The organism is Neobacillus niacini, from assembly GCF_031457145.1.
Taxonomy (GTDB): Bacteria; Bacillota; Bacilli; order Bacillales; family Cytobacillaceae; genus Neobacillus; species Neobacillus niacini_J.
In genome coordinates, this window is record NZ_JAVDVZ010000005.1 from 230,687 (window position 1) to 288,357 (window position 57,671).

Annotated in this window: 57 protein-coding genes, 2 pseudogenes and 1 other annotated feature (2 of these 60 running past the window's edge); of the genes and pseudogenes, 48 read left to right on the forward strand and 11 right to left on the reverse strand. The window is 38.8% G+C overall.

What is annotated here, in order from left to right; genetic code table 11:
- Window positions 1-93 carry the final stretch of a bifunctional folylpolyglutamate synthase/dihydrofolate synthase gene (locus J2Y03_RS14640; protein WP_310195332.1) on the forward strand. It extends 1,230 nt beyond the left edge of the window, so the window shows 93 of its 1,323 coding nt (coding positions 1,231-1,323); its start codon lies off the left edge, out of view; its stop codon occupies window positions 91-93.
- A 72-nt stretch (window positions 94-165) separates the two neighbouring features.
- Window positions 166-1,884: a sensor domain-containing diguanylate cyclase gene (locus J2Y03_RS14645; RefSeq protein ID WP_310195333.1), complete on the forward strand. Its 1,719-nt coding sequence runs from the start codon at window positions 166-168 to the stop codon at window positions 1,882-1,884.
- Between the two features lie 101 nt (window positions 1,885-1,985).
- Here J2Y03_RS14645 and J2Y03_RS14650 read toward each other — a convergent pair whose 3' ends face one another.
- From J2Y03_RS14650 to J2Y03_RS14660, 3 genes are read right to left on the reverse strand one after another with little or no spacing between them, the layout of a single operon-like run.
- Complete coding sequence (locus J2Y03_RS14650; protein ID WP_310195336.1) at window positions 1,986-3,284, reverse strand: hypothetical protein; 1,299 nt, start codon at window positions 3,282-3,284, stop codon at window positions 1,986-1,988.
- A complete protein-coding gene (locus J2Y03_RS14655; RefSeq protein ID WP_310195338.1) occupies window positions 3,284-3,760 on the reverse strand; it encodes a prepilin-type N-terminal cleavage/methylation domain-containing protein in 477 nt (158 codons plus the stop codon). The genes J2Y03_RS14650 and J2Y03_RS14655 overlap by 1 nt, the downstream gene beginning before the upstream one ends.
- Before the next feature lie 13 nt (window positions 3,761-3,773).
- Complete coding sequence (locus J2Y03_RS14660) at window positions 3,774-4,223, reverse strand: prepilin-type N-terminal cleavage/methylation domain-containing protein (RefSeq protein ID WP_310195339.1); 450 nt, start codon at window positions 4,221-4,223, stop codon at window positions 3,774-3,776.
- Window positions 4,224-4,488: 265 nt separating this feature from the next.
- Between J2Y03_RS14660 and J2Y03_RS14665 the strand changes: the two genes are divergently transcribed.
- The 19 genes from J2Y03_RS14665 (at window position 4,489) to minD (ending at window position 22,024) form a co-directional block, all read left to right on the forward strand.
- Window positions 4,489-5,262 carry a hypothetical protein gene (locus J2Y03_RS14665; protein WP_310195341.1) on the forward strand — a complete coding sequence of 258 codons (774 nt, stop codon included), beginning with the start codon at window positions 4,489-4,491 and terminating at the stop codon, window positions 5,260-5,262.
- A gap of 24 nt (window positions 5,263-5,286) precedes the next feature.
- A complete protein-coding gene (locus J2Y03_RS14670) occupies window positions 5,287-6,588 on the forward strand; it encodes a G5 domain-containing protein (protein WP_310195342.1) in 1,302 nt (433 codons plus the stop codon).
- Between the two features lie 18 nt (window positions 6,589-6,606).
- Window positions 6,607-8,268 carry a GspE/PulE family protein gene (locus tag J2Y03_RS14675; RefSeq protein WP_310195343.1) on the forward strand — a complete coding sequence of 554 codons (1,662 nt, stop codon included), beginning with the start codon at window positions 6,607-6,609 and terminating at the stop codon, window positions 8,266-8,268.
- Between the two features lie 13 nt (window positions 8,269-8,281).
- The gene (locus tag J2Y03_RS14680; protein WP_310195344.1) at window positions 8,282-9,331 is read left to right on the forward strand and encodes a type IV pilus twitching motility protein PilT; all 1,050 of its coding nucleotides are present in this window, start codon (window positions 8,282-8,284) and stop codon (window positions 9,329-9,331) included.
- The gene (locus J2Y03_RS14685; protein ID WP_310195345.1) at window positions 9,324-10,529 is read left to right on the forward strand and encodes a type II secretion system F family protein; all 1,206 of its coding nucleotides are present in this window, start codon (window positions 9,324-9,326) and stop codon (window positions 10,527-10,529) included. Before J2Y03_RS14680 ends, J2Y03_RS14685 begins: the two co-directional genes overlap by 8 nt.
- A 141-nt stretch (window positions 10,530-10,670) precedes the next feature.
- Window positions 10,671-11,093 carry a prepilin-type N-terminal cleavage/methylation domain-containing protein gene (locus tag J2Y03_RS14690; RefSeq protein WP_310195346.1) on the forward strand — a complete coding sequence of 141 codons (423 nt, stop codon included), beginning with the start codon at window positions 10,671-10,673 and terminating at the stop codon, window positions 11,091-11,093.
- Entirely contained in the window at window positions 11,093-11,848 is a 756-nt protein-coding gene (locus J2Y03_RS14695; RefSeq protein WP_310195347.1) for a prepilin peptidase, read from the forward strand. The genes J2Y03_RS14690 and J2Y03_RS14695 overlap by 1 nt, the downstream gene beginning before the upstream one ends.
- 18 nt (window positions 11,849-11,866) lie before the next feature.
- Complete coding sequence (gene pilM, locus J2Y03_RS14700) at window positions 11,867-12,862, forward strand: type IV pilus biogenesis protein PilM (RefSeq protein ID WP_310195349.1); 996 nt, start codon at window positions 11,867-11,869, stop codon at window positions 12,860-12,862.
- Window positions 12,862-13,647 carry a PilN domain-containing protein gene (locus J2Y03_RS14705; RefSeq protein ID WP_310195351.1) on the forward strand — a complete coding sequence of 262 codons (786 nt, stop codon included), beginning with the start codon at window positions 12,862-12,864 and terminating at the stop codon, window positions 13,645-13,647. The genes pilM and J2Y03_RS14705 overlap by 1 nt, the downstream gene beginning before the upstream one ends.
- Window positions 13,644-14,402 carry a pilus assembly protein PilO gene (locus J2Y03_RS14710; RefSeq protein WP_310195353.1) on the forward strand — a complete coding sequence of 253 codons (759 nt, stop codon included), beginning with the start codon at window positions 13,644-13,646 and terminating at the stop codon, window positions 14,400-14,402. Before J2Y03_RS14705 ends, J2Y03_RS14710 begins: the two co-directional genes overlap by 4 nt.
- Before the next feature lie 38 nt (window positions 14,403-14,440).
- Window positions 14,441-14,866 (forward strand): type II secretion system protein, encoded by a 426-nt coding sequence (locus J2Y03_RS14715; RefSeq protein ID WP_310195355.1) that lies wholly within the window; start codon window positions 14,441-14,443, stop codon window positions 14,864-14,866.
- Between the two features lie 115 nt (window positions 14,867-14,981).
- Window positions 14,982-16,073 (forward strand): hypothetical protein, encoded by a 1,092-nt coding sequence (locus tag J2Y03_RS14720; protein ID WP_310195357.1) that lies wholly within the window; start codon window positions 14,982-14,984, stop codon window positions 16,071-16,073.
- Between the two features lie 230 nt (window positions 16,074-16,303).
- Window positions 16,304-16,873, forward strand: coding sequence for a Maf family protein (locus J2Y03_RS14725; protein ID WP_310195359.1), 570 nt, complete (start codon window positions 16,304-16,306; stop codon window positions 16,871-16,873).
- Between the two features lie 41 nt (window positions 16,874-16,914).
- On the forward strand, window positions 16,915-17,604 hold the full coding sequence (gene radC, locus J2Y03_RS14730) for a RadC family protein (protein WP_310195360.1): 690 nt from the start codon (window positions 16,915-16,917) through the stop codon (window positions 17,602-17,604).
- A 156-nt stretch (window positions 17,605-17,760) separates the two neighbouring features.
- Window positions 17,761-18,783 carry a rod shape-determining protein gene (locus tag J2Y03_RS14735; RefSeq protein WP_310195361.1) on the forward strand — a complete coding sequence of 341 codons (1,023 nt, stop codon included), beginning with the start codon at window positions 17,761-17,763 and terminating at the stop codon, window positions 18,781-18,783.
- A gap of 42 nt (window positions 18,784-18,825) precedes the next feature.
- Window positions 18,826-19,707 carry a rod shape-determining protein MreC gene (gene mreC / locus J2Y03_RS14740; RefSeq protein WP_310195362.1) on the forward strand — a complete coding sequence of 294 codons (882 nt, stop codon included), beginning with the start codon at window positions 18,826-18,828 and terminating at the stop codon, window positions 19,705-19,707.
- Window positions 19,704-20,222: a rod shape-determining protein MreD gene (gene mreD, locus J2Y03_RS14745; protein ID WP_132088846.1), complete on the forward strand. Its 519-nt coding sequence runs from the start codon at window positions 19,704-19,706 to the stop codon at window positions 20,220-20,222. The genes mreC and mreD overlap by 4 nt, the downstream gene beginning before the upstream one ends.
- Window positions 20,223-20,538: 316 nt before the next feature.
- The gene (minC, locus tag J2Y03_RS14750; RefSeq protein ID WP_310195363.1) at window positions 20,539-21,219 is read left to right on the forward strand and encodes a septum site-determining protein MinC; all 681 of its coding nucleotides are present in this window, start codon (window positions 20,539-20,541) and stop codon (window positions 21,217-21,219) included.
- A 1-nt stretch (window position 21,220) separates the two neighbouring features.
- Window positions 21,221-22,024 carry a septum site-determining protein MinD gene (gene minD, locus J2Y03_RS14755; protein ID WP_132088838.1) on the forward strand — a complete coding sequence of 268 codons (804 nt, stop codon included), beginning with the start codon at window positions 21,221-21,223 and terminating at the stop codon, window positions 22,022-22,024.
- Between the two features lie 64 nt (window positions 22,025-22,088).
- Here the strand turns inward: minD and J2Y03_RS14760 are convergent, their stop codons facing one another.
- The 3 genes from J2Y03_RS14760 to J2Y03_RS14770 form a co-directional block, all read right to left on the reverse strand.
- Window positions 22,089-22,535: a hypothetical protein gene (locus J2Y03_RS14760; protein ID WP_310195366.1), complete on the reverse strand. Its 447-nt coding sequence runs from the start codon at window positions 22,533-22,535 to the stop codon at window positions 22,089-22,091.
- 29 nt (window positions 22,536-22,564) lie between these two features.
- A complete protein-coding gene (gene speD / locus J2Y03_RS14765) occupies window positions 22,565-22,945 on the reverse strand; it encodes an adenosylmethionine decarboxylase (protein WP_310195368.1) in 381 nt (126 codons plus the stop codon).
- A gap of 149 nt (window positions 22,946-23,094) precedes the next feature.
- Window positions 23,095-24,864: a spermine/spermidine synthase domain-containing protein gene (locus tag J2Y03_RS14770; RefSeq protein WP_310195370.1), complete on the reverse strand. Its 1,770-nt coding sequence runs from the start codon at window positions 24,862-24,864 to the stop codon at window positions 23,095-23,097.
- A 272-nt stretch (window positions 24,865-25,136) separates the two neighbouring features.
- On the opposite strand from J2Y03_RS14770, the gene J2Y03_RS14775 reads away from it, so the two are divergent.
- From J2Y03_RS14775 to pheA, 10 genes are all read left to right on the forward strand, one after another.
- Complete coding sequence (locus J2Y03_RS14775) at window positions 25,137-25,925, forward strand: M23 family metallopeptidase (RefSeq protein WP_310195371.1); 789 nt, start codon at window positions 25,137-25,139, stop codon at window positions 25,923-25,925.
- Window positions 25,918-26,784, forward strand: a complete 867-nt coding sequence (locus J2Y03_RS14780; RefSeq protein ID WP_310195372.1) for a M50 family metallopeptidase — start codon at window positions 25,918-25,920, stop codon at window positions 26,782-26,784. The genes J2Y03_RS14775 and J2Y03_RS14780 overlap by 8 nt, the downstream gene beginning before the upstream one ends.
- 44 nt (window positions 26,785-26,828) lie before the next feature.
- Entirely contained in the window at window positions 26,829-28,289 is a 1,461-nt protein-coding gene (locus J2Y03_RS14785; protein ID WP_310195373.1) for an Rne/Rng family ribonuclease, read from the forward strand.
- 48 nt (window positions 28,290-28,337) lie between these two features.
- Window positions 28,338-28,420, forward strand: a sequence feature (ribosomal protein L21 leader region).
- Window positions 28,421-28,432: 12 nt separating this feature from the next.
- Window positions 28,433-28,741 carry a 50S ribosomal protein L21 gene (gene rplU / locus J2Y03_RS14790; protein ID WP_310195374.1) on the forward strand — a complete coding sequence of 103 codons (309 nt, stop codon included), beginning with the start codon at window positions 28,433-28,435 and terminating at the stop codon, window positions 28,739-28,741.
- A 15-nt stretch (window positions 28,742-28,756) separates the two neighbouring features.
- Window positions 28,757-29,086 (forward strand): ribosomal-processing cysteine protease Prp, encoded by a 330-nt coding sequence (locus J2Y03_RS14795; RefSeq protein WP_310195376.1) that lies wholly within the window; start codon window positions 28,757-28,759, stop codon window positions 29,084-29,086.
- A gap of 12 nt (window positions 29,087-29,098) precedes the next feature.
- Window positions 29,099-29,392, forward strand: a complete 294-nt coding sequence (gene rpmA, locus J2Y03_RS14800) for a 50S ribosomal protein L27 (protein ID WP_090758958.1) — start codon at window positions 29,099-29,101, stop codon at window positions 29,390-29,392.
- Between the two features lie 213 nt (window positions 29,393-29,605).
- The gene (locus J2Y03_RS14805; RefSeq protein ID WP_310195378.1) at window positions 29,606-30,136 is read left to right on the forward strand and encodes a sporulation initiation phosphotransferase B; all 531 of its coding nucleotides are present in this window, start codon (window positions 29,606-29,608) and stop codon (window positions 30,134-30,136) included.
- Window positions 30,137-30,178: 42 nt separating this feature from the next.
- A complete protein-coding gene (gene obgE, locus J2Y03_RS14810) occupies window positions 30,179-31,471 on the forward strand; it encodes a GTPase ObgE (protein WP_310195379.1) in 1,293 nt (430 codons plus the stop codon).
- Between the two features lie 76 nt (window positions 31,472-31,547).
- The gene (locus J2Y03_RS14815) at window positions 31,548-32,003 is read left to right on the forward strand and encodes an ACT domain-containing protein (protein ID WP_132088792.1); all 456 of its coding nucleotides are present in this window, start codon (window positions 31,548-31,550) and stop codon (window positions 32,001-32,003) included.
- 50 nt (window positions 32,004-32,053) lie between these two features.
- A complete protein-coding gene (pheA, locus tag J2Y03_RS14820; RefSeq protein ID WP_310195382.1) occupies window positions 32,054-32,902 on the forward strand; it encodes a prephenate dehydratase in 849 nt (282 codons plus the stop codon).
- A 326-nt stretch (window positions 32,903-33,228) separates the two neighbouring features.
- Here the strand turns inward: pheA and J2Y03_RS14825 are convergent, their stop codons facing one another.
- Both J2Y03_RS14825 and J2Y03_RS14830 read right to left on the reverse strand, forming a co-directional pair.
- The gene (locus J2Y03_RS14825) at window positions 33,229-33,768 is read right to left on the reverse strand and encodes a transcription repressor NadR (protein WP_310195385.1); all 540 of its coding nucleotides are present in this window, start codon (window positions 33,766-33,768) and stop codon (window positions 33,229-33,231) included.
- Between the two features lie 36 nt (window positions 33,769-33,804).
- Entirely contained in the window at window positions 33,805-34,935 is a 1,131-nt protein-coding gene (locus tag J2Y03_RS14830) for an IscS subfamily cysteine desulfurase (protein ID WP_310195386.1), read from the reverse strand.
- A 362-nt stretch (window positions 34,936-35,297) separates the two neighbouring features.
- On the opposite strand from J2Y03_RS14830, the gene nadB reads away from it, so the two are divergent.
- The 4 genes and pseudogenes from nadB to safA form a co-directional block, all read left to right on the forward strand.
- Entirely contained in the window at window positions 35,298-36,875 is a 1,578-nt protein-coding gene (gene nadB / locus J2Y03_RS14835; protein ID WP_310195387.1) for an L-aspartate oxidase, read from the forward strand.
- A complete protein-coding gene (nadC, locus tag J2Y03_RS14840) occupies window positions 36,844-37,692 on the forward strand; it encodes a carboxylating nicotinate-nucleotide diphosphorylase (protein WP_310195389.1) in 849 nt (282 codons plus the stop codon). The genes nadB and nadC overlap by 32 nt, the downstream gene beginning before the upstream one ends.
- Before the next feature lies 1 nt (window position 37,693).
- Window positions 37,694-38,791: a quinolinate synthase NadA gene (nadA, locus tag J2Y03_RS14845; protein ID WP_310195390.1), complete on the forward strand. Its 1,098-nt coding sequence runs from the start codon at window positions 37,694-37,696 to the stop codon at window positions 38,789-38,791.
- Window positions 38,792-38,930: 139 nt separating this feature from the next.
- A pseudogene (gene safA / locus J2Y03_RS14850) lies at window positions 38,931-39,086 on the forward strand (SafA/ExsA family spore coat assembly protein); the annotation flags it as partial.
- 197 nt (window positions 39,087-39,283) lie between these two features.
- Here the strand turns inward: safA and J2Y03_RS29135 are convergent.
- Window positions 39,284-39,535 (reverse strand): annotated as a pseudogene (locus tag J2Y03_RS29135) (pentapeptide repeat-containing protein); the annotation flags it as partial.
- A gap of 2,156 nt (window positions 39,536-41,691) precedes the next feature.
- Here J2Y03_RS29135 and J2Y03_RS14855 point away from each other — a divergent pair.
- The 8 genes from J2Y03_RS14855 to yajC all read left to right on the forward strand — a co-directional run bounded on the left by J2Y03_RS14855 (window position 41,692) and on the right by yajC (window position 49,014).
- Entirely contained in the window at window positions 41,692-42,666 is a 975-nt protein-coding gene (locus tag J2Y03_RS14855; RefSeq protein ID WP_310195391.1) for a phosphotransferase, read from the forward strand.
- A gap of 100 nt (window positions 42,667-42,766) precedes the next feature.
- The gene (locus J2Y03_RS14860) at window positions 42,767-43,471 is read left to right on the forward strand and encodes a YhcN/YlaJ family sporulation lipoprotein (protein ID WP_310195393.1); all 705 of its coding nucleotides are present in this window, start codon (window positions 42,767-42,769) and stop codon (window positions 43,469-43,471) included.
- A gap of 141 nt (window positions 43,472-43,612) precedes the next feature.
- Window positions 43,613-44,164 carry an intercompartmental signaling factor BofC gene (locus J2Y03_RS14865; RefSeq protein ID WP_310195394.1) on the forward strand — a complete coding sequence of 184 codons (552 nt, stop codon included), beginning with the start codon at window positions 43,613-43,615 and terminating at the stop codon, window positions 44,162-44,164.
- Window positions 44,165-44,848: 684 nt separating this feature from the next.
- On the forward strand, window positions 44,849-45,457 hold the full coding sequence (gene ruvA, locus J2Y03_RS14870) for a Holliday junction branch migration protein RuvA (protein ID WP_132088749.1): 609 nt from the start codon (window positions 44,849-44,851) through the stop codon (window positions 45,455-45,457).
- Between the two features lie 11 nt (window positions 45,458-45,468).
- Entirely contained in the window at window positions 45,469-46,470 is a 1,002-nt protein-coding gene (ruvB, locus tag J2Y03_RS14875; protein ID WP_310195396.1) for a Holliday junction branch migration DNA helicase RuvB, read from the forward strand.
- A gap of 25 nt (window positions 46,471-46,495) precedes the next feature.
- On the forward strand, window positions 46,496-47,524 hold the full coding sequence (queA, locus tag J2Y03_RS14880) for a tRNA preQ1(34) S-adenosylmethionine ribosyltransferase-isomerase QueA (protein WP_310195397.1): 1,029 nt from the start codon (window positions 46,496-46,498) through the stop codon (window positions 47,522-47,524).
- 22 nt (window positions 47,525-47,546) lie between these two features.
- Window positions 47,547-48,686: a tRNA guanosine(34) transglycosylase Tgt gene (tgt, locus tag J2Y03_RS14885; RefSeq protein ID WP_310195399.1), complete on the forward strand. Its 1,140-nt coding sequence runs from the start codon at window positions 47,547-47,549 to the stop codon at window positions 48,684-48,686.
- Window positions 48,687-48,714: 28 nt separating this feature from the next.
- Window positions 48,715-49,014, forward strand: coding sequence for a preprotein translocase subunit YajC (gene yajC, locus J2Y03_RS14890; protein ID WP_310195400.1), 300 nt, complete (start codon window positions 48,715-48,717; stop codon window positions 49,012-49,014).
- Between the two features lie 46 nt (window positions 49,015-49,060).
- Here the strand turns inward: yajC and J2Y03_RS14895 are convergent, their stop codons facing one another.
- Window positions 49,061-49,420, reverse strand: coding sequence for a TIGR04086 family membrane protein (locus J2Y03_RS14895; protein ID WP_132088730.1), 360 nt, complete (start codon window positions 49,418-49,420; stop codon window positions 49,061-49,063).
- 225 nt (window positions 49,421-49,645) lie between these two features.
- Between J2Y03_RS14895 and J2Y03_RS14900 the strand changes: the two genes are divergently transcribed.
- The gene (locus J2Y03_RS14900; protein WP_310195402.1) at window positions 49,646-50,308 is read left to right on the forward strand and encodes a DUF421 domain-containing protein; all 663 of its coding nucleotides are present in this window, start codon (window positions 49,646-49,648) and stop codon (window positions 50,306-50,308) included.
- Between the two features lie 37 nt (window positions 50,309-50,345).
- Here the strand turns inward: J2Y03_RS14900 and spoVB are convergent, their stop codons facing one another.
- The gene (gene spoVB / locus J2Y03_RS14905; protein WP_310195403.1) at window positions 50,346-51,896 is read right to left on the reverse strand and encodes a stage V sporulation protein B; all 1,551 of its coding nucleotides are present in this window, start codon (window positions 51,894-51,896) and stop codon (window positions 50,346-50,348) included.
- Between the two features lie 138 nt (window positions 51,897-52,034).
- Here spoVB and J2Y03_RS14910 point away from each other — a divergent pair, with 138 nt between their 5' ends.
- The 4 genes from J2Y03_RS14910 to J2Y03_RS14925 form a co-directional block, all read left to right on the forward strand.
- A complete protein-coding gene (locus J2Y03_RS14910) occupies window positions 52,035-52,331 on the forward strand; it encodes a post-transcriptional regulator (protein WP_132088719.1) in 297 nt (98 codons plus the stop codon).
- A 127-nt stretch (window positions 52,332-52,458) separates the two neighbouring features.
- Window positions 52,459-54,723 (forward strand): protein translocase subunit SecDF, encoded by a 2,265-nt coding sequence (gene secDF, locus J2Y03_RS14915; RefSeq protein WP_310195407.1) that lies wholly within the window; start codon window positions 52,459-52,461, stop codon window positions 54,721-54,723.
- 93 nt (window positions 54,724-54,816) lie between these two features.
- A complete protein-coding gene (gene recJ, locus J2Y03_RS14920; RefSeq protein WP_310195409.1) occupies window positions 54,817-57,171 on the forward strand; it encodes a single-stranded-DNA-specific exonuclease RecJ in 2,355 nt (784 codons plus the stop codon).
- Window positions 57,171-57,671: the 5' portion of an adenine phosphoribosyltransferase gene (locus tag J2Y03_RS14925; RefSeq protein ID WP_132088710.1), read on the forward strand. Its footprint extends 12 nt past the window's final position; only the first 501 of its 513 coding nucleotides appear in the window; it begins with the start codon at window positions 57,171-57,173; the stop codon falls past the right edge of the window. The genes recJ and J2Y03_RS14925 overlap by 1 nt, the downstream gene beginning before the upstream one ends.

A 57,671-nucleotide genomic window follows, 5' to 3' on the forward strand; every position in this document is an offset into this window, starting at 1 on the left:
CAGATTCTTGTTGTCACTGGTTCTTTGTATTTTATATCAGAGGCTAAACCGCATTTATGTGAATTTTTGAAAAACAATGTGATTTCACTATGACAAGCTAAAGGATTTTTGGTAAAATAGATTTATCTTGATTTCAAATTAATGCAGGTGTGAGGGGGGAGCAGAATGAGAGTTGCCGCAAAAACAAAACGAAATATTTTTCTTGTATGGCTCTTGTTAGTCCCTGCAGGATTGTGGTTTACCTATCAAACTTTTCCTCCTCACTTTTCTGGGCAATGGTTAGATGTAATAGCTTTTTTGATCTTAACATCAGTTGTTGCCTTTATGCCTATGGTCATAAATAATACTCCAATTTTCTTAATTCAATGGGTATCACTAGCAACATTTTTAAGTTTCGGATTATTCGTTGAAATGATTTTTGCACAGGCAGCAGTCATCGTGTTACTGCTCAGGTTGAGAATTCAAAAGGAGCAACTTTTCCGAATTCCGCTAAACTTGATTATGTTTTTTCTGGTATCTCTAGTGAGTGGTGGTGTTTACTACGCTCTTGGTGGACAAACAGGTCCAACCATTATAAATAATCTGCACTCCCTATCACTTGCAGCAGTATATGCTTTGGTTAATTACTTCCTTAATCAGGTCATCATTTCATTTTATCTATATTTTATTTATAAAAGTAAGGAATCCTACTTTGGTAAGGATTTCATTGTGGAGACGGTTACGACATTTATTACTATGCCGCTTGGCTTTGTATTGTATATGTTTTATAACCAGCAAGGACTATTAGCGCTTTTGATTGTAGCTGTTCCGTTTGCAAGTTTATCCATTATCTTTAAGCTCTATTACTCAAGTGAAAAAATTAACGCCTATTTACAAAAAGCTGCTGAAATTGGACATCAAATGGCAGAACGGCTTGAAGTAGATGGGGTTATTGACTTGTTGATCCAAAAGCTTAGCGAAATGCTTCCTGTTGACTATGCTTATATTTTCGATGTAGTAAATGAGGATGAACTTCAATTAATCCGTCGTATTCAAGATGGAGATCATGAATTACCATTGAACATACCTAGGATAAAAAAGAATGAAGGTATTAGTGGATTTGTTTGGTCAAAAGGGAAAGCGTATTTATACTCAACAGGTAAGCAATGGAAACAGTATTCGAAAGGATATATACCTGCTAATGCGGAAAGTATCTTAGCCGTTCCGATTCGAAGAAATAAAAAGGTAATTGGTGTGGTAATGCTAGCTTCCAAACGCAAAAGAGCATATGAAAAATCCCAGTTGATGATAGTTGATATCCTTTGTTCCTATTTTGCAGTGGCAATGGAAAATGCCAAGCATTATGAAGTGACAAAAAATCAGAGTGAACGTTGTGCCTTAACGAAATTATATAACTATCGTTATTTTGAAAAACTATTGAACGAGGAGTTTAATAAGTTATTCCAATTTGAACGTAAGGTTTTATCATTAATTATCCTTGATATCGACCATTTTAAAGCCGTCAATGACACATACGGGCACCAAAGCGGAAACGAAATTTTAAGAGAATTAGCAGATAGACTTAGTAAACTTGTTGGTTCCCGTGGAACGGTCGCTCGTTATGGCGGCGAGGAATTCGTCGTTCTCCTACCTGAAGCCAATAAAGCAGAAGTCTTCCAGATGGCAGAAATGATCAGACAAGCCATCGCCAACTGGCCATTTACCTTACATCAATCGCTAGAGCTTACACAACAACAGATTAAAATTACAGCTTCGATTGGAGTCGCTACTGCACCTGAGGATGCAGAAGATCCTCTTGCTTTGGTTCGACATGCAGATAGAGCATTGTATGTTGGGGCAAAAAGAGCAGGAAGGAATCGGGTTGCGGAGTATTCTTCTTGTTAAATGGTTTCATTCTGATTATGTATGTAGTTTTGAAAATAAAAAAGAAGTGAGATGTTAAGCTTAACAAAGCATATATCTCACTTCTTATTATTTATAAACAATTAATAGGTAACTTCATTTATATTGGTATTGGAAGTGTCTTTCCAATCAATTGAAGCAGATGATGGTGAGTCAAAGGTTTTTCCACATTGTGAAATAAATGAATTTTGATTTGATTCAGTAACATAGGTAATATTAGCATGTTCAAGTTTTTGTCCTGATAAATTCGTTACAATACCTTTAATATATAATTTTCCATTAAAATTATTGAAAGCTTCAATTGCAAGGTCTCCATTAACACACATAGATGATGTGGCATCAATTCTCAATTTTTTCTCAATTCTAGATTTTGTATGAGTATCACCAGTTGCTTTAGTTCCTCTAACCCATACATGTGAATCATTTTCTAAATCAAATTGACCGGGCGCAATTAGATGGCCACCAATATAGAAATTAGAATTACTTAAGTTTTGGACATTTTTACTAAAAGTAAGATCATATTTTGTTTCAATGTTTAGGTTAGCTCCATTGTTAAAATTATCGCCTAAAGTAAGAGATTTGCTATAAATATCCAAAACTTGTGTGTTATTAAAATTGCCATCTAAAGTTAAATCAATAGTAGAATATAAGGTATTATTTACTGCAAATTTATTTTGGTTTGCCACATTATAGATTTTCCCAGTTAGAGGCTCATCAATAAATACTTTAGAGCAAATGTTTGTACCATCACTCTTTTTCTTGCTTTTTTTATCAATTTCAAGGGATAGAGGATTTATACAGCCTGCATCTGTTACATCGGATTTCTTAAGTTCAATTTCCTTGTATTCAAATTCTGGTGTTCCTACACTTGTGCTTTTTATCTTTATTGTTGAAAGATTGTAGATTATCATTTCAGTATGAAGGGAGGTGGATTTTCCACTTTTTGTACCTAATATAGAAAGTTCCATTTTTATTTCATTATTTGATGAGGTGACCTTAATTTTATTTAATCCTTTATCGAGTTTAAAAGAAGAGTCACCATCAACTTTTGGAGGGTCGGGAATATTCTTAATTCCTGTTTCAAGTGATGACCTTAAAAATTCTATTACCTTTGACTCGTCCCCCTGATTATATATATTATTTTTAACTTTTAATGCAACTTCATCTTTTTTCTGTTCGAATAAATTTTGAATAGCTACCTGGTAATACGAAACTCCCATTTCAGAAATGGCAACAGATTGCGTATTTTTTTCAACCTCTTGATTCTGCTTTACACTACTGAAAGCTTGTCCCATAAAGGATAGTGATAGCACAGAGAAAATTACGATTATTAATAAAACTGAAACAAGTGCATAACCTTGTTCATTCCTACCATCTACCATTAATATCCAACGCCCCTTAATCGATAGAGAAATGTATCTATCGAAATATTATTTTCTCTTTTTCCATTTTCACTTGTTAATACTTCTAAGTATACGTCATAATCATTTGGGACAATTAAATCAGATGACCCTATAATCGCAGGAGCACTGTCGTCATCTTTTTTCTTAATCTTTACCACCACTTCATATCGCATCTGTGGAGGAGCAAATACATCAGGTGAAGTCTTGCCATCAATATATACGTTAATTTTACCATCATCATTTTCAATTCTATAATTTTCTGAAGTTTGATGTATTCTTTTTAAATTGGTTATTAGTATGTTTGTCTCTTGAATCATAAAGTTTTTGGATATAGATTCTTTTGAAAATTTATAACCTTGAAAAAAAACGCTCCAAATTATTACGCCCACGATTGAAAGAATAGTTAATGTTGCTAACACTTCAATTAATGTTAGGCCATGGTTACCTCGTTTCAAAATCTATCCTCTCCTATCTCTTTATAAAACCGTATGTTTCACCAACTAAGTTGTTTTTATTATTAAAAAGCTCTATTTGAATAGAATGTAGTTTATATATTTTTGAACTATTAGTATTAGGTGAATTTGCAATTTTAATATTTACCCTATATATATCCTTAACTGTTTCAAAGTAATAATAGCCACCATCATTTTTGATAAAAACTAAATTTGGATCATCTGAAGTCACAACAGATGTCTGGGTTGGGGATGTAAGATAACTTTTAACGTTCTCAGAATCTTGCCAATGAATTAGTATTTCTTTTGTAGTACTAACAGCTTGTGTTTTATCTTCATTATTCTTATTCATAATGCCCATTTGTGGAAAAATACCCATAAAAGATATAAGAATAATTGATAGGATAGCAATTGATGCTATAACTTCTATTAATGTAACGCCCTTTTCACTTTTAAAATTTTCCATGTACTCAAATCCCTTCTAGGGAGATATAATTATTTTCCATTGTGTCTAGATACATCTTATCAAATTTATTAGACAAAAAATAACAAATTTCAGTGATTTATACCTATAATTGTTTTCCAGCTTCTTTTAAACTAGCTAAAAGTATTATACAATATCTAGTAGACGAATTTTGTCTAATTTTAGTAATTAACGATAAAAAATATAATTATTTGTAAAAAAATGTAGTTTATTAATAAATACGCACTACTAATAGGGATGTGGATTAATGCTAACAGTTATTTGGGTATTAGGTACTATGCTTTTGATGTTGTTGATTCATTTTTTATTACCACTTGGATACACGACAAAAGGAAAAATTGTAGTAGTTGTCTCTAGTGGGTTGTTAGCATTGGGAGGACTTGCATCAACAGCAGCTTTTCCGGTAGGGCAAACATTAATCATGTTACTAGTACTCTCCTTCTTTGTATCCTATATAATGGACAGTCGTCTTGGGAAAGTTATCTATAAAACGAAAGAGCAGTTCATAGAAGAAGATGATATTGAGGGTAGTGAATCTACATCTATTAATACAATAAAAACAGAGAAAACGTCAGATATAGAATTAATGGATTTATCTGAATTGGAAATCAGCACATCTTCTTCTGTAAATAAACTAGAAGTAGATCCTCTTTCAGTTGATTCTTTAGATGAAGACATTTCCTTTTTACAAGATCGAGAGATAGAAAGCGATAATGAGGAAATCTTAGATGATGCAGAACTTGAAGTTGGTTATTTATCGGATATTGAAAGTTTACTAGAGGAAAGTCCGGAGGAAAAAAAGGTAGAATTGCAAGTCGGAAAGGTCGAATCACTTGATGAGGAAAGCTGGCTGGATGAGCTAGCAGAATTAACTGTGATTAAGGATGAAGAAAAAGACACATTCGAAGAAACTCAATTCGAAGATTTTGAATTAGACGAATTATTTGCTGATAAAGAGGTAGCGGCAACATCTGACAATGATGAAAGCAAACCTAAGAAAGTACTTGAATTACAAAAGTAACTATTAAGAAGTGGGGCATAAAGCTTGAGCAAACATCGACCATTCATTAAATTATTTGTTGTACTTTTTTTAAGCACGGCAGTTATTTTTAGTTCTTCACATTTTGGTGTTAAAGCATTCGAAAGTTTAACCAATACGTCTGATGGAAAATACTCAGTAGGAACGACAATTGGTTCAATAGACATTTCTGGAAAATCAGAAAGTGAAACGATTTCCTTATTAGAAGAGAAATATGTGGAGTGGGTAAAGAATACAAAATTTGAACTGCAATATAGTGAGAAAATTGTACCATTTGATGTAAACCTTTTTAGTTTCGATGCTGCCCAATCGGTCTATTCTATTAAGGACGGACAAAATAATACTGTTTCAATGAACATTGATATAATGCCTGTCCAGGATCAATTTCAACTCCAATTTCCACAACTTGACGTTAACGTACTTGAACTTACGAAGCTTAAAACAGATTTAACAAATACAGCATCAAAGTTTGAATCAGGCTCTTTTATTTTTAATTTGAATAAGGATTATTTACTTGCTGATGCTAGTAATAAAGATAATGTTATAAGTAAGGCGATTGTTCTGTTAACAGAAGTCCCGAATGATTTAGAAGCATTTGTTACGGCAAACCCTGAAATGCAGATTGCTGAAGGTGCGACTTTTTCCTTGCTCGACTTTGCAAAACAGAAAAAGATTGAGAGTTCATCTTCTTTAAGTCTTATTGCCACGGGAATCTATCAATCAATCTTACCTACAAATTTTAAAATTATGGAAAGAAGTATCAGTAATGCACTTCCAATGTTTACAGCAGTAGGATTTGAAGCAAAGGCTAATGTGGCTGATGGGTCAGACTTAATCATTGGTAATCCAAATACAACTCCATATACAGTAGAATTAAAATTAGATAATAATCATCTCATCGTTACCCTTAAAGGAGAAAAGTTTCTTTACGATTATAAAATTAGCAAAAAAGACGAACAGCAATTAAAACCAAAAACCATTGTTCAATATAGTCCTTTACTCCTTCCTGGCCAAACGAAGGTGCAAACAAATGGTTTGGATGGGCAAATTGTGAGAATTTACCGAGAAACCTATCAAGGGACACAAATGATTACTAGTGAATTATTATCAGAGGACTATTACCCACCTGTCTACCGTGTTGAAATCCATGGGCTAACAGGAACAGAACAAGGGACTGCTACTCCTGCTGGAAGCGCCCCTGCAGAAAGTCCAGATCCAAATGCTATTCAGACTCCGCCAGAATCGGTTGATGAGCAGCAAGATCCCGATTCTGGCCTTTGGGGGAAACCAAATGAACAACCTAAATAAAGTCAGAAGTGATATGAAATGAAACAGAGCCGAAAAAGACTTGGAGATTTGTTAATTGAGGAAAGGTTAATCACACCTGATCAACTGCAAACGGTTTTGGCTGAAAAGGCACCGAATCAAAAAATCGGTGATGCCTTATTGCAAAGAGGGTATATTACCGATCAGCAGTTAGCAGAAGTGCTCGAATATCAGCTTGGAATCCCTCATGTAAACCTTATACAATATCCTTTCGATACCAATCTTTTTTCGCTGATATCCAAGGAAACAGCGAAACGAAACCTGATTATTCCTCTAAAAAAAGAGGGAAATAAGCTTTACGTGGCAATGGTCGATCCGATGGATTTTATCGTTATTGATGATCTTCGTCTTTCAACGGGCTTCCAAATTGAAACCGTTATTGCTACCAAAGACGATGTTTTAAGGGCAATTAATAAATACTACAATGTCGATGAGGGACTAGAAGAACTTTTTGATGAATTGACATCAAGTGAACGGGGACGAGACGACGATGTCACCGACCTTGACTCACCGATTGTTCGCTTAGTTAATCAAATCTTAAACAATGCTGTTATTCAAAAAGCCAGTGATATTCATATTGATCCACAGGAAACGAAGGTGGTTATTCGCTACCGCGTTGATGGAGTACTACGTATAGAACGGGTTCTTCCAAGGCATATGCAAAGTGTGCTAACTGCTAGAATCAAGATTATGTCGAATCTTGATATTACCGAACATCGTATCCCGCAGGATGGTCGTATTAAAATAAATCTCGATTTTCATCCAATTGATCTTCGTGTTTCGACTTTGCCAACTGTTTACGGTGAGAAAATCGTTATGCGGATCTTAGACATGGGTGCCACATTAAATGATTTAAACAAAATCGGGTTTAATGCATTAAATCTAAAAAGGTTTTCTGAAATGATTGAGCAGCCGACAGGGATTGTTTTGATTACTGGTCCAACAGGGTCTGGTAAATCATCTACGCTTTATGCTGCTCTTAATAAATTGAACAGCGAACAAGTGAACATAATTACGATTGAGGATCCAGTGGAATATCAGTTGGAAGGAATCAACCAAATCCAGGTTAATACCAATGTTGGTATGACATTTGCTGCAGGACTACGTTCGATTCTTCGCCAGGACCCTAATATCATCATGGTGGGAGAAATACGTGATAAAGATACGGCAGAGATTGCAGTGCGAGCCTCATTAACTGGTCACTTAGTGTTAAGCACTTTACACACGAATGATTCATTAGGAACAGTAACAAGATTGATTGATATGGGAGTGGAGCCGTTTTTGCTTGCCTCTTCCTTAAGTGGAATTGTTGCCCAACGGTTGGTAAGAAAGGTATGTAGGGATTGTGCCGAGGTACAAGCAGCTACTAAGCGTGAAATCGATATTTTTGCACGCCGTGGGATGAAGATTGATAAAATCACACGCGGTAAAGGTTGTCCTTCTTGTAATATGACAGGCTATAAAGGTCGGATCGCCCTTCATGAAGTGCTCGTCTTGAATGATGATATGCGCAGGGTCATTATGAATGATGATTCCTTTGGAAAGCTGAAGGAACATGCAATTAAAAATAAAACCATCTTTTTAATTGATGATGGCTTGTTAAAAGTAAAACAAGGTTTAACTACCACAGAAGAAGTATTACGTGTAGCCATTTTGGAGTAGGAGAACGAAAAATATGAGAGAAAAAATCGAGAATATATTGAGGGCAGCACTTGAATTTAAAGCATCTGATATCCATCTTACCGTCGGTGTTCCGCCAATCTTTCGTATTCACGGGGATATAAAACGTTACGGTAAGGATATACTGCTTCCAGCAGACACAGAAGAAATTGCCAAAATTACCATTCCGGAAAACATGTATGATTTATTCAAAGAAAAAGGAGAACTCGATTACTCTTATGGTATTCCAGGAGTGTCCCGTTTCCGTGTTAATGCCTACCATCAACGGAAAAGTGTGTCACTTGCATTAAGGGTTGTAGCTTCGAAAACGCCAACTATAGAGGAATTAGACCTGCCTAAAATTGTTCCTGAACTAGTTGAGAAACCACAGGGACTTATTCTTGTCACAGGTCCAACAGGCAGTGGTAAATCAACAACACTTGCGTCTATGATAGATTATGTAAACCGGACAATGCGTAAGCATATCGTTACACTTGAAGACCCTATTGAATATTTACACAAGCATGGGAATTCAATCATTGATCAGCGTGAGGTTGGCTTTGATACAAAATCGTATGCAAATGGCTTAAAGGGAGCCCTACGTCAAGATCCTGACATTATTCTTGTTGGTGAGATGCGTGATTTAGAAACTATAGGAATAGCAATTACAGCTGCAGAAACTGGGCACCTTGTGTTGGGTACACTGCATACTTCAAGTGCACCATCAACCATCAACCGTATTATTGACGTATTTCCACCGGCACAGCAGCCGCAAATACGTGTCCAGTTAGCCTCTGTTTTAGTAGGAGTTATCTCACAGCGTCTGTTTCCTACCGTTGATAAAAAAGGAAGGAAAGCAGCGACAGAAGTTTTGGTTAATAATCCGGCGATTGCCAATTTAATTCGAAATGAGAAAATACATCAAATCCAAAGTACGATGCAAACTTCTCGTGCACAGGGAATGCACACATTAGAAATGAGCATAAAAGACCTAATTGACCGAAATCTTATTCAAAAAGAAGCAGCAAACAAATATCTACAAGAAAAGATGATGCTGGATGGCTAGATATAAATATTCAGGTCGAGATCGCCGTGGAAAAAAAGAGGGGACAGTTACCGCTGCTTCAAGAAGAGAAGCAATGGTTAAGTTGAAAGAAGAAGGAATCAGGGTTATAGAAATGAAAGAGGTTCCGGAAACCCTTATGACAAAGGACCTATCAATAGGAAATCCTGTTAAGCTTCAGCACTTTGTTATTTATTTACGGCAATTTGCTACCTTAATTAAAGCGGGAGTAACATTAGTTGAGGCTACCGGGATTCTAGCAGTCCAGACAGAGAGTAAGGCACTGAAAAAGGCTTTATTAGCTGTGGAGCAAGAATTGCGTGAGGGCAATCCATATTCAGATTCAGTTGCAAAACATAAAAAGATTTTTAATTCGATGTTCATAAACATGGTTAAAGCTGGAGAAGTTGCAGGGAATATGGATGAGACACTGGAAAAGCTTGCTGATGATTTTGAAAAGCAGCATGATACTATAGCTAAAGTGAAGTCTGCTTTGACATACCCTGCAGTTATTGGAATCCTGGCCATTGGTGCAGTCATATTTCTATTAGTTGGAGTTGTTCCAACATTTGTAACGATGTTTGCAGATATGGGTGCTGAACTGCCAGGTATAACGAAATTTGTCTTAAGTGCTAGTGGCTTTATGCAATCGTTCTGGTGGCTTATACTTCTATTTTTATTTTCCATCGTATTTTCGATCATGTATATGAAGAAAAATAAAAAAACAAAGTATTATTTGGACTATTTTCTCTTGAGGATGCCGATATTTGGAACTATGCTGCAAAAAGCAGCACTAGCTCGAATGATGAGAACGCTTAGTTCTTTATTCTCCAGTTCGGTTCCGATATTACAGGCAATGTCGATTGTTGAAAAGGTAGTCGAGAACGAAGTCATAGCTAAGGTTATTCGAGAATCACGTGATTCCCTTGAGAAAGGGCGTTCTATGACTGAACCAATGATGGACCATTGGGCATTTCCTCCGCTCGTCACGCAAATGATATCAATTGGTGAGGGAACAGGTGCATTGGATGCAATGCTTTCAAAAATAGCTGAATTCTATGAGAAAGAAGTAGAACAAGGAACAGATAGACTTAAATCCCTCATAGAACCAATTATGATTGTTTTTCTTGCAGGTGTTGTAGGAGTTATTGTGTTATCGATTATGATGCCGATGTTCTCAATGTTTGATCAAATGAGTTAATGTAACAAGATATTAGTAAATATTACAAATAGGTTAAAAATAAGACAAAATATGTTATAATTCTCTTTTCATTAGCTTACATTTATTGTATACTCATAGAGAAATATTACTAGGTTCATAGAACCAGAGGGAGATGTAAAAATGGTAAATAAATTAGGTTTAAAACTTAAAGAACAAAAAGGTTTTACTTTGATTGAATTATTAGCAGTAATTGTTATTTTAGGGATTATAGCTGCAATTGCAATCCCTGCAATTGGAAATGTTATCAGTAAGTCTGATGCTAAGGCTGAGGCTCAGTCAGGTTTACAAATCATTAATGCTGCAAAATTGTATGTTGCCAACGAAAATGTTGCGGCTCCGAAGAATTTAACTGACACGGATTTAAAGGAGTATCTAGATAGTGTTTCTGATGCTAAGGGTAAACCTGCAACAGGATTTTCAGTTACAGTAGATAAAGCAACAGGTAGCACAGTGGGTAAATATACCTATACGTTGAAAAATTTTGGTAAAGTTGCAGATGCCGCTGGTGTTAATGAAGCAACTCTTATTGAAAAAGCTAAATAATGATTTACAGTTTAATAATTATCTATGGTATTATTCTAGGTTCTTTCTTTAATGTTGTGGGCCTAAGAGTACCATTAAAACAATCAATTGTCACCCCACGCTCTGCTTGTCCAAATTGTGGGCATCAATTGAAACCATATGAACTGATACCAGTAATTTCATATTTGTTCCAAAAAGGGAAATGCCGCGGCTGTCAGTCGCGGATTTCTCCTATCTATCCATTTTTTGAATTATTGACTGGCATTTTGCTTGCAACAGCACCACTTGTGATTGGATGGTCCGGAGAATTATTAGTTGCTTTAACACTAATATCGATGTTTATCATAATCATCGTTTCTGATATTCACTATATGATCATCCCTGATAAGATCTTGATCTGGTTTGCAGGGATTTTTTTATTGGAACGGATATTTTTGCCGCTTTCACCATGGTGGGACAGCCTGCTCGGTGCAATAACCGGTTTTACACTTCTTCTTGTTGTCGCTTTGGTTAGTAAAGGCGGGATGGGCTTTGGAGATGTAAAACTTTATGCCTTACTTGGTTTCGTGTTAGGGCTTAAACTTGTGTTATTATCATTCTTTTTTTCTACTTTATTTGGAGCCGTCATTGGCGGTTTGGGGCTACTTTTTAGAATTGTAAAAAGGCGGCAGCCGATTCCGTTCGGTCCATTTATTGCAGCCGGGACGTTGACGGCCTATTATTGGGGATCGGAACTCATCGATTTGTATTTAAATTTTTTATATAATGGATTTTAAATGTAAGGGGTTATTATTATGGCATTTTCCCTCTTTTCGTCAAAAAATCGAATAGTCAACCTGGTACTAAATGACCATTCCGTTCGCTTTGTTGAATTAAAACAAGCGAATCCCCCTGCTGCACAAAAATGGTGCGAACGCTTCCTTCCTCCTGGTGTCATTACTGATGGGAAGATTACTGATAGTGATACATTAGCAAATATACTTGAAGAATGTATTGATGAATGGAAAATTAAGGGTCGTCAGGTTCGGTTCATTGTTCCTGATCCACTAGTTATTATACGTAAAGTCTCTATCCCTGCTGATATTCAAGAGGATGAGATCAAAGGATATTTGTATTTGGAACTTGGCTCGAGTATTCATTTACCATTTGAAGAGCCTGTTTTCGATTACTTTCCTCTTGCCGATAACGGGAAAACTAGGGAATTACTTTTGTTTGCTGCTCCGGAACAAAATGTAATGGAATATGCAGAGGTATTTTCTAGTCTGAAGCTAACACCCATTGCTGCGGAAATTTCTCCGCTTGCCTTGTATCGATTGTATTATCAACTTGGTCAATCCAAAGAAAAGGAAGTATTGTTTACTGTTCAGTTTGATTTGACGAGTGTTAATTTATGTATTTTTGAGGAAACCGTTCCACTAGTTATGCGACAGTTCCCTTTACCTTTCGATATCGAAAAATGGGAAATCAAACAGGATACTGCTGGTAGAATGGTTTTTAAATTTACTGGTGAAACTGATGAATTAGTGATGCAGTTTGAAGATATTCTGAATGAAATTAATAAGTTAGTAGATTTTTATCGCTATACATTATCGAACGAAAAAAGGGATGTTACGAAATTTCTCTTAAATGGTGACCATCCGATGTTAACAGCGATATATGAAGAAATGGAAGAAAGATTTGATATACCTGTAGAGATGATTGAACTTGAATCAGATGAAAAAGGTAAAACTGGAAGCGTACCAGCTAATCTATTATTATCTCTAGGTCTCGCTTTAAAAGAGGTGAAATGATGTTAGTAGAAATTAACCTGCTTCCCCAAAAGGAACCGAGAAAAACAAGCTTTCTGATTGCATTAGCTGCTGTGGTGGTTATTTTTCTAACTGTTGGGACGTTTTACTTCCTTCAGATTCAATCTACTAAAAATGATATTGCTAATGTCGACCAACAGATCTCTACGACAAAAAAGTTGGCAGAAATAGAAGAAAAAAATGCACATATAAATGAATCTGCGATGTCTGTTACTCTTTTAAAAAGTGCCGTTGAATGGGCAAATAGCTATCCGATTCAAACAATTCCTGTCATGCAGCATCTTACAGGGTTGCTGCCGGAACGTGGTTTTATTCAAACTTTTGCTTATACCGAGGTTGGAACCGTGAGTCTTACCGTTCAATTTGATAGTAGTCGAGAAGCTGCGTATTTCTTAGATAGTTTACTTGATTCAGAGTGGATTGACGATGCTAGCCTTAATTCATTGACTGCAAAAGAACAAACAGAAGCAACAGAAACAACAACAGCAAATCAGACCACAGAGGGTCAACCAACTAGTACGGTTGTTAATAATCAATCAATAGTTGTTAGTACTGATCCCAATAACCCAAATAGTATCATAATAACTCCGGTTGATCCTAAATCTACTGATACTGCCGAAGCAACTGCCGCCAATGAAGAGCAAACAGAGGAAGCAGAGGTATTACCTAGATACATTGGACAATATGAAATAAAATTTAATAAAGAAACCATTAAAAAGCTACTCAATAAAGGCGGCGATGATGAGGAAGGAGTGACACAATCATGAAACTAAGTTTTTCAAAAAAACATAAACTTATTTTATTGGTTGGCATTCTTCTCATTGTATTACTATTCGTTTTTGCTCAATTCTTTAAACTTTCACCATTAAAATCGGATTTAACTTCAAAAGAGCAAACATTGGCTTCTGAGCAAAAACTACTAGAATCCAATACTCAAGAAAAGCTAGATGAAACAAAAAAAGTAACAGAAGATACAAGAGAACTACAAAAAAAGGTTCCTGTTACACCATTACAAGAACAGTTTATTTTAGACCTTGAAAAAGCAGAAAACGTTTCAAATAGTAAAATTAGTTCAATGAGTTTTTCAAAGGATGTTGATGTAACACTTCCGACAGAACCTCCACCTGCAACTGAGAATACAGAGGGTACAGAAACTCCTAAGGTTGAAACAGTAAAAGAAGCTACAGCTGAGCAAGTGGCTCCTGCACCCGCAACTGGTCTAAAGAAACTGACAGTCAATCTAAGTATTGAATCACCTAAGTATGAAGATATTGAAAAATTCATTTCAACTCTTGAATCATTAAAGCGAATTGTTGTTGTTGAATCAATTAATTACACTGGTAAAGAAGAAATAACATCACTTGATTCGGAAAAAGCTAATGAACCATTAACATACACTCTTACCGTTTCTGCCTATTATCTGCCAGGTTTAGAAGACTTAATGGCTGAACTTCCAAAAATCGATGCTCCGGCACCGGCGAATAAGAAAAATCCGTTAAGCGCATTTTCAGAGGTTAACTAGAAATACTTTTCTAAATACCAATTAAAAAGGGTTTTTATATGAAAATAATAAGTTGTTTCAATGAAAAAGGATATTCACTTGTGGAAGTGCTGGCAGTAATTGTTATCCTAGGTTTTATTGCATCAATTGGACTTCTTTCGATTTCGAATGTAATCGCTAATTCAAAAGATAAGACCTTTGTTAATAATGCATTAGCGATTGTGCATGCAGCTGATTTATATCTTAATGATGAAAAAGTAGTAGACAGAAATAGCCTAAAGAAAATCACTTATGAGGATTTATATAAAACAAATTATATTAATGAATTCTACGATCCTTATTCAGGTGAGGTATTAGTGCCTTCAGATGAAACTTATGTTGAAGTAATAGATGGAAAAGTCACTAAAGTTTTTCTAAATGGAGAGAACCGCAACCTCTACTCTGAGATTGACAAAATCTCAGTAGACCTTATTAATATCAAATAAGTAAAAAAATTGGCGAAAGCATTGTATAACAAGACGACAAAAGTCTTGTTATTTTTTTTTGTCTTTGTGATAGGATGGTAGAAATTGCTATTGGTAGAGGGAGGAGTACGAGTTAGTGGACAAGCCGAATCGTGGCAATACTATCAAAATAAAGTTAAACGGAGAAACTAAGACTTTCTCAGAAGAGCCCATTCAAAAAGAAAAAGAACCTGCGAAAGATTCTTTTGATAAAGTGATAAAAATCGACGAGGATTTCAACGAACAGGATATATTTTTAGAAACTGCCGCTGCCAAGGAGCCTATCGATGATGAAAGCTTTGACTGGATCATACCTGAATCTTCTGATCAGGATATTCAGGAATACAAAATAGTAAGTAGCCAAAATCAGAAGCAGAAAAAGAGCGGAAGTAAGAAACCTGTAGCGTTCACCACTTTTTCCACTAAGCGGAATGGTGGCGTGTTTAAATCCATATTAATAACAGCTATATTTGCTATCTTGATTGGGACTAGCCTTGGGCTCCTTATGCTAAAGTTAGTTAATACTGATAGTAGTAAACCAGCTGTAACAGAGCCAGTGGTTGTAGATAAGGGATCAGATAAAGGTTCCGAAAACAACACTGGTGGAAAGAGTACTTCCATCGTCTTAGGTGCTCAAACTGCGTTTATCGTTCAAGGTGGAGCTTTTACGACCAAAGATGCAGCTTCTGATGCAGCTAGTCAGGCTAAAGGAAAAGGTTTACCAGCCCAAACGCTTACAATGGACAATAAAGAGTATTTGTTTTTAGGTGTAGCAGACTCGATTGAAATCGCCAAGGGGTTAGGAACACAGTATAAAACAAATGGGTTTGAGGATGTGTTTTCAAAACAAATTCCCATTGCTGAAAAGACTGTATCAGATATAAATGATAGTGAAAAAAGCTTTTTAGAAGCTGCACCTGCCATTTTTCAACAGTTGTCAAAGGTTACATCCAATGCTATGGTTACTGGCAGTATTTCATCAGATTTTAGTAAAGAAGTCACAAGCACGTCTAAACAATTGAAACAAGGTGCAAAAGAGCTGAAAAATGAAAAGGTAAAAACTCTAAATGAGGAATTATCGAGTGCACTTACAAAGGTTGAGGCATTTCAAGAAAAGAAGAATAAAGATAGTTTGGTTGAAGCACAACAGCATTTATTAAACTATTTATCAGTCTATTATTCCTTGTAATCGACAAAACCTGATATTTTCCGGGAAATTATTTCCCTCCCCATGCCTGTCTTAGATGAGACGGGCATTTTTGGATGATATCGAAATATTTTGAATTTTACTTCCGGGATTTCTTTGTATAATCTGACATATTTCTTCGAACTTTAATGATATAAAAATTGTTTGCTTCTACAAATTCTGATAGGATTAACATGTATCTCCCTAATTGATGCAAAAGGTAAGGTGATTGAATGCAGAACCTCATTTTAGCCTCTTCTTCTCCACGGCGAAAAGAACTTCTAGAAAACCTCCGATTATCATTCACGATTTCAAGTAGTGAAGTAGATGAAAGCTTTGATCCAGCGCTTTCTCCAGAGGATATAGTCATGGATCTTGCCGAGCGAAAAGCACAGGTGATTTTTAAAGAAAATCCTAGCTCCTTTGTCATAGGTTCAGACACGATTGTCGTTGCCGATGGTCAAGTGTTAGGTAAGCCAATTGATGAAAAAGACGCCATTGGGATGTTAAAAGTGCTTTCTGGTCGAAAGCATGAAGTTTACACAGGTGTGTCCATTTTGTCTCCGAATGGGACAGCACGTTTTTATGAAAGAACAGAAGTTTGGTTTTGGGAGTTAACGGACGAAGAAATCAAGTCATATGTACAAAGTGGTGAACCGCTTGATAAAGCAGGGGCATATGGCATTCAGCAGCTTGGAAGCATGCTTGTCAAAAAAATTAATGGAGATTATTTTGCGGTTGTCGGCCTGCCGTCAGCTAGGACCTATCGCGAATTAAAAAGGCTGGGCTACCAGTTGTCATAATGGCTAGTTCATTAATTCCCCTATTATAGGGAGGAAATAGAATGTCCACTAATTCATTAATGATCCGTGATTTCCCTCAAGACGAAAGACCGAGAGAACGTTTTATTCAGAATGGTCCCGAGAGTTTATCGAACCATGAATTAATTGCGATTTTACTTAGAACGGGTACAAAGGATGAATCGGTTCTCCAATTATCCAATCGCTTGTTGACAAATTTTGAAGGCTTACGGCTTTTAAAAGCAGCGACCTTAGAAGAAATGACTGAAATTAAAGGAATAGGGCAAGCAAAGGCTATCCAAATTCTCGCAGCCGTTGAAATTGGCAGAAGGATTGCCAACTTAAATTATACAGATCGCTATGTGATTCGCTCACCTGAAGATGGTGCCAATTATGTGATGAATGACATGCGCTTTCTATCACAAGAGCATTTTGTTTGTTTATACCTCAACACGAAAAACCAAGTGCTCCACAAGCAAACCATATTTATTGGAAGCTTAAACGCTAGCATCGTGCACCCACGCGAGGTCTTTCGAGAAGCCTTAAAACGCTCTGCTGCTTCCATTATTTGTCTCCATAATCATCCTTCAGGGGACCCCGCTCCGAGCCGTGAAGATGTTGAAGTAACCAAGAGGCTTGTGGAATGCGGAAAAATGATAGGCATCGACGTGCTCGATCATTTGATTATCGGCGAAAATAAATTTGTCTCTCTCAAGGAAAAAGGCTATTTATAATACTATGATTTTATTTGACGTTAGGATATAATAATGGTTATGATTTTTCAGGACATCTTTCGCGTTAACGATATAAATTACTAGAAAAAATACATGGATTAGAAGGTATTTTTACTTACCTTTTGTTATTTTCGTATCAGAAAGGGAGATACAACTATGTTTGGAATTGGGACTAGAGACCTTGGAATTGACTTGGGGACAGCAAATACCCTTGTTTATGTAAAAGGTAAAGGGATTGTATTAAGAGAGCCATCTGTTGTGGCTATGCAAACAGACACGAAATCCATTGTTGCGGTTGGTAACGATGCGAAGAACATGATTGGACGTACACCTGGTAATGTGATTGCAATGAGACCAATGAAGGATGGTGTTATTGCTGATTTTGAAATAACAGCAACCATGATGAAATACCATATTCGTCAAGCATTAAAAAGTAAGAGCATTTTCTCTGGTAAGCCGTATGTAATGGTTTGTGTTCCATCAGGGATAACGGCTGTAGAGGAAAGAGCAGTGATTGACGCTACCCGTCAAGCTGGTGCCAAGGACGCTTATACGATTGAGGAACCATTTGCGGCTGCAATCGGTGCCAACCTGCCTGTATGGGAGCCGACTGGCAGCATGGTAGTTGATATTGGTGGTGGTACAACCGAAGTAGCGATTATTTCGTTAGGCGGTATCGTGACGAGCATATCGATTCGCGTTGGTGGGGATGAAATGGACGAGTCGATTGTTTCTTTTATCCGGAAAAATTACAACCTCATGATTGGGGAACGTACTGCAGAAGCAATTAAATTGGAAGTCGGTTCTGCTGGTGATTCTGAGGGAATCGATAATATGGAAATACGCGGACGTGATTTATTAACTGGGTTGCCAAAAACCATTGAAATCACAGCGAAAGAAATTGGTGCTGCCTTAAAAGATACGGTCTTTGCGATTGTCGAGGCTGTTAAAAATACATTAGAAAAAACGCCGCCAGAGCTTGCTGCAGATATTATGGACCGAGGAATTGTATTAACAGGCGGAGGCGCTTTGCTTCGAAATTTGGACAAGGTAATTAGTGAAGAAACGAATATGCCTGTCCTAATTGCTGAAAACCCGCTTGATTGTGTAGCAATAGGTACTGGAAAAGCCTTAGATCATATTCAATTATTCAAAAACAAAGCGAAAGATACAAGATAACGACGAGAGTAACTATTTAGAGAAAAATAGAGGTGTATAATCATGCCACAGTTCTTTTTGAATAAACGATTGATCGTTTTGCTGGTAAGCATTATTGTTCTCGTGGCATTGATTGGGTTTTCGTTAAGGGAGAGAAGTAAACTAACCTGGCCAGAGCAATTCTTAAAGGATACTGCCGGCTGGGTTCAATCCCTGGTTTCAAAGCCTGCTCATTTAGTTGCAGGTTTTTTTGAAAATCTTCAGGACTTGCAAAATACATATGAAGAGAATAAAGAATTAAAATCACGAATGGAGAAACTTGTTAGCCTTGAAGCACAGGTACAGGAGCTGGAAAAGGATAATAAAGAGCTGCGTGATATTCTCGGTGAAGAAGAGACCCTGAGAGATTTTGAACCTTTACAAGCAACTGTAATAGGTAGAAACCCTGATCGTTGGCATGAAATGATTATTATCAATAAAGGGAAAACAGACGGAATTAAAAAAAATATGGCGGTTATTACTGCACATGGCCTAATTGGCAAAGTCAAAACAGTTAATCAGTTTAGCTCAACGGTTCAATTGTTAAGCGCAATGGATCCGAAAAATCGGATTTCAGCAATCGTTCAAGGCGAAACGAATGTATTTGGCCTTGTTGAGGGTTACGATAAAGAGAAAAAAGCGTTATTAATCAAAGCAATTCCTTCAGGGGTTGAAATTAAAAAGGGACAAAATGTTATCACCTCTGGCCTCGGCGGAGTATTCCCTCAGGGCTTGCAAATTGGTAAAGTCATTGATGTTAAGCCAGACCAATATGGATTGAATCAAACAGCCTTAGTCAAACCAGGTGCGGATTTTTACGATTTAGAAAACATCATTGTGATTACCAGAACCATGACTCAGCCTGCTGCAGCGGATATGGGCGAAGGAGAGGAGGAGGATTTGTGAAGAAATTCCTACTTCCTCTTTTGTTTCTATTCCTTTTCCTATTAGAGAGCTTGTTTGTCCAATATATCCCTCCTGAGGTATTTGGTCGTAACTACATTTTGGTCCCTCATTTCCTATTTGCGGGAATATTGTTTCTTACTATCTATTCGGGCAGGAAATATGGAATTATTTATGCTGCTATTTTTGGATTGCTCTTTGATATCATCTGGATTGAAATTATCGGTATTTACTTTTTCCTTTTTCCATTCATTGCGTACCTTATTTCGAAAATCATGCATGTATTGCAGACGAATATTATTGTCGCCTTTCTAGTATCACTAGTGGGGATTGCCTTACTTGAATTGGGTGTCTATGAAATGAACTTTTTAATTCATATTACCACGCTCGAATTCATGAGCTTTTTGGAGATACGCTTTTATGCTTCACTCATTTTAAATGCAGCTTTTCTTTTGATTGCTGCATATCCTTTAAAGCGCTATTTTGAAAGTTTTGCGGAAAGTTTACGAGATGAATGAATTCTTTTTTAAGGCTCTTTCTTAAACTTTGTTACTATTTAGAACAAAATTAATTGATTGTGCTAAGTTTGCGCAGAAAATAGCATTAATTTAATAAGAAAAGAGCCTGTAAACTATATTCTAAAGTGCAAAATAGCTATTTCTACGTTAAAATCGGCTTTAAGATTTTAACAACAATCTTTACGAATAAAGCCTTTTTAAAAAAGGAGAATACATAAAGCGTGTCGAATTGTATAATAAAAGTGTGTCTATGGCTTGGTGGGTGCCAATTTCTGGGCACGAATGCGTTTCTTATTATTTGAGGTGAGTTTTCTCCATGAAAAAGCGACAAAATGTTACGATTAAAGGTACGAAGGATGGAATTGTCCTTCATCTTGATGATAGCTGTTCCTTTGAGGAGCTGCAAAAGGAGCTCGATGAAAAACTTTCGGCAAACCAAAAAACTCAAGCTGAGCGTCAATTAACCCGTGTAAAAGTCGATGTTGGCAATCGATATTTAAGTGATGCTCAGCGAGAAGAAATAAAAAATCTTATTCTTCAAAAGAAGAATTTAGTGGTCGATGATATTGAATCCAATGTTGTCACCAGAGCAGAATCCGATAAGCTTAAAGCGGAAAATGAAGTCGTTACCGTGGCTCGAATTATCCGATCCGGACAAGTATTAGAGGTTCCTGGAGATTTACTGCTCATTGGGGATGTAAACCCAGGTGGAACCGTGATTGCTGGCGGTAATATTTTTATCATGGGTGCATTAAAGGGAATTGCCCATGCAGGTGTCCTTGGAAATGATCAAGCGGTTATAGCAGCTTCAAGCATGCAGCCTTCCCAGCTGAGAATTCACGATTGTATTAATCGTTCACCCGATAAAGTTCAAAACAATGAAAAACGTGAAATGGAATGTGCATACATCGACGATAACCATCAAATCATCGTAGATAGATTGCAAGTTTTAATAAATTTAAGGCCTAATTTAAATAGATTAGAAGGGGGACATTAATGTGGGAGAGGCAATAGTAATTACATCCGGTAAAGGCGGCGTCGGAAAAACCACGACTTCTGCTAATATAGGTACAGCATTGGCCCTTCAAGGCAAAAAAGTATGTTTAGTAGATACAGATATTGGCCTTCGAAATTTAGATGTCGTAATGGGGCTGGAAAATCGAATCATATATGACCTTGTGGATGTGGTTGAGGGAAGATGTAAAATCCATCAAGCATTGGTTAAAGATAAAAGATTCGAAGATTTATTGTATTTGCTGCCAGCAGCGCAAACGGTTGACAAATCAGCTGTTAAGCCAGAACAGATGCTCAAACTAATGAATGAACTTAAGCAAGACTATGATTATATTATTATTGATTGTCCCGCAGGAATTGAACAGGGCTTCCAAAATGCCATTGCTGGAGCTGACCGGGCGATCATCGTCACCACGCCTGAAGTTTCAGCAGTACGTGACGCTGATAGAATCATTGGTCTACTTGAAAAGGTTAAGACAGTCGAGTCACCGAAATTGGTGATTAACCGAATTCGAAATCATATGATGAAAAGCGGAGATATGTTAGATGTCGATGAAATCACCGCGCACTTATCGATTGAGCTAATTGGCATTGTCGCAGATGATGAGGAAGTCATCAAAGCATCCAATCACGGTGAACCGATTGCCTTAAATCCAAATAGCAAAGCGTCGATTGCTTACCGCAATATCGCTAGACGTATTCTAGGGGAATCCATTCCATTGCAGCCGCTAGAAGACAAAAACAAAAGTGTGTTTGGTAAAATTAAACAGTTCTTTGGTGTTCGATAATAAATGAAGCCTGCCCGCATAAAAGTGGACAGGTTTTTTCATATATCATTAGCTATATTTGATCCTAATAATCGAGTAAATGAAGAGTTAATGCTGCACGATTATATCTTGGCAATCTACCTCTAGGAGCAAAAGTTTCAGCAATGAAAATTCCGATTTCATCGCCAGCATTCAAAAAAGCTTGAACTGTTTTTCCTGTGACGGTATTTATGCCAATCGCATCAAAGGTAGAACCAGTAAGTGGTTCAGAGCCATCAGCACTGAGGTTGATGTTAAATACAGCACAATGTTCTTCTTCTAGCATGACAGATACATCTGCTGTAATTTGATAGACACCTGACTTGTAAACTGTAATTCTATTGGTTGCAATATCTGGCCAAGTATTTTGGTAGGGACCGGCAATTGTAAAATCGATTAGGTTTCCAGCCGCAAGAGGAATGATTTTACCATCAGGGTCATCTTGTTTATATAGTGATCCGAAAGTATATGGCTTTACGTTTTTTATTCTCATATTTATTCACCTTGGTTGATTTTCAAATTTCAACTGTCTAGTTCTTCACACATAATCAGTTGAGGATAAGAAACGCCGCGGGAAATGGAGTAAACCATTGCATGCTTGGAAGACAATTCTTTTATCAGATATTCCACTTGAGGAGTCAGTTCTTGAGTTCCGCATGTATAAAAATCTAATGATACATACCTCTCTTCAGGCCAGGTATGAATGGACAAATGAGAAGTGGATAAAACAAGTACCCCTGTCACACCTTGTGGCTGAAATTGGTGGAAGTAAGAGTACAGAATCTCCATATTTGCATCCATTGCCACTTTTTTACACATTTCTTGTAAAAATTTGATGTCATTTAAATGAGTAGAATCGCACATAAATGCATCAATGATAATATGCTTTCCTTCTATGGTCAAAGTCTCATCATTCCCCTCCGTTTTCCTTTATAAGTTATCGTATGGGATTTATGGAAAAATAAATTGTACGGTTGTCCAAGTTTTATAGAAATAATATAATTTCCAAAAAGGTGCTCTACTCATATTCAGAGTAGAGCCTTTTTGGTAAGTTACCTTCGTAGTTCTTGTTTATAAATTTCTTGTAGTTTTAGGTTTGACAAGGTATTCATATGTGAATTCTCTCGAACAGACCGGGATTTTGATGGGAAGCTAAATAAGCTGGACAGGTCTTCCGGGAGTGTTTGATTCGGGACAAATACTTTTCTGTTCAATGATTGCAGCTGCTTTTTTGAGGCCAAGTGAAAGCCCCAATCCCCAAATGAAGGAACATCGGTATGGTAGCTCCTGATATGCATTCCAGTCCCTTTAAGTGATAATCCAATACTCCAGTACACAAATGGAGCATACCCCGGTGAATGAGATTGACAGACTAGAATGCCATCTTCCGTTAGTAGATTGGATAATTGGCTAAAAAATTCTACCGTATACAATCGGCTCAATAGTTCATCACCTGGGTCTGGCAAGTCCACAATGATGACATCATAAGGTTCATTTTGTTCTTTTTGAAATACCTGGATATCTTTCTGATGGACGGATACCCGTTTATCATGGAGTGCTCTTTTGTTTAGGGATGCTACTTTAGGTATATTACGGGCGATGTGGATCATTAATGGGTCGAGGTCTACTAAGTCAATATGCTTAACATCTTGATATTTAAGAACCTCGCGAATGGCAAATCCATCCCCGCCACCTGCAATTAGAATACGTTCCCTTTTTGGAACCATGGAAAGTGCCGGATGAACAAGAGCCTCATGATAGATTTTTTCATCTAAAGAACTAAATTGAAGCTGCTTATCTAGATATAAACGCACATCTTTAGTCTCCAACACTAATACACGATCTCCCGATGTTCCTCCTTCATAAAGTACACGGTGGGAATTGGAGAGCAGATGACGAAGTTCTCTCACTTCTTCCGGATCTTGAGCATTATTCGGGAGGAATCTACATAGGCGTAAGCAATTTATTGAGTTGACAACAGCTTGTTTTTTGTATGACATTAACTGCTGCGAAAAAGTAAACCATGTTTTTATGTTTTTTGGTAATGAACGGTTTGGGGTATTTATTTTCTCTCCACACCACTTTAGAACTTTCTTCCCGGCAAGGTGAAATCCACAGTCTCCAAACCATGGAATATTAACATGATAGTTAAGAGTGTGAAGGGAAGCGCTTTGTATAGTTTTTTCAATACTCCAGTAAACCACCGGGGTATCTTCAGGTGATGCGGACTGTGAAACCAATATACCGTCATCGGTTAGGAGATTGGATAATTTTCTATAGAATTCTGTTGTATACATTTTGCTTCTTTCCTTGGCTTCTGGATCAGGAAGATCCACGATTATCACATCAAATGGCTGCTGTTCTTTCTTGAAGAAGTCATGAATGTTACTCTTGATAATTTGAACACGTTTATCAAAAAAAGAACCTTCATTTATTTCAGAAATTTCTTGTGTTTTCTGCGCAGCTAAAAGGGTTTCACCAGGTAGGGGCACGAAACTAACATGGCTCACATCTGCATATTTGAGGGCTTCGCGCAATGCCATTCCGCATTCATCACCGATGATTAAGACACGTTCGTGCTTGTCTGATATGACAAAAGCCGGATGAACAAGAGCTTCGTAATAAATCCGTTCATCCATGGAATTCCACATTAATTGATTGTTCCAGTATAAACGGATATTTTTCGTTTCTATCAAAAGCACGTCCTGGTATGGACTCTTCCTCTCAAAAAGAATTTGGTGAGGACCAGATAATAGTTGGTTCAGCTCAATTAAATCGTAAATATCCCCACGATAAGAATGATCTTTGTGACTGTTAGACAAATATATTCACCTCTAATTGTAAGTTACAGTCATTATATGGATAAGCCAAAAGAACGTGTGGCTTATCCACAAATTCATGGAAGTTTCATTTATAGGTAGGCAATTGTCTATTTTTTAGTTGTTAGGTGTTTATTGTCAAATGGAAATATATGTATAAGTGTACAAAGACTTTTGAAAAATGTACAAAACCTAAAAAAGTTATGCCGGAGTCATACTCTCTGAGACAACCACATAGACTTGTACAAAAAGCTGTCTAAAGGTTGGTGGATATAATGCGGTCTACACCAGAGGAAATACGGCGACGAATCGCAAAGCGAAAAAAGGAAAAAGGTGGATCATCAGGGAAAGGACCCGAACAAGAAATTTCCTGGCCAGGGGAGGATGAAAAATACGGATTTAATCATTTTTCCTCCTATGAACCAGGTAAGGACGATGTCGTCCATCCTTTATTTAAAAAGGAAGTTTTCATCTTTAAGATTTTGGCATCCGCACTGTTATTTCTTGTGATTGCTATTATGTTCCGAGAAAATTCTGCTACATTTGCTCCAGCAAAAGATTTTGTGATGAAAACAATGGAGCAGGATTTTAAATTTGCAACAGTATCAAAATGGTATGAAGATCAATTCGGTAAACCATTAGCTCTCCTGCCGTTTACAGGTGAAGAAAACAAAGGCGAGAAAAATGTAGTTGATAAAAACTCTGTTGTTCCTGTTTTTTCAGGAAAGATCCTCGAAAACTTTGAAAAGAATGGACAGGGCATCATGATTGAAACCGCAAAAGGTGCACCTGTTGAAGCGATGAATGAAGGAAATGTCATGTTTGCAGGTGTTAAGGAAGATACGGGCAAGACTGTCATCATCCAGCACGCTGATCAAACAGAGACGACCTATGGAAATCTCGATGAAATTAAGGTTAGTTTATATGAGTTTATTAAAACGGAAACCGTCGTGGGTACTGCCTCAGAATCAACAGGGGAAGATAAAACGAAGGGAACCTATTATTTTGCCATTAAAAAAGGCGATGATTTCATCGACCCGATCCAGGTGATTCGCTTTGAATAAAGTCATACATTTATTACAACAGGTCCATGTCCACCCATTGTTGTGGATTGTCATCGCGATATCCATTGCTACAGCACATTTCCTCGAGGTATGCCTGTTAATCGGCATAATTTTTGTGCATGAAATGGGGCATGCTGCTGCAGCTTCTTTTTTTTCATGGAGGATTAAGAAAATTACCCTGCTCCCCTTCGGCGGCGTAGCTGAAATGGAGGAGCATGGTAACCGTCCTTTAAAGGAAGAGGCAATCGTTGTTCTTGCAGGACCGCTCCAGCATATCTGGATGGTGGCCCTAGCGTATGCACTTTTATTCTTTAATCTGATTCCTGAAGATTTGTTTTTATTGTTTTTACACTATAATTTAATGATATTTATCTTCAATCTAATCCCGGTCTGGCCTCTTGATGGCGGGAAGCTGATCTTTATGCTCCTATCATTGAAAAAATCATTTCCGATTGCACACCGTCAAACCTTATTGATTTCTTTCTCCAGCGTGGGAATCTTTTCTGTTCTTACACTCTTCGCTGCACCGGAGCAAATAAATGTCTGGATTATCGTTGGCTTCTTATTATTCTCTCTTTATCATGAATGGAAACAGCGCAGGTATATTTTTATGAGATTCCTTTTGGAGCGCTACTATGGTAAAAAAAGTGACCTCCAAGCCCTGAAACCCATTCAAGCAAATGAGCAAGACTTGCTAATCGATGTGTTAGAAAAATTTCAACGAGGCTGCAAACATCCGATTATTGTCGAGAGTGATGGTAAAGAAAAAGGCATGTTGGATGAAAATGAACTGCTTCATGCTTATTTTACAGAAAAACGGTTAACCGATAAAATCAGCGACCTTCTCTTTTCTTACTAAATTGGTATAATAAAAATAATTAGAACAAAAGTGAGGATGTTGGTTTGGAAAAGTTAATTGTGAATGCAGTTTCTAGAGAAAAGAGATTTGCTGTCGTTAAGAATAATACAGTTGAAAAAATTATTTTTGACCGACCAGAGCAGCAATCTCTGGTCGGTAATATTTATTATGGGACTGTAACCAAGGTTCTGCCTGGGATGAATGCGGCATTTATCGATATTGGCGCGGAGAAAAACGCCTATCTACATCGTGATGTGCTTGCTTCCTATGTCTTATCACCTGAACGGAGTATCGATAAAGAGAAGAAAAGTGTTTCTACCTTCGTTCATCAGGGTGAAAAATTGTTGGTGCAGGTAGAAAAGGACACGACCGGAGTTAAAGGTCCAAGAGTAACGGGAATTATTGAACTTACAGGAATGAACCTTATTTATATGCCGCAGGGGCGCTATGTGGCAGTCTCTAAAAAAATAGTTCAAGAAAAGGATCATCTTCGCCGTATAGGCATGCGACTTAAAACCGAAGAAGAAGGGCTTATTTTTCGTACATCAAGCATTTCTGCAACCGAAGAGGAAATGGAAAAAGAAATCAACACTCTTCGCCATCTGGCTGATGAACTGAATCAGAAGGTGGCTGCACTAAAAAAGCCAGGAATTCTTTATCAAAAAGATACCTTTACGGAAATGGTTTTTGATTCCATTGCTCAAATGTCTGAGGGTGAAGTAATAATCGATGACCTTTCTTTTAAAAAAGTCCTCGATGACAGATATCCTAATCTAAAAGTTACCTATTATAATGGAAAAGAAAATATCTTTGCTGTCCACAGGATTGAGCATGAAATTGATAAGGCACTTAAGCGGATAGTCTGGCTAGACAAAGGGGCCTATCTAATCTTTGATGAAACCGAGGCTTTAACGATTATTGATGTTAATACTGGGAAGTTCTCCGGCAAAACGGATTATCAGGATACAGTGTTAAAAACAAATACCCTAGCGGCTATTGAAATTGCCCGTCAACTTAAGCTTCGTGATATTGGCGGGATTGTCCTCATTGACTTTATTGACATGAAAAGCGAAAAGGACAGGCGTCACATCTTGGAAACGATTGAAGCACAATTTCAAATGGATCAAACAAGAACAAAAATCATTGGTTTCACGGCACTAGGAATCCTCCAGCTGACAAGGAAGAAAACAAAAGTTTCTTTATCCGAAGCATTACAGGTGAAATGTCACGTTTGTGATGGTACAGGACGGATTCTTAGTGCAGAGACGGTTGCATTTCGACTCGAGCGGGAGCTTATGGAGCACCGGAATTCCGACTTTGAAGCGGTATTAATCGAAACAACAAATGAGGTAAAAGAAGCGATCCTGCCGCATTTAGAAATGGTAGAAGAATGGATTCGTCTCAAATTGTATTTTTCGATTCAATCATCTGCCCAACATTACTATGTTGTAAATCAATTTGGGAATCATGAAGAGATCGCGCAAAAAGCAGGAGAACCCTATTGACACTTTCGCCTATTTCATGATAAAATTTTCAATGTTATGTTTGTAGCACCCGTGCTACAACCGCACATTACAGGTATTAAGTCGATTGCTTTTTGCATGAGCGCCTGACTATGGCGAGTCTGAGTTTATGAGGAGGTGCAAGTATGTACGCAATTATCGAAACAGGTGGTAAGCAAATTAAAGTAGAAGCTGGTCAAGCTATCTACATTGAAAAGCTTAACGCAGAAGCAGGCGAAACAGTTACATTTGATAAGGTATTATTCGTTGGCGGAGAAAATGTAAAAGTAGGAAGCCCATTAGTGGCTGGTGCTACAGTTACAGCTAAAGTTGAAAAACAAGGCCGCGCTAAGAAAATCACTGTTTTCAAGTACAAAGCGAAGAAAAACAACCGTAAAAAGCAAGGTCATCGTCAGCCATACACTAAAGTTATGATCGAAGCGATCAACTCGTAAGGTGTTGGATAATAGATGATATCTATTACAATTAACCGTTCTGAATCCGAATCGATTCAATCATTTAAAATAAGTGGTCATGCATTCTTCGCTAATCGGGGAAAGGATATCGTCTGTGCAGGCGCGTCCGCTGTATCCGTTGGCGCAATTAATGCTGTGCACGCCTTAACAGGTGTCAAGCCAGAGATTGAACAGGGAGATGGCTTTCTCCGCTGTGTTGTTCCAGATAAACTTCCGGAAGACATAAATGAGAAAGTACAGCTCCTTCTAGAAGGTATGGTCGTTTCATTACGAACGATTGAAGAAGAGTACGGAGAGCACATAAAAATAACCTTCAAAAAGTAGGGGGTGGAATAAATGTTATTAAAATTAGATCTTCAGTTGTTTGCATCTAAAAAGGGAGTAGGTTCTACAAGGAACGGACGTGACTCTCAATCAAAGCGCCTTGGCGCTAAGCGTGCAGACGGTCAATTCGTATCTGGTGGTTCAATCCTTTACCGTCAACGCGGTACAAAGATTTACCCAGGTGAAAACGTAGGCCGTGGAGGAGACGACACTCTTTTTGCTAAAATCGACGGCGTTGTAAAATTCGAACGTTTTGGTCGTGACCGTAAAAAAGTCAGCGTTTATCCAACAGCTCAAGAAGCGTAAGCTTTCAGTGAAAACTCTAACCTGATTGGTTAGGGTTTTCTTTTTTAACTCGAAAGGAAAAAATACCCAATTACAAACTCCAATTTGATCTCCCAAATTAGCCTCATAATACCTCAATTGGAAAACATTCGCGCAAAATTGCTTACTCATGTGAACTTTTTTGATATACTAACAGAAAATAGTTTTTTCGACACTTAAGCTAGGAGTGCGATTATGGAGAAAGAATGGGATATCGTTGAGGTGCTGCGGCACTCACGGCATGATTGGCTGAATAGGCTGCAGCTAATCAAAGGGAACTTGGATTTAAATAGAATGGATCGGGCAAAAGCATATATAAATGAAATTGTAGTCGAAGTACAGCATGAATCGAAGCTGTCGAACTTACATTTGCCGATATTTGCCTCCTTGCTTTTAAAGTCAAATTGGGAAAATCATTTATTTCAGCTTGAATATGAGGTTCTTAACGATATAGAAGCAGTGGAAATAAATGATAAACTTCTGTCTAATTGGACAAAATCCTTTTTCATTTGCTTAGATCAAGCAATTGAGGCGTTTCAAGAAAATCACTTATCGATAACAATTCAACCGCAATCAGATGGAGTTCGTTTCTTTTTTGATTTTAGCGGAATAATAATAAAAAAAGAACTGATTGAACAATTCCTAATCTCCTCTGAAAACGAGTGTGTGATAAAGGAATTCTCAGAAAGCGAACTAGGATTAGAAATCTTTATGCCAGTGGTATAGGAGGACGATTCAGTTCGTCATCAGTCAACCAGGAGGATTCACATGTTTGTCGATCAAACGAAGATTTATGTAAAAGGTGGAGACGGCGGTAATGGAATGGTCGCGTTTCGCCGTGAAAAATATGTTCCTATGGGCGGACCTGCTGGCGGAGACGGCGGCAAGGGCGCAGATGTTGTTTTTGAAGTAAATGAGGGCTTGCGTACCTTAATGGATTTCCGTTATCAGCGCCATTGGAAAGCGCCGCGTGGTGAGCATGGCATGTCCAAAAATCAACACGGCAAAAACTCCAAGGATATGATTGTTAAAGTACCACCAGGTACAGTGGTCATGGATGCAGAAACAAAAGAAGTCATCGCTGATCTTGTCGAGAATGGACAGCGTGCAATCATTGCCAAAGGCGGGCGTGGAGGAAGAGGAAATTCCCGTTTTGCGACCCCTTCAAACCCAGCGCCAGAGCTTGCTGAAAATGGCGAACCAGGTCAAGAGCGCGATGTTATCCTAGAATTAAAGCTGCTCGCAGATGTTGGACTTGTCGGCTTCCCAAGCGTTGGAAAATCTACTTTATTATCAGTAGTTTCCTCAGCAAAACCAAAAATTGCGGAATATCATTTTACGACAATTGTTCCGAATCTTGGAATGGTTGAAACTGAAGATAACCGAAGCTTTGTCATGGCAGACCTACCAGGACTGATTGAAGGTGCAAGTGAAGGTGTAGGCCTAGGACATCAATTCTTACGGCATATTGAACGCACCAGGGTTATCGTTCACGTAATTGATATGGCTGCGATGGAAGGTCGCGATCCATATGAGGATTTCCTGACCATCAATAAAGAGCTAGAAGAATATAATCTCCGCTTAACTGAGCGTCCACAGATTATTGTGGCCAATAAAATGGACATGCCGGAAGCAGAAGAGAATTTGCAAAAGTTTAAAGAACGCCTTGAAGAAGATTTCCCGATTTATCCGATTTCTGCCCTATCAAGAAAAGGTTTGAGAGAGCTATTATTTGCGATTGCGGACAAAATCGAGCAGACTCCTGAATTTCCTCTACAGCATGAAGAGGAAGAAGACACAGGTATTAATCGCGTTCTTTACAAGCATGAGGCAGACCCTGAGGCCTTCTATATTACAAGAGAACCAGACGGTGCATTTGTTGTTTCAGGTGAAAAGATTGAAAAGCTGTTTAAGATGACTAATTTCCAAACAGATGAATCTATTCGACGTTTTTCAAGACAGCTTCGTGGTCTTGGTGTGGATGAGGCTTTAAGGAAAAAAGGTGCAAAAGATGGGGATACGGTTAGATTATTAGAATTTGAATTTGAGTTTGTTGAGTAGTAGAAATTCTAGCTGAGGCGTCCGATTCCATCTGAGGGCGGGCGCTTATGCTTTTTTTAATCAGGTGGGTGGAGAGATGAAAAATGAAAAATTTGATAAGAAATTTTACTTAATACGAGAAGACGTCTTGCCTGAGGCTATGAAAAAAACACTTGATGTAAAAGAAATGCTCGAAAGAGGTAAGGCTGAGTCTATTTGGGATGCTGTCCAACAGGTGGATTTAAGCAGGAGTGCCTATTATAAATATAGAGATACGGTATTTCCCTTTTCCACGATTGTAAAGGAACGGTTAGTAACACTCTTTTTTCATCTTGAGGATCGTTCTGGTACACTTTCGAAGCTGCTTGGTGTTGTTGCTTCATCTGGCTGTAATGTGTTAACCATACATCAAACCATTCCATTGCAAGGACGGGCAAACGTTACACTTTCGCTCAATACCACCCAGATTTCAACAGATATAGATGAGCTGCTTTCAGAATTGCGGAAGCTTGAATTTGTAGAGAAAGTAGAAGTGCTTGGAACAGGCGCTTAATCATAATTTTAGCAGCAGATAGAGATTGATGTTAGGGAGTGTGTGGAATCATGAAAGTTGGTTTTTTAGGACCAAAGGCAACATTCACCGAATTAGCGGTGAAGAAGGTTTTTCCTGGATTTGAGCTTGAACCGTTTCGAACCATTCCCGAATCCATGGACGCTGTCGTAAGCGAAAAGGTAGAAATAGCAGTTGTTCCTATTGAAAATACCCTTGAAGGTACCGTTAATATTACAATAGATTATTTAACCCATGTCGTTCAATTGCCGATTGTCGGAGAAATTACCATCCCAATCAAGCAGCATTTAATGGTCCACCCGGACAATCGCGAAAATTGGCAGGATGTTAAAAAGGTATATAGTCATTCGCATGCGATTGCCCAATGCCATAAGTTCTTACATACTCAGTTAAACGGGATTCCTTATGAGAGTGTCAGTTCGACAGCTGCAGCAGCCAAAATGGTGATGGATCAACCGAATATGCGTGTTGCCGCCATTGCGAATGAATTGGCTGCTGAAGAATACGGTTTGTCAATCGTCCAAAAGGATATTCATGATTTCAATCATAATCATACTCGTTTCTTCGTTCTTTCTGAACATAAGCTTGATTTTGAAGAACTTAGTGGTTCATCCCATTATAAAACAACCCTAATGGTTACATTGCCAACTGACAAGGCTGGAACACTGCATATGGTACTCTCTGCCTTTGCTTGGCGAAAAATAAACCTGTCAAAAATCGAATCAAGACCGATGAAAACAGGAATAGGCAATTATTTTTTCATCATCGATTTGGAAATGAAGCTCGATGAGGTTTTGATTCCAGGCGCTATGGCCGAGCTTGAAGCACTAGGCTGCGGAGTGACATTACTAGGGAGCTACCCATCTAAAATGATCAAATAAAATGAAAAGTACCGGGCATTGAGCTCGGTATTTTTGTGCTTGTCGACAACAATCCGGTCGTGATTGTTACCGAAATCTTGAGGGTCCTGACTTTTCGGTCAAAATCCTGTCGTGATTGTTACCGGAATTTTGCGGTCCTGACTATTCGGTCAAAATCCGTTTGTGATTGTTACCGAGATATTGCGAGTCCTGACTTTTCGGTCAAAATCCGGTCGTGATTCTTACCGAAAATTTGCGAGTCCCTACTTTACAGTCACAATCCATCCTACTCAAAAAAAATCCCCGTAAGAATTTCCAACAGGAATTCTTACAAGGTGGGAAAGCATTTAGGCATCAATCAAAAATCCGGCTTCCTTCAATGCCGTCTCTGCTTTATCTAAAGTTTGAACGCTGGATGCAGCAATCGTATGAAGATGAATGCCGCCTGTTAATTCTGATAATAACGACGCCTTTGTATTTTGCATATTATCTAGGAATTGTTTTACCTCTTGGCGATTAGATACCATAATCGAAGCCGTTAAATCACCGTAAACCGCATGCTCTATTTTAACATCCTTTACTAATACACCATGATCTACCATTAAATTTAGTTCTTTTACCGTATCATCCGGTGAGTGTGTGCAGGCAATGGTACGTTCAAATAATGGCACGCCTGTGTTTTGCTTAAAATACAAATAGCCTTGGCTTGTGGCGATAATGGGTTCATCTTTTGCCTTAAGGAGCGTAATATCCCCAACAATCACTTGCCTGCTTACATTCGTTCGTGTGGCTAACTCACTTCCTGTAAGCGGTGTAGTGCTGTCTTTTAGCAGCTCTAGAAGGAAAGCTCTCCTTTCATCGCCTAATCTCTTTTTTTGCTCAGCCATGATTTTCACCTCATTCTTCCTATTCTAACATAGTTTTTAATTCTTAAATTTTTTCACAATATCTACCATAGTTTCCCCAAGCCTAATTACATCTTCCCTCCTGGTTGAATTCCCAAATGATATCCGGATAAACTCTTTTGCCTCTTGTATGTTTAACCCTAATGCCTGTGTCACTTTTGCGGGAGACTGCATTCCAATTTGACAAGCACTTCCGGTTGAAATTGCAAACCCAAAGCGGTTACATTCTAACATCATCCATTGCCCCTCAATCCCAGAAATTCGCAAACCAATAATCGAAGGTAATTGTGATTCTGCATCTGCTTGGTAAAGATGGACAAATTCCTTAATAGGTTCAAGTGACTCAATAAAAGCGGTACGTAAACTTAAGAATCGCTCTTGATTTTGTGCAATGTCATTATTTATTTTTTGCGCAGCTGCAGTCATTGCCGCAATGGCAGGAACATTCACGGTTCCTGGTCGGAATCCTTTTTCGTGAGAACCCCCTGGGAAAAAAGCTCTCCAGGAAATGGCCGGGTCGATATAGGCACCGCCAACCCCTTTTGGACCATAAATTTTATGACCTGAAAAAGAAAAGCTGCTTACCAGAGGGGCAATCCTTTTCAAGTCGATTTTTCCAAAAGATTGAACAAAATCACTGTGAAAATGGATGGCATGCTCCCTGCAAATATGCGCTATGTCTTCAATTGGTTGTATGGTACCAATTTCAGAATTAACATGCTGTACGATCACTAATACCGTTTCAGGGGAAATGGCACGCTCTAATTCTTCCACGTCTATTAGACCTGAAGAATCAAAGGGTAAAAATGTAACAGAATAACCTTCCAACCGGTTGAGAACACCATGAATGGAAGAGTGCTCTGCCATTCCGGCAATGATGTGCTTTCCAGTTTTTTTAGGAGCAGAAAGAAGCGCCTCTATCGCTAAAAAATTCCCTTCAGAACCACCGCTTGTAAAGTACAAGCCTTTTTTATTTACACCTAATAAATTTGCCAGCTCTTCACGGCAATTCTCTAATAAGTCCTGTGACTGCCCGCCGATATCATGAAGTGAGCTTGAATTCCCAAAATACTCAGTGGAAGCCTGAACAAAAACCTCTGCTGCTTCTGCGTCCAACGGGGTGGTAGCGGCAAAATCAAAATATATCATTAGTAATCTCCAATACTCATATTTTTGTCTAGCTCCACAAGAGTAAGCTACGGAAGCGTTACCTCGCACGAAAGAAAAGTGTTAGCTTTTCTGAGGAGCGCCCAGCGACTAGTGTACTTCGCTCTCTTCCCTACGATAAGTCAACATCGAATCGCTACCGCTCTTCGTGTTTCCTTTATCTCAGTCAGAGCGCTCCACAAGGAAGGCTTCGGCAGCATAGGCATCGCACGAAGGAAAAGCGTTAGCTTTTACGAGGAGTCCATACGTCGCTGAACGGGCTTTTCGTAAAAAAATTCTTGTATTTAGTTTAATTCTATGTAAATATAGATGTCAAGACACCTGTTAATCCAGGAGGAGTCAAAATGATGACAAATGACGATGTGTTAATTTTAGGAAGTGGGATTGCTGCACTGCAGTTAGCCTCACTTTTAAATAGGGATTTGAATGTGAGGATACTCACAAAAGAGAAAATAAGAACAGCGAATTCGTATCTTGCCCAAGGCGGCATTGCAGCTGCGATTGGCGCAGATGATCATCCATCGAAACATGTTGCTGATACGCTTGAAGCAGGAAGATATCACAATAATCAAGGAGCAGTCGAGGAAATTATTAATGCCGCACCTATGCTCATCAAGTTCATTGCTGAACAAGGATCCGTTTTTGATAAAAATAAAAACGGAGAATTACTTCTAGGAATGGAAGGGGCACATAGTGAAAAGCGAATTGTTCATGGAGGCGGCGATGCAACGGGTAAGAATGTGGTAGAGCACCTTATTAGCACGCTAAAGAACAATGTCACAATTGATGAAGATGTTTTTGCTTATGAACTATTGCTAAATGCTGATGGCCGTTGTATCGGTGTAAAAGCAAAGCGACCAGATGGTAAAATAAAAAACTATTACAGCAAGAATACGATAGTAGCAACTGGCGGATGTGGCCAATTGTTCACCTATACATCCAATGCTCCTACTGTAAGCGGTGATGGAATCGCCTTAGCCTACTTAGCAGGCGCTGAAGTAGTTGATATGGAGTTTATTCAATTTCACCCAACACTGTTATACCTAAAAGGTGAAACAAAAGGGCTAATTTCTGAAGCAGTTCGCGGCGAGGGTGCAATCCTAGTTACGGAGAACGGAATCCCAATTATGGAAGGTGTTCATCCGCTCAAGGACCTAGCTCCAAGGCATGTAGTTTCGCAAAAAATCTATGAATATCTTAAAAATGGACACAAAGTATATTTAGATATTAGTAATATAGAAAACTTTACACAAAGATTTCCATCGATAACGGCTATTTGTGAGGAAAATGGACTTCAGATATCAGGTGGAAGAATCCCAGTCGCTCCCGGTAGTCATTTTTTAATGGGAGGAATCAAAACTGACCTTTTCGGAAGAACATCTATAAATGGCTTATATGCTATTGGTGAGGCAGCCTGCACCGGATTGCATGGTGCCAACCGCCTGGCAAGTAATTCTTTATTAGAAGGTTTATATATGGGTGAAAAGTTATCTTCATGGCTAAATGATGCTGTAAAAGAAGATGAACTTAGGATAGGAGGAACTAGTCAATTTATTCCACATGAAAAAGTGATTTTACCAACTAAACAAGAAATTAAGCATTCAATGATGGAACGAGTAGGAATTGTTCGAAATGAAGTCAATCTCAAAAAGCAAAAAGCATGGTTAGACTCTTTTGAGGTTCATCAAATAAAAAATCTCGACGCTTATTCTTTTGAAGAGACGACAAAGATTTTTATGCTCATGATAGCGAAACTCATTACCGAATCTGCATTGAAACGAACAGAAAGCCGTGGTGGTCATTACCGAAGTGATTACCCAATGGAAGACGATCAGCATTGGTTAAACCAATCAATTATTCATAAAAATAGCTGGGGAATGGGGACGAACCATGAACACATTGAAACTGCGCTCGCTACTTGAGCAATTTTTTATAGAAGATATTGGAGAACAAGATATTACAACCGATTTAATTTTTCCTGATGATACAAAAGGAGAGATTGTTTTTCTTTCAAAGGATAACGGAATCTTTTGTGGAGAAGACATCATTCATACTGGTTTTAAGCTTTTAAATCTTGATATTGAAACAAAGGTCTTTGTGAAGGATGGCCATAATATTGAAGTTGGTCAGAAGCTCGCGACTGCCTCTGGGAAAATAGCTGATTTATTAAAAGGTGAAAGAGTGGTTCTTAACTTAATCCAAAGAATGAGTGGAATTGCCACCCTGACTCAAAAAGCGGTTTCCACACTTGATAGTGAACATACGAAAATTTGTGATACCCGTAAAACGACACCTGGTTTAAGAATGCTTGAAAAGTTTGCTGTTCGCACTGGAGGAGGCTTTAATCATCGTTTCGGCTTATACGACGGAATCATGATTAAAGATAATCACATTGCGTTCGCTGGCTCCATCTCACATGCTGTTGATACGGTTCGGAAAAAAGCCGGTCATATGGTGAAGGTGGAAGTAGAAGTTGAAACAGAAGATCAGGTGAAGGAAGCTGTCAAAGCTGGTGCAGATGTCATCATGTTTGATAATCGTACACCAGATGAAATTAAAGAACTGATTAAATTAGTTCCATCAGGTTTCATAACGGAAGCTTCAGGAGGCATTCAATTGTCTAATTTAGCTAGTTATCGTGATACGGGTGTGGACTATATCTCACTAGGATTGTTAACACATTCTTATAAAGCACTTGATATAAGCGTCAAAGTTCAATGGACCGGAGGAGAAGAATAATATGAGCATTTTAGCTACTATGCAAAAAAATAAGATGATTCCTGAAAAATACAAACAGATGTCGAAGGAAGAATTAGAGGCTAGAGTGGTTGAAGTAAAAAACAAATTAGGCTCACGTTTATTCATTCCAGGACACCATTATCAAAAAGATGAAGTCATACAGTTTGCAGACGCGACAGGAGATTCATTAAAACTCGCACAATTATCAGCCGAAAATACAGAAGCAGAATTCATTGTTTTCTGTGGCGTTCATTTTATGGCAGAAACGGCAGATATTCTTACAAATGACAACCAAAAAGTTATTCTCCCAGACATGCGTGCTGGCTGCTCCATGGCAGACATGGCAGACATTGACCAGACCGAAAAAGCATGGGAAATCCTGCAGGGAATTTTCGGGGACAGTATTCTTCCCCTAACTTATGTTAACTCTACTGCTGCGATTAAGTCCTTTGTCGGTGCACATGGTGGTGCGAGCGTAACTTCTTCGAATGCGGAGACAATGGTCAAATGGGCATTTACCCAAAAAGAACGGATTTTATTTTTACCAGATCAACATTTAGGTCGTAATACCGCTTATGACTTAGGCATTGGCTTAGATGAAATGGCCGTTTGGAATCCAATTACACATAAGCTTGAATACGAAGGCGACACTTCAAAAATTAAAGTCATCCTTTGGAAAGGACATTGCTCTGTACATGAGAACTTTACCGTTCAGAATATCCATGATACACGCAGTCAATATCCTAATATGACGATAATTGTTCATCCTGAGTGCCGTCGCGAGGTCGTTGAATTATCGGATATGGCAGGTTCAACCAGTTATATTATTAATGCGATTGAAAAAGCGGAGCCAGGTTCTGAGTGGGCGATTGGAACAGAGATGAACCTTGTCAACCGCCTCATTCAAAATCACCCTGATAAAAAGATTATTTCTTTAAATCCTGCAATGTGTCCATGTTTGACGATGAATCGAATTGACCTTCCGCATTTAGTGTGGAGCTTAGATACGTTAGAAGAGACAAATAATACAATAAAGGTTGCTCCGGAAATAGCTGAAAACGCAAAATTAGCGCTTGAACGTATGTTAAAAAATGCTTAATGATAAGGTAGATGCAATTTTTAAAAATTGCATCTATTTTTATTTTCTTATGGTTGATTCATATTTTTCCGAAAAAAAGCATAAGTTTTTCTGAAGAATGTTAGCACTTTGCCTATCATCACATAGACTATATGGACTTATGCATAGGAGGGAAATCAGAGTGAAGATCCATATCGTACAGAAAGGGGATACTCTTTGGAAAATCGCCAAGAAGTACGGCGTGAATTTTGAAGAGCTGAAAAAAATGAATTCACAGCTCAGCAACCCTGATATGATTATGCCCGGTATGAAAATAAAAGTCCCAACATCAGGTGGAACAATAAAAAAAGAAGCGCCTATGGGAACAAAGCCGGGGGCCACAATCAACTTAGGCGCCAAGAAAGAAATGCCGATTGCTGGGCAACCGTATACCAAAGAGAAACCAAAAGAAATGCCGATTAAAACAGCTCCAAAAAAGGAGGTTCCAATAAAGGAAGCACCAATTAAAGCAGCACCAATTAAAGAGGCTCCCAAAAAAGAAGCTCCAATAAAAGCAGCACCAATTAAGGAAGTGCCAATTAAAGCACCGATTAAGGAAGTGCCAATTAAAGCACCTATTAAGGAAGTACCAATTAAGCAAATGCCAATTAAGCAAATGCCAATTAAAGAAGTGCCGATTAAGGAAGTACCAATTAAGCAAATGCCAATTAAAGAAGTACCTATTAAGGAAGTGCCAATTAAAGAAACACCTAAAACACCATACACTCCAAAAATGCCCCTGCAAATTATCCCAGAAATTGATATTAACAACTATTACATGAACAATATGACCAATATGGTTAAACAGCCACAGCTGCCGCCTAAACCAACAAACATACTACCTGAAGTAAAAGTACCACAGAAAGAATACCCAGTAATGCCTGAGGAATCTCCAATGTTCGAGCAGCCGCAAATGCTGCCACAAATGCAGCCGCAGATGCAAATGCCTCAAGATTATTGTGTACCTATAACACCAGTAATGCCAGGATCAGGATTTTGCCCGCCACCACCACAATGGTGTCCGCCGCCTCCTTGTCCGCCAATGTCATTTATGCCATATCCACAGGTTCAAGGAGTAGCAATGCCACCAATGCCTAATATGATGCCTAATATGATGCCTAATATGATGCCTAATCAACCTGTACCAATGCCGGGGGTTGCGGGTGCACAATTTATGCAGCATGGATTTGATGATGAATCTTCATCCTTCATGCCGCAATTGCCGATGACAAACCAAATGGGCGGTCAAATGCTAGGAATGGGCCAAATGCCAATGGGCGGCCAGATGCCAATGTGTCCGCCGCCTCCTTGTCCGCCAATGTCATTTATGCCATATCCACAGGTTCAAGGAGTAGCAATACCACCAATGCCTAATATGATGCCTAATCAACCTGTACCAATGCCGGGGGTTGCGGGTGCACAATTTATGCAGCATGGATTTGATAATGAATCTTCATCCTTCATGCAGCAATTGCCGATGACAAACCAAATGGGCGGCCAGATGCCAATGGGCGGCCAGATGCCAATGGGCGGCCAGATGCCAATGGGCGGCCAGATGCCAATGGGCGGCCAAATGCCAATGGGCGGCCAAATGCCAATGGGCGGCCAAATGCCAATGGGCGGCCAAATGTCAATGGGCGGCCAGATGCCAATGGGCGGCCAGATGCCAATGGGCGGCCAGATGCCAATGGGCGGCCAGATGCCAATGGGTGGCCAAATGCCAATGGGCGGCCAGATGCCAATGGGCGGCCAAATGCCAATGGGCGGCCAAATGCCGATGGATGGTCAAATGCAAGGAGATTTTGACCAAATGCAAGCAGAACCTTATTTTGATGAGAGTCCTGGAGATGTACCGTTCGGTTCACCAATGATGGGCCAAGGCTTCGGTCAACCAGGAATGGGAGGGCCAATGGGCCAAGGCTTCGATCAACCAGGAATGGGAGGGCCAATGGGCCAAGGCTTCGGTCAACCAGGAATGGGAGGGCCAATGGGCCAAGGCTTCGGTCAACCAGGAATGGGAGGGCCAATGGGCCAAGGCTTTGATCAACCAGGAATGGGAGGACCAATGGGTCAAGGCTTTGGTCAACCAGGAATGGGAGGACCAATGGGTCAAGGCTTCGGTCAACCAGGAATGGGAGGAGGACCAATGGGTCAAGGCTTCGGTCAACCAGGAATGGGAGGACCAATGGGTCAAGGCTTTGGTCAGCCAGGAATGGGAGGGCCAATGGGCCAAGGCTTCGATCAACCAGGAATGGGAGGGCCAATGGGCCAAGGCTTCGGTCAACTAGGAATGGGAGGACCGATGGGACCAGGCTTCGGCCAGCCAGGAATGGGAGGACCAATGGGACCAGGCTTCGGTCAACCAGGAATGGGAGGACCAATGGGTCAAGGCTTCGGTCAACCAGGAATGGGAGGACCAATGGGTCAAGGCTTCGGTCAACCAGGAATGGGAGGACCGATGGGACCAGGCTTCGGCCAGCCAGGAATGGGAGGACCAATGAGACCAGGTTTCGACCAATCAGGAATGGGTGCACCATATATGCCATACGGTTATCCACAAATGGGGCCATCTCAGCAAGTAATGGGAGCGCAAGACTTTGAATCATCAGATATGGGAATGCCTTTTGAAGGCGGGCAAATGCCAGCTATGCAGCAGCCATTTGCGGATCAGGGAGGCTTACCAGTTGGAGCAGGAGGTGACTGTGGCTGTGGCGGCCCAATACCAGCAGCAATGCAGCAGCAGAACTTTGTACCGCCAACACCGCCAATTTACAGTGCACCATTTACAGGACCAACAAATGTAGCGCAGCCTCCGTTCATGAATCCTTATGGAATGGGACCAATGGATGGAATGATGCGGTACGAAGATGAAAGCCATGAGTATGACTTTTAACCAAAAAGGAGACGATGATTATTTCATTCGTCTCCTCTCTTATTTACGCTCGCAATTTAAAGAAAATATCCTTGAAATGGTGCTCTATCGAAAAAGTGTAATTTTGATAAAAACCGATAAAAATACCTATATGTTAAAAGGGTTTCATACAAATAAACGACTTCGCCTACAAGAGGCTTTTACAGCTACCCTTAGAAAAGAAGGATTCTCAAAAACCTATCTCTTTGTTCATCCCCAAATAAAAGATACACTCTTCTTTGAGGGCACGTACTTTGGGTGTATGGAATACATTACCCCGAATAAAATACCTTTTTCATTTCAATCTCAAAAAAACCGGCAGGAAGGGCTCGAACTTTTAGAACAGTTCCATGGGGTAACTTCGTCCTTTGAGTCACGTTATCGAACGCTCATTCCAAAAGGGATAATCATTGAAAAATGGAAAGATAGAGGGAAAAAGTTCTCCTCAAATATTTCATTTCTAACATACTTTATTAATGACAAAATTCTAGCAGAACTGCTGGATTGGGCAAACTGGTCATTAAGTGGGATGGAAAAAAACCGTTCCCTTTTTATCAATGAACCATATTGCATTCTCCATGGGGATGTTGCCCATCATAATTTCTTGCGGGATTCTAATGGAATATTGCATCTTATTGATTTTGATTTAATTAGTATTGGTCCTCCATCGTTAGATTATTTACAATATGCCAATCGAATTCTTCCCAGTGTGGACTGGTCAATTGAACGGCTATCGCATTTTTCACAATACCAAAAATTGTTGAATGAAAAGGCATTTCTTTATGCCTTAGCATTTCCTGCAGATATTTTTCGTGAATGGAACCGGGTTATTCGTGAAGGGTCGTATAAAGACCAACGTAAATATGATCAGGTTATGGACTTAACAATTGGTCAGTTTTATCCGCGAAAAAAATTCATTGATTCTTTAAAGATGATGACAAACTAATTTTCATGGTCTATTCTGGCAGAATAAATTCCCTCAGGAGCTCACAACCTAACCGTGAGCATATTTTTTATGCTCACGCATCATAGAGGGGGTTTTTCGCTTGAACTTGAAACAGTGGATGATACCTCTGTCCGCCTTATTAGCTGTTGGGCTGTCAGGTTGTGCAAATGATGACCGTGCTGCTATGGACAAAAATCACAAAAATATGGGGCAGCCGGTTGGCTACTATTCCAATGAAAATCATAAAAACGGATCCAATGGGATGCCTGGGGATAATGATGGTCCGTTTACAGAAATAATGGACCATAATCTTGGAGTTGAAAACCAAGTAAATAATGTAGAAGGAAGAAAGCAGTTTAATAAAAGAGATCAAAATGGAAATCCACCAAACCCGACAAAACCGCTCGCAAAAAATGATCGAAATTTCTTTCAGCGGGATAATAAGTTCAGTACCAGTGATGCGAATTATCATGGTCATTTAAATCAAAGACTCGGTAATACAGGAACAACAACGAATCCTGAATATCAAGATAAAGTTACAGAAAGAATTAAAAGTAAGGTTGCAGACATTAACAATGTTCAGCAAGTCCGCTCCGTACTTTATGGTAATTCTGTAATGGTTTCCGTGAAATTAGCCAATGGCGATCGAGCTGAGGAAACAAGAAGAGCCATCCAAGACGCAGTTAAGCCATTAGCAGGTGGGAGATCGGTCCAAGTAATCTTTGATGATGGAGCTCTTGGTCGTGAAGGGAACAGAAATAACGATTCCCAGCGTTTAGAGCCTAATAGTCGTAAACAACACTAATGGGAAGCATAACTTTAAAAGAGACAAAGCCGAAAATGGGCTTTGTCTTTTTGATTTTTTCCAAATAGGATAAAAAGGGAAAAAAAGGCTAAACTAGTAGTGAAAAAGAATTAAATCTCTAAAATTAAGAGGTGATTATGCATGAGGTTCAATTGGGTAGCACATTATCGGCTTGGCTTAGCCTTTGTTGCGGTTGTTCTCTTCATGTCTATCGGAAAGGTGCCGGGAATGATGTTAACTGGCTCCGCCGAACAAATGAAAAACCATCAAGATCAGCAGAAGTCGGAACCTCAGCAATTGACCATTATTCTGGAAAGGATCTATCTTGATGGAGAAATAAGTGAGGAAGTTTTCTATGATTCTTACTGGTCTATCGAAAATTTTTGGTCCAAATATGACCAATGGCAGTTAGTTGAGATGGATGAATCAACAATGGTTTTTAGAAAACAAGAGGATGATATTTCACCATTACTTAAGGCAAATGGCTATTTCGGACTAAGTGAGGATGGTGTGTTGACGATTTTTAATGGCCGTCCTGACCGCTCACGAATCATCCAATCTTTTTTTCAGATAGATGTGAAAAAGCTCGAAAGTAATAAACAGGAAGAACTTCTTCAAGGTATACCAATAAAAACAAAGGATCGTTATGTAGAGGTTCTAGAAACCTTTAAACCATATTCGAAGCAAGAATAATTATAGTATTGGGATTTAGGGCTTCATGAAGCTCATTTTTGTATGTCGATAAGAGTTTGGGCTTCATGAACACTTCATGAGGCTCATTTTTGTTTGAACGAATAGATTCTGGGCTTCATGAGGCTTATATTTATGCTATAGTAGGCCCATTTAAGCTGAAAAATTGCTGGGTAACCGTTTTTTATCAGGGTCTTGATGATGAGGTGATAGAATTTTTACAAATTCGGGATAAAACTTACGGGTAAATCCAATTGGGGGTTTCTTTTCCTTTTCTTTCTGGTTTTCAGGTTTTCAGGCAGGATTCCAACCATGATTCTGCCCCCAATTCCCCTTCGTACTGCATTACGGGAAGAATCCAATTATGATTCTGCCCCAATTCCCCTTCGTTCCGAATTACGGAAAGAATCCAACCATGATTCTGCCCCAAATACCTCTTCGTTCTAAATTACGGTAAGAATCCAACCTCATAATTCTAATTTTTGAATAGAGGAAGGAAAATTATAAAGAAATTGCTGCTTCACTGTTTATTACTGAAAAAAACGTAAAAACTCATCAAATTCCGCAACCATGCCCCAATGAATTTAACTGAAAATTTTTATTCTTTCCCATCCTAGCTAACTTTTACAAATCCATTTAAATATTATGATAGAATGGAGTACATGAACACCGAGGGAGAGAAAGCGATTGTACGAATTTATTAGAGGAACCGTTGAGTTTGTTGGTCCTGAGTATATTGTGATAGAAAATAGTGGGATTGGCTATCAAATTTCAACGCCGAACCCGTTTATTTATTCGAGTAAATTAAATACTAATATTACTGTCTATACATATCATTACGTCCGTGAAGATTTAATGGCGTTATATGGTTTTGAGTCACGTGAGGAAAAAAAGCTGTTTATGAAATTGTTGAATGTTTCAGGAATTGGACCTAAAGGAGCACTTGCTATTCTTGCATCCGGTGAAGTACAACAAGTAGTTTCAGCAATTGAAAATGAAGATGAAAGCTTCTTAGTAAAATTCCCGGGGGTCGGCAAAAAAACAGCAAGACAAATGATCCTTGATTTAAAAGGGAAGTTACAGGATATTGCTCCAGACTATTTCCCAAATTTATTTAATGCAGATACATTCCCAGCCAATGAACAAACCAATACTGCTTTTGAAGAGGCGATTCTTGCCTTAAAAGCACTGGGCTATTCTGACAAAGAAGTGAAAAGGATTTCACCTGAGTTAAGGAAAGAAGAATTGTCAACCGACCAATATATTAAAAAAGCCCTGCAGCGGCTTTTAAAATAAGGTGATTATTCATGGATGAAAGAATTATTTCTAGTGAAGTAAACCAGAACGAAATCTCCTTAGAGCAAAGTCTTCGGCCGCAAACGTTAAAACAATATATTGGGCAGGACCAAGTGAAAAAAAGTCTTGAGATTTTCATTGAGGCCGCAAGACTCCGTAAGGAAACATTAGATCATGTTCTCCTTTATGGACCTCCTGGATTAGGAAAGACGACGCTTGCTGTCATTATTGCCAATGAAATGGGTGTAAACATCCGGACAACCTCGGGTCCTGCCATCGAAAGACCGGGCGATTTAGCTGCAATTTTAACGGCACTGGAACCTGGTGATGTTTTGTTTATTGATGAAATCCACCGCCTTCCAAGACAGATTGAAGAGGTTCTTTATCCCGCAATGGAGGATTTTTGTCTCGATATCGTCATTGGTAAAGGTCCGAGTGCCCGTTCCGTAAGACTGGATCTGCCACCGTTTACGCTTGTGGGCGCGACAACTAGAGCAGGATCGTTATCAGCACCGCTTCGCGATCGATTTGGAGTTTTGAGCAGACTCGAGTATTATAAGGAAGACCAATTAAAAAATATTGTACTAAGAACGGCAGAATTATTTGAAACGAAAATAGACGAACAGTCTGCTGCTGAGATTGCTAGAAGAGCGCGGGGAACCCCAAGGATAGCCAACCGTTTACTTCGCAGGGTAAGAGACTTTGCGCAGGTAAAAGGAAATGGAGAAATAGATATAGCATTGGCAAGGGAGTCACTAGAACTTTTACAGGTAGACAGGCTTGGTCTTGACCATATCGATCATAAGCTGCTAAAGGGAATTATAGAAAGATTCCGTGGAGGTCCTGTTGGTTTAGATACGATTGCTGCGTCTATTGGGGAAGAGTCTGAAACCATTGAAGATGTTTATGAACCGTATTTACTGCAAATTGGCTTTTTACAACGAACTCCTAGAGGAAGAATGGTAACAGAATTAGTCTATCGCCATTTTGGCATGGAGCCACCAAAACAGTAATTTTTGATAAGTAGGGATGTATTTTATGAAGGTAGATTTATTTGATTTTCACTTGCCTGAAGAGTTAATCGCACAAGTTCCGCTTCAAAACCGGACAGATAGCAGGTTAATGGTCGTTAATAAGGAAACAGGCGAACTAAAGCATGAAATTTTTAAAAATATTAGTGAATACTTGCGTGAAGGGGATTGCCTAGTATTAAACGATACGAAGGTACTTCCGGCACGCCTTTTTGGTGTGAAAAAGGATACTGGTGCCAAAATTGAAGTATTACTTCTAAAACAGCTGGAAGGCGATCAATGGGAAACGCTTATAAAGCCAGCAAAACGTGTTAAAGAGGGAACCGAAATTGACTTCGGTGATGGATTGCTTACAGCGGTTTGTACGGGAACCTCTGGACATGGCGGCAGAGTATTAGAGTTCCACTATGAGGGTATTTTTTATGAGATTCTTGATCAATTAGGAGAAATGCCCTTACCACCTTATATTAAAGAACAGCTTGATGATAGAGACCGATATCAAACCGTGTTTGCCCGTGAACCTGGTTCAGCAGCTGCCCCAACAGCAGGCCTCCATTTTACGGAAGAGCTTTTGAATGAAGTGAGAGAAAAAGGTGTCCATGTCGCGTTTATTACCCTTCATGTTGGCCTTGGGACTTTCCGGCCTGTAAGTGTTGATGATGTGTTAGAACATGATATGCACGCAGAATTTTATATGATTTCAGAAGGGACAGCACGTTTACTAAATGACGTGCGCCGCAGTGGAGGCAGAATTATTACCGTTGGTACCACATCGACCCGGACACTTGAAACCATTGCTTCCCAAAATAATGGTACCTTCATTGAAAGCAGTGGATGGACCAATATTTTTATTTATCCGGGATACGATTTTAAGGCAATAGATGGGATGACTACGAATTTCCATTTGCCGAAATCGACCTTGATTATGCTTGTTAGTGCGTTAGCCGGAAGAGAGAATATCATGCATGCCTATAATACCGCAGTAAACGAACGCTATCGCTTTTTCAGCTTTGGCGACGCGATGCTTATCATCTAGGTTAAAGGAAGGAGAAATACATTTGACTGCAATTCGATATGAATTTATCAAAACATGTAAGCAAACGGGTGCCCGTTTAGGAAGAGTACATACACCGCACGGTTCCTTTGACACGCCTACATTTATGCCGGTAGGGACGCTTGCTACTGTAAAAACAATGTCACCTGAGGACCTAAAAGAAATGGGTGCTGGTATTATTTTAAGTAATACCTATCACTTATGGCTTCGTCCTGGGAATGAAATTATCAGGGAAGCTGGCGGCCTTCATAAGTTTATGAACTGGGACCGGGCGATTTTAACTGATTCTGGAGGGTTCCAGGTTTTCAGTTTGAGTGAATTCCGTAAAATTGAAGAAGAAGGCGTTCATTTCCGTAATCATATGAGCGGTGAAAAATTATTTTTATCGCCTGAAAAAGCAATGGAAATTCAAAATGACCTTGGTTCGGACATTATGATGGCATTTGATGAATGTCCGCCATTCCCAGCTACATATGAATACATGCAAAAATCAGTAGAGAGAACTTCTCGTTGGGCAGAGCGCTGTTTGAATGCTCATCAAAGACCTAATGACCAAGGGCTCTTTGGAATTGTACAAGGTGGAGAGTACGAAGAACTTCGTAAGCAAAGTGCGAAGGACCTTGTTTCGCTTGATTTCCCTGGCTATGCGATAGGCGGTCTATCTGTTGGTGAGCCAAAGGACGTCATGAATCGTGTACTTGAATTTACTACACCATTATTACCTACTGATAAACCCAGATATTTAATGGGTGTAGGATCACCTGATTCCTTGATAGATGGGGCGATACGCGGGATTGATATGTTCGATTGTGTCCTTCCGACTCGAATTGCAAGAAATGGTACATTAATGACGAGCACTGGACGTCTCGTTGTTAAAAATGCTCAATTTACAAAAGATTTCGGACCGCTAGACCCGGAATGTGATTGCTATACTTGCCGAAACTATAGCCGGGCCTACATTCGTCACTTAATTAAATGCGATGAAACCTTCGGAATTCGATTAACATCTTATCATAATCTATATTTTCTGTTAAGATTGATGGAGAAGGTCAGACAAGCTATCCGAGAGGACCGGCTTGGTGATTTCCGCGAAGAGTTTTTTGAACGTTATGGTTTTAACAAACCAAACGCGAAAAATTTCTAATAGATACTTTTTGAAAGGAGGGAACTACATGCAAGGACTAGGTTCAATCATTCCATTAATTTTAATGTTTGTATTATTTTATTTCCTACTAATTCGTCCGCAGCAAAAACGTACAAAAGCTGTACAACAAATGCAAAACGAATTAAAAAAAGGTGATAAAATTATCACGATTGGCGGTTTACACGGCTTTGTCGATTCAATCGATGAAAATAAAGCTGTGATTAAATGTGGAGACGGCAGCCGTCTTACATTTGACCGAAATGCGATTCGTGAAGTAACAGAATCTGCTAAAACTTCTGGAACAGCAGAAGTTTCATTAGACAAGTAAAACACAAGAATGTTTAAAAGGAAGCCAACCAACTGGCTTCCTTTTTTTATGTGGTTCTCGAATTATTCGTTGCAATATTTACCCCTAGTATTCCACCCATCATCGCAATCAAAGTATAACAAACGTGGTAGATTACTTGTTCAACATCAAAAAGGCGATCATAGCCTAAATATTGGAATAGGAAGACAATAAAGCTATAAATCAAGCCAGTTAATCCCCCAATCAGCCACCCTTTTTGCTTTCGCTTACCGCCAGATAAAAAACCTCCTCCAAATAGCCCAATAAATGATAAGGCTGTTACTACATATTGAAGTGAAATTTCCCGAACGGAAGTAAATCTAAGAATTACTGCAAAAATGAGACTGCTGACAATTGCAAATACGAAGACAAAAATTAACCCGTACAAAATTGCTGTACCAAAGCTTTTTGATTCGATTGTACTCTCCCCCTTCTGTTACCTTATCTTTGAGTTGTAAACCTAAGATAAATAGATTCTTACCTAGTACAAGCATATTCCTCGGTTTTATAAAGTAGAATTAAAATTTTTCATAGTTTTGGGATATTATTCCTTAAATGATTAATACCAAAAAAGCTAACAATATATCGAGTGCACAAAAAGGAGCGGACAGAAGTGGAACATTACGTAACAATCATTTTTCGAACATTATTTTTTTATGTACTTATCCTCCTCATTTTTCGCTTAATGGGTAAACGAGAAATTGGAGAGTTAAGTATTCTTGATCTTGTTGTCTTTATTATGATCGGTGAGATGGCTGTCGTCTCCATTGATAATCCGAAAAGGCCCCTCATTGAAACGGTGATTCCGATGGTTTTATTAATGCTAATACAAATTGCACTGGCCACCCTTTCTTTAAAGAGCAAAAGATTTAGAGATTTAGTAGATGGTAAGCCGTCGATTATTATCAATAGAGGGAAAATTGATGAAGCAGCTATGAGGAAGCAAAGGTACAACTTTGATGATTTATTAACACAGTTACGAGAAAAGGACATACGCAGTATTGCAGATGTTGAGTTTGCCATTTTAGAATCCTCTGGGAGCCTATCTGTTATTGAAAAAATGAATAATAGTGATGGAAAGCCCCAGGAAGGAGATATTACCATTCCCCTAATTATTGATGGAGCGATTGAGGAAGAAAATTTAAAACGAATAAATAAAACGAATCTTTGGCTTCGTCAGGAATTAAAGAAAATGGGGTATCGAGATGTCCGCAAAATATCTTTTTGCAGCTATGAGAATGGTAAGTTCTTTGTAGACATTCTTGATGAAGATTAAGAAGACTCGCTTATAAATACGTGTCTTCTTCTCTTTATCAAACTGGTATTAAATTGCGGATAATTGGAATCCTTTTAAGTTCCTCTTTTTTAATTAAGCCAACGATAATGAGCAGAAAGATATAGACGATTGACATCCCACTAGCAGAGGAAAGGACTCTGATTGCTAGATGCTCCCCTAAAAGAATGTGCTCGAACAACCAATATCCAAGCCAAGCGGAGATTCCCATAATAATGGCTCCCTTTAGGTAATCCCTTATATAAAAACTAAATGAAATTTTCTTTAGTACAGTGGCAAAATGAAGAACGGTTACTAACACAAAGCCGACAATAATGCCTAGGGCAACTCCTGTTATTCCGAAGGATGGCTGTGAGGCCAGTAAAAAAATCACAGCCGTTTTTACAACCGCCCCAATTAAACTATTAATCATGGCGGCTCTTGCTAAATTTAATGCCTGTAATACTGCCTGCAGAGGCCCTTGATAATAATAAAACAAAAAGAATGGAGCCATAATTTGAATAAAATAGGACCCTTTTGTCGAGCCATACATGAGCTGCATGAGCGGATCAGCTAGAACATAAAGGACAATAACGGATAATCCTCCCGTTAAAAAGGCAAATCGCAATGCTTGTTGTAATCGATGTTCAATTAATTGATTGTTTTTTTGTGAATTTGCTTCGCTTATGGCTGGAACAAGGGAGGTTGCTAATGAGTAAGTAATAAACGAAGGCAGTAATAATAATGGCATGGCAAAGCCGGTCAATAAACCATATTGTTTCGTAGCGGTTACCGCGGCAACCCCTGCAATTGCTAGACTATTGGCAACAACAATCGGTTCAAAGAACCAAGCTACAGACCCAATCATTCTGCTGCCCATTGTTGGTAAGGCAATTTCCATTAACTCTTTAAAGGTTTTCTTCCCTGAATGCACAAATTGAAAGAAATTCTTACGAAGTTTAAATCTTTTCTTTAATTTAAAGGCAGTCATTAAATAGATTAGGGACACAACCTCACCAATGATGGCCGCAACCATTGCCGCTGCTGCAGCATATTCAATTCCATAAGGAAGAAACGCACTTGTCATGACCGCAATCAAGGTGATTCTGACAAGCTGTTCTAAGATCTGCGAGATAGCAGATGGCCGCATATTTTGTCTGCCTTGGAAATAGCCTCTCAAGACCGAGGAAATGGCGATGACAGGGACAACAGGCGCTATTGCGATTAACGGATAATACGTTCTTTGGTCAGTAAAGAGCGTAGTAGATAGAATTGGCGCTAATAAAATTAACGCTGGTGTAAAAATCAGCGATAACGAAATCGTTATGGCTAGAGAAACAACAAGAATTTTTTTAATTTCTTTTTGATTTCCTTTGGCTTCTGCCTCAGCAATATTTTTTGAAATGGCGACTGGAAGCCCCATTTGTGCTAGAGTCACAACCAGGATAAAGGTTGGAAAAGCCATCATATAGAGGCCGACCCCTTCTTCACCAATACTTCGAGCTATGACAATTCTGTTAATAAATCCGAGTACCCTCGTTATTAATCCTGCAATTAAAAGGATAAAAGTCCCTTTTAAAAACTTTGACATCCTACTTCCCACCTTCTCAAAAAAGAAGAATTCATATACAATTAATCTATATGCATAAGGGTGGACAAAGCATGACAAGGTGTTTTTAATTTTAAAGACAATTGATAAGGACTTAAAAGTCCGTAGGAGGCAAGGGCATTGGAAAAAAGCCACGCATACAATCATTTTCACACCCAAGTAAAGCCAGCATTAATAAGCAAGTTAGAAGAATTTCGCTTGCTTGGTTATAAGGAAGTATCGGAAAGTGGTCTTTGGGAGTTTTTATTAAAAAAGAAATGGAAAAAGGTTAAAGAGGAAATACGACTTTACGAGATTATCGATGACATCCTTTCGGTAAAGGTCAGTGATTACATAAGCTTTACAACGATAGAGATGTACAAAAATAATGATTTTAATTTAGAAGATGAAAATGAATGGAAAGAGTTGTTGAAATAAACATCGCCGCTGCTCTTTAGAATAAATTGACAGTGTTTCTAAACTATTTCATAATGAAAGCATGATTTTTTTATAGAAGGCTTTTACGTTACGTGCTTTGGTTAAGCCTAAGGAGGAACAATACATAATGGTTAAACGCAGTAGAATCATCGCTTTCCTGCTAGTAGTTTTACTATTAGGAAGTACAATGGGAGTTACCACAACAGGTATTTTAAAAGATATTAAGCTTGGTTTGGACCTTCAAGGCGGCTTTGAGGTTTTGTATGAAGTTACACCTGCCAAAAAAGGTCAGGAAATTAACAAAGAAACATTAGCTAGTACGGCGGAGGCGCTAGATAGACGGATCAACGTTCTTGGGGTTAGTGAGCCAAATATTCAAATTGAGGGTGAAAATCGTATCCGTGTCCAGCTTGCTGGGGTAACTGATCAAAATGAAGCCCGTGAAATATTGTCAACCCAAGCTAACCTGACTTTCCGTGATGCCAATGACCGCGTAATGATGGACGGTACGGATTTAGCGGAGAACGGTGCGAGCCAGACCTTTGATGAAAATGGGGCACCAAGCGTTTCATTGAAATTGAAAAGTGCCGAGAAATTCAAAACAGTTACTGAAGAAATTGTAAAAATGGCACCTAATAACTATCTAGTTATTTGGCTTGATTTTGAAGAAGGAAAAGATTCCTTTAAAACAGAAATAACGAAGGAAAATCCTAAATTTTTATCAGCGCCAACGGTTAGAGAAATTTTCAATCAAAATACCGTTTCAATTGTAGGAAGCTTCACAGCAAAAGAAGCAAAAGAGCTTTCTTCACTTTTAAATGCTGGTGCACTTCCAGTGAAGTTAACCGAAGTCTATTCTACATCCGTTGGAGCAAAATTCGGTGAACAGGCATTAAACCAAACGATACTCGCAGGTATTATTGGGATAGCCATTATTTATTTATTTATGTTAGTTTATTATCGTTTTCCTGGATTCATTGCAACCGTTACATTATCGATCTATATTTATCTCGTTTTATTAATATTTGATTGGATGAATGGCGTTCTAACCCTACCAGGGATTGCCGCCCTTATTTTAGGGGTCGGGATGGCTGTTGACGCCAACATTATCACCTACGAACGTATTAGAGAAGAGATTAAGGTTGGGAAATCAATCAAATCAGCCTTCCAAGCTGGTAGTAAGGGTGCTTTTACCTCCATTCTTGACTCAAACTTAACTACGATTTTAACAGCTGCAGTCCTATTCTATTATGGGACAAGTTCGATAAAAGGATTTGCCACCATGCTATTGGTGAGTATTATGTTAAGTTTTGTTACAGCTGTGTTTGGTTCCCGCCTATTATTAAGTATGTGGGTTTATAGCGGATTTTTGAATAAAAAAGCAGGCTGGTTTGGTGTGAAAAAATCAGCTATTCATGACATTGCTGAAAATTATGATACCATTGATCTTCCAACAAGATGGGATCGGTTTGATTTTGTAAAGGTAAGAAAATTATTTTTCATTACTTCTGGTGTCCTTATTGCCCTTGGTTTAGTGCTAATCCTGGTTTTCCGCCTAAATCTTTCAATCGATTTTTCGAGTGGTACACGGATAGAAGTCTTATCCGACAAACCTTTGACAACGGAACAGGTTAAAGCTGCTTTTGAGAAGCAGAATATTGAAATCGATGATATTACTCTTTCAGGTGCAAACAATGAAGTTGTTTCTGCACGAATGATAGGGGTTTTATCGAAGGATGAAATCGCAGAGTTGAAATCTGCTTTCCATAATGAATTTGGCACTGATCCAAGTGTTAGTACAGTTTCGCCGACTGTGGGTAAAGAACTGGCGAAAAATGGAGTTATCGCCTTAATCCTTGCATCAATCGGAATCATTATCTATGTAACGGTCCGTTTTGAATTTGCCATGGCGGTTGCAGCAATTGCTTCTCTGCTTCACGATGCTTTCTTCATGGTTGCCTTTTTCAGTATTACTCGCCTAGAGGTGGATTTAACCTTTATCGCTGCGGTCCTGACAATAGTAGGTTATTCTATTAATGATACAATTGTTACCTTCGACAGAATGCGAGAAAACTTAACGAAAAGGAAACGACTTAAAACCTTTGAAGAAATAGCGGATGTTGTGAACGTAAGTGTTCGTCAAACGTTAACTCGTTCCGTTAATACCGTTTTTACCGTATTAATTACGGTAGTTGCGATGGTGTTTTTTGGAAGTGAGTCGATCCGAAATTTCAATATCGCATTGCTAGTTGGATTAATTACAGGGGTATACTCATCCATCTTTATTGCTACAAATCTTTGGGTAGTTCTTAAAGCAAGAGAACTGAAGAAGAAAGGTACCATCCAGACAGTTAAGGAAAAGAGAAAATACTCTGATGAGCCACAGGTGTAAGGTAAAGGAAAACCGCAAATCGCGGTTTTCTTTTTATTTGATTGAACAACGAAACATGCTCCTGTATAATAGTAAGGTCTGAGGGGTGAACGCATGTTAAAGTCAAAAACTAGATGGATTGTTCGTGAATCTGATCATCAACTAGTAAAAACTCTCGAAAATGAATTGAAAATAACGCCACTCGTTGCGTCGATGCTTATCAACCGCGGATTAGATACCGTTGATTCTGCACGGTATTTTTTATTTGGAAAAGGGCAATTCCATGACCCATATTTATTAAAAGGCATGGATTTAGCTGTGAACAGAATTCGAGAAGCAATTGAAAATCAAGAGCCTATTTTAATATTTGGAGATTATGATGCGGATGGTGTAAGCAGTACAACCGTGTTAATGGTTACCCTTAAAGAATTGGGTGCCAATGTCCAATTTTATATTCCAAATCGTTTCACAGAAGGATATGGACCAAATGAACAAGCCTTTCGTCGTGCCGCTGAATCAGGAATAAAGTTAATTATTACCGTAGATACAGGTATTTCTGCGGTAAATGAAGCAGCGATAGCAAAAGAACTAGGTCTCGATCTTATTATTACTGATCACCATGAACCAGGACCTGTTTTACCTGAAGCATTCGCTATTATTCATCCAAAGCTGCCTGATAGTATTTACCCATTTCGTGAGCTCGCTGGGGTAGGAGTGGCTTTCAAATTAGCCCATGCCCTATATGGAGAACTTCCAGAGCATTTATTAGAATTTGCAGTTATCGGCACAATTGCAGATTTAGTGTCATTAAAAGATGAAAATCGCCTGATTGCAAAAAAGGGCTTGGAAAAACTAAAAGTTACAAAAAACAAAGGTCTAAAAGCTATTTTTAAAGTAGCTGGTGTGGACCAACAAAGCATTACCGAAGAAACCATAGGCTTTACGCTGGCGCCAAGGATTAATGCTGTTGGCAGATTAGAAGATGCAGATATGGCTGTCGAGCTTTTGCTTACAGATGATCCTATTGAGGCTGAAGGCTTAGCTCAAGAAATGGACGAATTAAACAAAACAAGGCAGTCTATTGTTAATTCGATTACACATGAAGCTATCGAAGAGGTTGAAAAAAATTATCCTATTGATTCGAATTCAGTATTGGTGATTGGTAAAGAAGGCTGGAATGCAGGTGTCGTAGGTATTGTTGCTTCTAGATTAGTGGAGAAATTTTACCGGCCCACGATTGTTCTTAGTTTTGACAAAGAAAAAGGCTTGGCAAAGGGATCTGCTCGCAGCATTGCCGGGTTTGACTTGTTTAAGAATCTATCAACCTGCCGGGATATTCTGCCCCATTTTGGAGGACATCCAATGGCAGCGGGGATGACGCTAAATTTAGAAGATGTTTCAGAGTTTCGGCAACGATTAAATACCCTTGCAAATGAACAATTATCAGCTGATGATTTTGTTCCAATTACTCTACTTGACCATCAAATAAATGTGGAAGAGATAAATTTATCTTCCCTGGATGAATTACATCTCCTTGCCCCATTTGGAATGGACAATCCCAAGCCAAAGGTGTTAATCAGTAATGTCCAAATATCCACAATGAGAAAGATTGGCTCAGAGCAAAATCATTTGAAAGTCATGGTCAACGAAAATGGTGCTAACTTAGATGGGATTGGGTTTGGACTCGGGCAGTTAGTTGACCATATTTCACCAGCCTCAAAAATTTCGGTAATTGGTGAATTAGCCATCAATGAGTGGAATAATATCCGTAAACCACAAATTTTTATCCAGGATGTTGCGGTTGAGTCGTGGCAATTATTTGATTATCGCGGTGTCAAACGGATTCATTCGCTGGTTCATACCATCCCTAAAGAGAAGCGTAAATATGTTGTTTTTAACAAGGAACAGCTTGATAAAATCGATTCTGCACTGGCAAGTGAGGTAATCCTTATACAAGATGAAGCCGAGGCAAAGGAATTTGATTCTAAACAGGCCAATGTTGTTCTTGTTGACCTGCCGCCATCTAAGGACATTCTCTGTCACTTATTTAAAGGGAAACAGCCAGCTCGAATCTATGCGCATTTCTATAAAGAATCAAGTGATTTCTTTAGCACCATCCCCACGAGGGACCATTTTAAATGGTTTTACGCCTTTTTATTAAAAAAGGGTCCCCTAGATTTAGGGCGTCATGGGGATGAAATTGCTAAACACCGTGGCTGGTCGACGGAAACTGTCACCTTTATGTCAAAGGTGTTTTCTGAACTAGAATTTGTTACAATAAACAATGGTTTTATTACATTGAATAAACCATCACAAAAGCGTGACCTAACTGATTCCATCACCTACCAAACGAAACAAGCTCAGTATGCACTTGAAAGAGATTTATTATTTTCATCCTTTCAACAATTAAAGAGCTGGTTTGACCAAGTCATTGAGGAATCAGTTAATATAGAGGAGGCAGTTAAGTAATGGACTTAGAGCAATTTATAGCGATCGTACCGGATTACCCAAAACCAGGAATTTCCTTCAAGGATATTACTCCACTAATGAGCAATGGTGATGCGTATAAGTATGCAACTGACCAAATTGTTGCTTATGCTAAGGATAAGCAAATTGATATAATTGTTGGTCCTGAGGCAAGAGGATTTATTATTGGCTGCCCTGTAGCTTATTCACTAGGTATTGGCTTTGCACCCGTTCGTAAGGATGGAAAGCTGCCACGTGAAACGGCTAAAGTAAGCTATGGACTAGAATATGGCAGCGATGTCCTAACGATTCATAAGGACGCCATTCAGCCGGGACAACGTGTTCTTATTACAGATGATTTATTAGCAACAGGCGGAACGATTGAAGCAACGATCCAATTAGTTGAACAGCTTGGCGGTGTGGTTGCGGGAATTGCTTTTCTGATTGAATTAACCTATCTTGATGGTCGTAAGAAACTTGATGGCTACGACATCATGACATTG

Coding starts and splice junctions, on each gene's coding strand:
- J2Y03_RS14645 (WP_310195333.1), top strand. CDS start 166: ATGAGAGTTGCCGCAAAAACAAAACGAAATATTTTTCTTGTATGGCTC.
- J2Y03_RS14650 (WP_310195336.1), bottom strand. CDS start 3,284: ATGGTAGATGGTAGGAATGAACAAGGTTATGCACTTGTTTCAGTTTTA.
- J2Y03_RS14660 (WP_310195339.1), bottom strand. CDS start 4,223: ATGGAAAATTTTAAAAGTGAAAAGGGCGTTACATTAATAGAAGTTATA.
- J2Y03_RS14665 (WP_310195341.1), top strand. CDS start 4,489: ATGCTAACAGTTATTTGGGTATTAGGTACTATGCTTTTGATGTTGTTG.
- J2Y03_RS14675 (WP_310195343.1), top strand. CDS start 6,607: ATGAAACAGAGCCGAAAAAGACTTGGAGATTTGTTAATTGAGGAAAGG.
- J2Y03_RS14680 (WP_310195344.1), top strand. CDS start 8,282: ATGAGAGAAAAAATCGAGAATATATTGAGGGCAGCACTTGAATTTAAA.
- J2Y03_RS14685 (WP_310195345.1), top strand. CDS start 9,324: ATGGCTAGATATAAATATTCAGGTCGAGATCGCCGTGGAAAAAAAGAG.
- J2Y03_RS14690 (WP_310195346.1), top strand. CDS start 10,671: ATGGTAAATAAATTAGGTTTAAAACTTAAAGAACAAAAAGGTTTTACT.
- J2Y03_RS14695 (WP_310195347.1), top strand. CDS start 11,093: ATGATTTACAGTTTAATAATTATCTATGGTATTATTCTAGGTTCTTTC.
- pilM (WP_310195349.1), top strand. CDS start 11,867: ATGGCATTTTCCCTCTTTTCGTCAAAAAATCGAATAGTCAACCTGGTA.
- J2Y03_RS14705 (WP_310195351.1), top strand. CDS start 12,862: ATGTTAGTAGAAATTAACCTGCTTCCCCAAAAGGAACCGAGAAAAACA.
- J2Y03_RS14710 (WP_310195353.1), top strand. CDS start 13,644: ATGAAACTAAGTTTTTCAAAAAAACATAAACTTATTTTATTGGTTGGC.
- J2Y03_RS14715 (WP_310195355.1), top strand. CDS start 14,441: ATGAAAATAATAAGTTGTTTCAATGAAAAAGGATATTCACTTGTGGAA.
- J2Y03_RS14725 (WP_310195359.1), top strand. CDS start 16,304: ATGCAGAACCTCATTTTAGCCTCTTCTTCTCCACGGCGAAAAGAACTT.
- radC (WP_310195360.1), top strand. CDS start 16,915: ATGTCCACTAATTCATTAATGATCCGTGATTTCCCTCAAGACGAAAGA.
- J2Y03_RS14735 (WP_310195361.1), top strand. CDS start 17,761: ATGTTTGGAATTGGGACTAGAGACCTTGGAATTGACTTGGGGACAGCA.
- mreC (WP_310195362.1), top strand. CDS start 18,826: ATGCCACAGTTCTTTTTGAATAAACGATTGATCGTTTTGCTGGTAAGC.
- minC (WP_310195363.1), top strand. CDS start 20,539: ATGAAAAAGCGACAAAATGTTACGATTAAAGGTACGAAGGATGGAATT.
- J2Y03_RS14760 (WP_310195366.1), bottom strand. CDS start 22,535: ATGAGAATAAAAAACGTAAAGCCATATACTTTCGGATCACTATATAAA.
- J2Y03_RS14775 (WP_310195371.1), top strand. CDS start 25,137: ATGCGGTCTACACCAGAGGAAATACGGCGACGAATCGCAAAGCGAAAA.
- rplU (WP_310195374.1), top strand. CDS start 28,433: ATGTACGCAATTATCGAAACAGGTGGTAAGCAAATTAAAGTAGAAGCT.
- J2Y03_RS14795 (WP_310195376.1), top strand. CDS start 28,757: ATGATATCTATTACAATTAACCGTTCTGAATCCGAATCGATTCAATCA.
- rpmA (WP_090758958.1), top strand. CDS start 29,099: ATGTTATTAAAATTAGATCTTCAGTTGTTTGCATCTAAAAAGGGAGTA.
- J2Y03_RS14805 (WP_310195378.1), top strand. CDS start 29,606: ATGGAGAAAGAATGGGATATCGTTGAGGTGCTGCGGCACTCACGGCAT.
- obgE (WP_310195379.1), top strand. CDS start 30,179: ATGTTTGTCGATCAAACGAAGATTTATGTAAAAGGTGGAGACGGCGGT.
- J2Y03_RS14815 (WP_132088792.1), top strand. CDS start 31,548: ATGAAAAATGAAAAATTTGATAAGAAATTTTACTTAATACGAGAAGAC.
- pheA (WP_310195382.1), top strand. CDS start 32,054: ATGAAAGTTGGTTTTTTAGGACCAAAGGCAACATTCACCGAATTAGCG.
- J2Y03_RS14825 (WP_310195385.1), bottom strand. CDS start 33,768: ATGGCTGAGCAAAAAAAGAGATTAGGCGATGAAAGGAGAGCTTTCCTT.
- J2Y03_RS14830 (WP_310195386.1), bottom strand. CDS start 34,935: ATGATATATTTTGATTTTGCCGCTACCACCCCGTTGGACGCAGAAGCA.
- nadB (WP_310195387.1), top strand. CDS start 35,298: ATGATGACAAATGACGATGTGTTAATTTTAGGAAGTGGGATTGCTGCA.
- nadC (WP_310195389.1), top strand. CDS start 36,844: ATGAACACATTGAAACTGCGCTCGCTACTTGAGCAATTTTTTATAGAA.
- nadA (WP_310195390.1), top strand. CDS start 37,694: ATGAGCATTTTAGCTACTATGCAAAAAAATAAGATGATTCCTGAAAAA.
- J2Y03_RS14855 (WP_310195391.1), top strand. CDS start 41,692: ATGACTTTTAACCAAAAAGGAGACGATGATTATTTCATTCGTCTCCTC.
- J2Y03_RS14865 (WP_310195394.1), top strand. CDS start 43,613: ATGAGGTTCAATTGGGTAGCACATTATCGGCTTGGCTTAGCCTTTGTT.
- ruvB (WP_310195396.1), top strand. CDS start 45,469: ATGGATGAAAGAATTATTTCTAGTGAAGTAAACCAGAACGAAATCTCC.
- queA (WP_310195397.1), top strand. CDS start 46,496: ATGAAGGTAGATTTATTTGATTTTCACTTGCCTGAAGAGTTAATCGCA.
- yajC (WP_310195400.1), top strand. CDS start 48,715: ATGCAAGGACTAGGTTCAATCATTCCATTAATTTTAATGTTTGTATTA.
- spoVB (WP_310195403.1), bottom strand. CDS start 51,896: ATGTCAAAGTTTTTAAAAGGGACTTTTATCCTTTTAATTGCAGGATTA.
- secDF (WP_310195407.1), top strand. CDS start 52,459: ATGGTTAAACGCAGTAGAATCATCGCTTTCCTGCTAGTAGTTTTACTA.
- recJ (WP_310195409.1), top strand. CDS start 54,817: ATGTTAAAGTCAAAAACTAGATGGATTGTTCGTGAATCTGATCATCAA.